The sequence below is a fragment of the Ollibium composti genome (assembly GCF_004801285.1).
Taxonomy (GTDB): domain Bacteria; phylum Pseudomonadota; class Alphaproteobacteria; order Rhizobiales; family Rhizobiaceae; genus Mesorhizobium; species Mesorhizobium composti.
Genome location: NZ_SSNY01000004.1, coordinates 1 through 57212 on the forward strand (window position 1 = coordinate 1; position 57212 = coordinate 57212).

The 57212-nt window shown below is 64.8% G+C and carries 51 protein-coding genes (1 of these 51 running past the window's edge); 18 read left to right on the plus strand and 33 right to left on the minus strand.

The window, feature by feature from the left end; genetic code table 11:
- Positions 1-228 precede the first annotated feature (228 nt).
- The gene (locus E6C48_RS08200; protein WP_136355973.1) at positions 229-1275 is read right to left on the minus strand and encodes a YaaC family protein; all 1047 of its coding nucleotides are present in this window, start codon (positions 1273-1275) and stop codon (positions 229-231) included.
- Positions 1276-1979: 704 nt separating this feature from the next.
- A complete protein-coding gene (locus E6C48_RS08205) occupies positions 1980-2861 on the minus strand; it encodes a LysR family transcriptional regulator (protein WP_136355975.1) in 882 nt (293 codons plus the stop codon).
- 116 nt (positions 2862-2977) lie between these two features.
- On the opposite strand from E6C48_RS08205, the gene E6C48_RS08210 reads away from it, so the two are divergent.
- Entirely contained in the window at positions 2978-4192 is a 1215-nt protein-coding gene (locus tag E6C48_RS08210; protein WP_136355977.1) for a pyridoxal phosphate-dependent aminotransferase, read from the plus strand.
- Positions 4193-4238: 46 nt separating this feature from the next.
- Here E6C48_RS08210 and E6C48_RS08215 read toward each other — a convergent pair whose 3' ends face one another.
- Both E6C48_RS08215 and E6C48_RS08220 read right to left on the minus strand, forming a co-directional pair.
- A complete protein-coding gene (locus tag E6C48_RS08215) occupies positions 4239-4802 on the minus strand; it encodes a hypothetical protein (RefSeq protein WP_136355979.1) in 564 nt (187 codons plus the stop codon).
- A 239-nt stretch (positions 4803-5041) separates the two neighbouring features.
- Positions 5042-5977 carry a hypothetical protein gene (locus E6C48_RS08220; RefSeq protein WP_136355981.1) on the minus strand — a complete coding sequence of 312 codons (936 nt, stop codon included), beginning with the start codon at positions 5975-5977 and terminating at the stop codon, positions 5042-5044.
- Between the two features lie 201 nt (positions 5978-6178).
- Here E6C48_RS08220 and E6C48_RS08225 point away from each other — a divergent pair, with 201 nt between their 5' ends.
- The 3 genes from E6C48_RS08225 (at position 6179) to E6C48_RS08235 (ending at position 10212) form a co-directional block, all read left to right on the plus strand.
- Complete coding sequence (locus E6C48_RS08225) at positions 6179-6736, plus strand: hypothetical protein (RefSeq protein ID WP_206086452.1); 558 nt, start codon at positions 6179-6181, stop codon at positions 6734-6736.
- Positions 6737-6982: 246 nt separating this feature from the next.
- Positions 6983-7735: a hypothetical protein gene (locus E6C48_RS08230; RefSeq protein WP_136355982.1), complete on the plus strand. Its 753-nt coding sequence runs from the start codon at positions 6983-6985 to the stop codon at positions 7733-7735.
- A gap of 110 nt (positions 7736-7845) precedes the next feature.
- Positions 7846-10212 (plus strand): autotransporter outer membrane beta-barrel domain-containing protein, encoded by a 2367-nt coding sequence (locus E6C48_RS08235; protein ID WP_168734483.1) that lies wholly within the window; start codon positions 7846-7848, stop codon positions 10210-10212.
- Positions 10213-10215: 3 nt separating this feature from the next.
- On the opposite strand, the gene E6C48_RS08240 is transcribed toward E6C48_RS08235, so the two are convergent.
- The 8 genes from E6C48_RS08240 to speB form a co-directional block, all read right to left on the minus strand.
- Positions 10216-10461: a hypothetical protein gene (locus E6C48_RS08240; RefSeq protein ID WP_136355987.1), complete on the minus strand. Its 246-nt coding sequence runs from the start codon at positions 10459-10461 to the stop codon at positions 10216-10218.
- A gap of 285 nt (positions 10462-10746) precedes the next feature.
- Positions 10747-11001, minus strand: a complete 255-nt coding sequence (locus tag E6C48_RS08245) for a DUF982 domain-containing protein (protein WP_136355989.1) — start codon at positions 10999-11001, stop codon at positions 10747-10749.
- Positions 11002-11071: 70 nt separating this feature from the next.
- A complete protein-coding gene (locus tag E6C48_RS08250) occupies positions 11072-11344 on the minus strand; it encodes a hypothetical protein (RefSeq protein ID WP_230978699.1) in 273 nt (90 codons plus the stop codon).
- Between the two features lie 221 nt (positions 11345-11565).
- Entirely contained in the window at positions 11566-12363 is a 798-nt protein-coding gene (locus tag E6C48_RS08255) for an ABC transporter permease (protein ID WP_136355991.1), read from the minus strand.
- Positions 12360-13214, minus strand: a complete 855-nt coding sequence (locus E6C48_RS08260) for an ABC transporter permease (RefSeq protein WP_136355993.1) — start codon at positions 13212-13214, stop codon at positions 12360-12362. Before E6C48_RS08260 ends, E6C48_RS08255 begins: the two co-directional genes overlap by 4 nt.
- Positions 13211-14248, minus strand: a complete 1038-nt coding sequence (locus tag E6C48_RS08265; RefSeq protein ID WP_136355995.1) for an ABC transporter ATP-binding protein — start codon at positions 14246-14248, stop codon at positions 13211-13213. The genes E6C48_RS08260 and E6C48_RS08265 overlap by 4 nt, the downstream gene beginning before the upstream one ends.
- A gap of 184 nt (positions 14249-14432) precedes the next feature.
- On the minus strand, positions 14433-15521 hold the full coding sequence (locus tag E6C48_RS08270) for an ABC transporter substrate-binding protein (protein ID WP_168734484.1): 1089 nt from the start codon (positions 15519-15521) through the stop codon (positions 14433-14435).
- Positions 15522-15583: 62 nt separating this feature from the next.
- Positions 15584-16645, minus strand: coding sequence for an agmatinase (gene speB / locus E6C48_RS08275; RefSeq protein WP_136355997.1), 1062 nt, complete (start codon positions 16643-16645; stop codon positions 15584-15586).
- A 180-nt stretch (positions 16646-16825) separates the two neighbouring features.
- On the opposite strand from speB, the gene gcvA reads away from it, so the two are divergent.
- Positions 16826-17794, plus strand: coding sequence for a transcriptional regulator GcvA (gene gcvA / locus E6C48_RS08280; RefSeq protein WP_136355999.1), 969 nt, complete (start codon positions 16826-16828; stop codon positions 17792-17794).
- Between the two features lie 3 nt (positions 17795-17797).
- Here gcvA and ligD read toward each other — a convergent pair whose 3' ends face one another.
- From ligD to E6C48_RS08305, 5 genes are all read right to left on the minus strand, one after another.
- Positions 17798-20335 (minus strand): DNA ligase D, encoded by a 2538-nt coding sequence (ligD, locus tag E6C48_RS08285; RefSeq protein ID WP_136356002.1) that lies wholly within the window; start codon positions 20333-20335, stop codon positions 17798-17800.
- Between the two features lie 9 nt (positions 20336-20344).
- Complete coding sequence (gene ku, locus E6C48_RS08290) at positions 20345-21214, minus strand: non-homologous end joining protein Ku (RefSeq protein ID WP_136356004.1); 870 nt, start codon at positions 21212-21214, stop codon at positions 20345-20347.
- A gap of 142 nt (positions 21215-21356) precedes the next feature.
- Positions 21357-22730 (minus strand): aspartate aminotransferase family protein, encoded by a 1374-nt coding sequence (locus E6C48_RS08295; RefSeq protein WP_136356006.1) that lies wholly within the window; start codon positions 22728-22730, stop codon positions 21357-21359.
- A gap of 27 nt (positions 22731-22757) precedes the next feature.
- The gene (locus E6C48_RS08300) at positions 22758-24257 is read right to left on the minus strand and encodes an NAD-dependent succinate-semialdehyde dehydrogenase (protein ID WP_136356008.1); all 1500 of its coding nucleotides are present in this window, start codon (positions 24255-24257) and stop codon (positions 22758-22760) included.
- A 124-nt stretch (positions 24258-24381) separates the two neighbouring features.
- A complete protein-coding gene (locus E6C48_RS08305; RefSeq protein WP_136356010.1) occupies positions 24382-24873 on the minus strand; it encodes an Lrp/AsnC family transcriptional regulator in 492 nt (163 codons plus the stop codon).
- 83 nt (positions 24874-24956) lie between these two features.
- Here E6C48_RS08305 and ehuR point away from each other — a divergent pair, with 83 nt between their 5' ends.
- The 10 genes from ehuR to doeB all read left to right on the plus strand — a co-directional run bounded on the left by ehuR (position 24957) and on the right by doeB (position 34638).
- Positions 24957-26342 (plus strand): MocR-like ectoine utilization transcription factor EhuR, encoded by a 1386-nt coding sequence (gene ehuR / locus E6C48_RS08310; protein WP_136356012.1) that lies wholly within the window; start codon positions 24957-24959, stop codon positions 26340-26342.
- A gap of 123 nt (positions 26343-26465) precedes the next feature.
- The gene (ehuA, locus tag E6C48_RS08315) at positions 26466-27251 is read left to right on the plus strand and encodes an ectoine/hydroxyectoine ABC transporter ATP-binding protein EhuA (RefSeq protein WP_136356014.1); all 786 of its coding nucleotides are present in this window, start codon (positions 26466-26468) and stop codon (positions 27249-27251) included.
- A gap of 62 nt (positions 27252-27313) precedes the next feature.
- A complete protein-coding gene (ehuB, locus tag E6C48_RS08320) occupies positions 27314-28165 on the plus strand; it encodes an ectoine/hydroxyectoine ABC transporter substrate-binding protein EhuB (RefSeq protein ID WP_136356016.1) in 852 nt (283 codons plus the stop codon).
- Positions 28166-28325: 160 nt separating this feature from the next.
- Positions 28326-28985: an ectoine/hydroxyectoine ABC transporter permease subunit EhuC gene (gene ehuC, locus E6C48_RS08325; RefSeq protein ID WP_136356018.1), complete on the plus strand. Its 660-nt coding sequence runs from the start codon at positions 28326-28328 to the stop codon at positions 28983-28985.
- Positions 28986-28995: 10 nt separating this feature from the next.
- A complete protein-coding gene (gene ehuD / locus E6C48_RS08330; RefSeq protein WP_136356021.1) occupies positions 28996-29655 on the plus strand; it encodes an ectoine/hydroxyectoine ABC transporter permease subunit EhuD in 660 nt (219 codons plus the stop codon).
- A gap of 4 nt (positions 29656-29659) precedes the next feature.
- Complete coding sequence (gene eutA / locus E6C48_RS08335) at positions 29660-30430, plus strand: ectoine utilization protein EutA (RefSeq protein WP_136356023.1); 771 nt, start codon at positions 29660-29662, stop codon at positions 30428-30430.
- A 4-nt stretch (positions 30431-30434) separates the two neighbouring features.
- Positions 30435-31427 (plus strand): hydroxyectoine utilization dehydratase EutB, encoded by a 993-nt coding sequence (gene eutB / locus E6C48_RS08340; RefSeq protein WP_136356025.1) that lies wholly within the window; start codon positions 30435-30437, stop codon positions 31425-31427.
- Entirely contained in the window at positions 31424-32416 is a 993-nt protein-coding gene (eutC, locus tag E6C48_RS08345; protein WP_136356027.1) for an ectoine utilization protein EutC, read from the plus strand. Before eutB ends, eutC begins: the two co-directional genes overlap by 4 nt.
- Before the next feature lie 41 nt (positions 32417-32457).
- Positions 32458-33636 carry an ectoine hydrolase DoeA gene (doeA, locus tag E6C48_RS08350; protein ID WP_136356029.1) on the plus strand — a complete coding sequence of 393 codons (1179 nt, stop codon included), beginning with the start codon at positions 32458-32460 and terminating at the stop codon, positions 33634-33636.
- Between the two features lie 6 nt (positions 33637-33642).
- A complete protein-coding gene (gene doeB, locus E6C48_RS08355) occupies positions 33643-34638 on the plus strand; it encodes a N(2)-acetyl-L-2,4-diaminobutanoate deacetylase DoeB (protein ID WP_136356031.1) in 996 nt (331 codons plus the stop codon).
- A gap of 50 nt (positions 34639-34688) precedes the next feature.
- Here doeB and E6C48_RS08360 read toward each other — a convergent pair whose 3' ends face one another.
- The 9 genes from E6C48_RS08360 to E6C48_RS08400 all read right to left on the minus strand — a co-directional run bounded on the left by E6C48_RS08360 (position 34689) and on the right by E6C48_RS08400 (position 45440).
- The gene (locus E6C48_RS08360) at positions 34689-35486 is read right to left on the minus strand and encodes an ABC transporter permease subunit (RefSeq protein ID WP_136356033.1); all 798 of its coding nucleotides are present in this window, start codon (positions 35484-35486) and stop codon (positions 34689-34691) included.
- A complete protein-coding gene (locus E6C48_RS08365; RefSeq protein ID WP_136356035.1) occupies positions 35470-36339 on the minus strand; it encodes a 2-aminoethylphosphonate ABC transporter permease subunit in 870 nt (289 codons plus the stop codon). The genes E6C48_RS08360 and E6C48_RS08365 overlap by 17 nt, the downstream gene beginning before the upstream one ends.
- On the minus strand, positions 36332-37489 hold the full coding sequence (locus tag E6C48_RS08370; RefSeq protein WP_168734485.1) for an ABC transporter ATP-binding protein: 1158 nt from the start codon (positions 37487-37489) through the stop codon (positions 36332-36334). The genes E6C48_RS08365 and E6C48_RS08370 overlap by 8 nt, the downstream gene beginning before the upstream one ends.
- Positions 37489-38517: a 2-aminoethylphosphonate ABC transporter substrate-binding protein gene (locus E6C48_RS08375; protein ID WP_136356037.1), complete on the minus strand. Its 1029-nt coding sequence runs from the start codon at positions 38515-38517 to the stop codon at positions 37489-37491. Before E6C48_RS08375 ends, E6C48_RS08370 begins: the two co-directional genes overlap by 1 nt.
- Before the next feature lie 314 nt (positions 38518-38831).
- Complete coding sequence (locus E6C48_RS08380) at positions 38832-39842, minus strand: 2-hydroxyacid dehydrogenase (protein ID WP_136356039.1); 1011 nt, start codon at positions 39840-39842, stop codon at positions 38832-38834.
- Between the two features lie 170 nt (positions 39843-40012).
- Complete coding sequence (gene pbfA, locus E6C48_RS08385; RefSeq protein WP_136356041.1) at positions 40013-41374, minus strand: (R)-1-hydroxy-2-aminoethylphosphonate ammonia-lyase; 1362 nt, start codon at positions 41372-41374, stop codon at positions 40013-40015.
- An 82-nt stretch (positions 41375-41456) separates the two neighbouring features.
- On the minus strand, positions 41457-42917 hold the full coding sequence (phnY, locus tag E6C48_RS08390; RefSeq protein ID WP_136356043.1) for a phosphonoacetaldehyde dehydrogenase: 1461 nt from the start codon (positions 42915-42917) through the stop codon (positions 41457-41459).
- Between the two features lie 11 nt (positions 42918-42928).
- Positions 42929-44188 carry a phosphonoacetate hydrolase gene (gene phnA / locus E6C48_RS08395; protein ID WP_136356045.1) on the minus strand — a complete coding sequence of 420 codons (1260 nt, stop codon included), beginning with the start codon at positions 44186-44188 and terminating at the stop codon, positions 42929-42931.
- Between the two features lie 58 nt (positions 44189-44246).
- A complete protein-coding gene (locus tag E6C48_RS08400; protein WP_136356047.1) occupies positions 44247-45440 on the minus strand; it encodes a 2-aminoethylphosphonate--pyruvate transaminase in 1194 nt (397 codons plus the stop codon).
- A gap of 120 nt (positions 45441-45560) precedes the next feature.
- On the opposite strand from E6C48_RS08400, the gene E6C48_RS08405 reads away from it, so the two are divergent.
- Complete coding sequence (locus tag E6C48_RS08405) at positions 45561-46436, plus strand: LysR substrate-binding domain-containing protein (RefSeq protein ID WP_136356049.1); 876 nt, start codon at positions 45561-45563, stop codon at positions 46434-46436.
- A gap of 21 nt (positions 46437-46457) precedes the next feature.
- Here E6C48_RS08405 and E6C48_RS08410 read toward each other — a convergent pair whose 3' ends face one another.
- From E6C48_RS08410 to E6C48_RS08440, 7 genes are all read right to left on the minus strand, one after another.
- Positions 46458-47489: a trans-3-hydroxy-L-proline dehydratase gene (locus E6C48_RS08410; RefSeq protein ID WP_136356051.1), complete on the minus strand. Its 1032-nt coding sequence runs from the start codon at positions 47487-47489 to the stop codon at positions 46458-46460.
- 40 nt (positions 47490-47529) lie between these two features.
- On the minus strand, positions 47530-48627 hold the full coding sequence (locus tag E6C48_RS08415; RefSeq protein WP_136356053.1) for an aminotransferase class I/II-fold pyridoxal phosphate-dependent enzyme: 1098 nt from the start codon (positions 48625-48627) through the stop codon (positions 47530-47532).
- 31 nt (positions 48628-48658) lie between these two features.
- Positions 48659-50683: a dipeptide ABC transporter ATP-binding protein gene (locus tag E6C48_RS08420; protein WP_136356055.1), complete on the minus strand. Its 2025-nt coding sequence runs from the start codon at positions 50681-50683 to the stop codon at positions 48659-48661.
- Entirely contained in the window at positions 50683-51573 is an 891-nt protein-coding gene (gene ddpC, locus E6C48_RS08425; protein WP_136356057.1) for a D,D-dipeptide ABC transporter permease, read from the minus strand. Before ddpC ends, E6C48_RS08420 begins: the two co-directional genes overlap by 1 nt.
- Positions 51573-52589 carry an ABC transporter permease gene (locus E6C48_RS08430; protein WP_136356059.1) on the minus strand — a complete coding sequence of 339 codons (1017 nt, stop codon included), beginning with the start codon at positions 52587-52589 and terminating at the stop codon, positions 51573-51575. Before E6C48_RS08430 ends, ddpC begins: the two co-directional genes overlap by 1 nt.
- 90 nt (positions 52590-52679) lie before the next feature.
- Complete coding sequence (locus E6C48_RS08435; protein ID WP_206086453.1) at positions 52680-54239, minus strand: ABC transporter substrate-binding protein; 1560 nt, start codon at positions 54237-54239, stop codon at positions 52680-52682.
- A 148-nt stretch (positions 54240-54387) separates the two neighbouring features.
- Complete coding sequence (locus tag E6C48_RS08440; RefSeq protein WP_136356061.1) at positions 54388-55302, minus strand: LysR family transcriptional regulator; 915 nt, start codon at positions 55300-55302, stop codon at positions 54388-54390.
- Between the two features lie 273 nt (positions 55303-55575).
- Here E6C48_RS08440 and E6C48_RS08445 point away from each other — a divergent pair, with 273 nt between their 5' ends.
- Entirely contained in the window at positions 55576-56784 is a 1209-nt protein-coding gene (locus tag E6C48_RS08445; RefSeq protein WP_136356063.1) for an ABC transporter substrate-binding protein, read from the plus strand.
- Between the two features lie 14 nt (positions 56785-56798).
- Positions 56799-57212 carry the 5' portion of an ABC transporter ATP-binding protein gene (locus tag E6C48_RS08450; protein WP_136356065.1) on the plus strand. It continues 369 nt past the right edge of the window, so only the first 414 of its 783 coding nucleotides appear in the window; it begins with the start codon at positions 56799-56801; the stop codon falls past the right edge of the window.

The window sequence follows — 57212 nt, forward strand, 5'->3', positions numbered from 1 at the left end:
AGCACAGGCCGCAACGAGCAAGAAGGAGAAAGCCGCCCCTTGACCAAAACCTAAGACCCAAACCATACATGAAGGCGGGTCACTTCTCGGCGAAAATCCCGGGTCAGCTCTCAGCGGAAATCAACAGTCGTTCAGTACATCCTCAACCAAGTACCACAAACCAAGCCGTCTTTCTTGACGAATTAGCAGTGCCCCATCCACCATCAACGAAAGATGGATGTCGTAGACTTAGTTGGGCCTCACGCCCGGCATGCGCATTTCTAGGCCTGTGAGTTCACATGCTATCTCATCAACAAATTGATATGGAGATAGTCTAATAAATTCTGAAATTAGCCAATTGACTTTTCCATCGAGGTATTGAGACAGACCTGCCGGATCATAGCGTGATAATTCACTTAGACGATGCATAACAGCCAAAGTGAGAACGAGATTGGATCGAGGAATAATTGTTGCGCCGGCAACAGGTCTCTTTAGGTACCAGAGATCCATTGGTGCGGAGATGAATGAAATTTCTCTTCTCATGCGTCGATGCAACGCGGCGAGGTTTCTTATCGCCTTGTCTTTCTGCTGCTGATTGTCACCGTGCCTGAACCATTTGTACCGCTTCTTCGATCTAACTACGCAACGGTCTTCGTAGCCGTTGTCGACTTCAAAGGAGGACGGGAGAGTTCGGAGCGATCTCGGGTCCGAAAACCGCCCCCTAATCTCTGCCGAGAACCAAATATAAGCGTCAGTCGGATGCTTGCGATAGACCAAATTGTTGAGCGGAATGAATACCTCAGGCTTGGAACGAAACGTGTGGCGGAAAGCTCGATGGATGTACGGGATATTGCCCAACGCATCGAGCAAGCTGAATTCCTTGGGAAGATTTGTCTCGCCTAGGTAGTCGCTCAGGCTGGAGAGTATGCCAGCACCCTGGATGGTGATTATCTCGTTTGAGAGCGTTCTTTTGGATGCTGGGTCCCACTCGCCCGCAACACCGTGTCGATCCGTGAAAGTTTTCTTTTTTACAATGAGCAGGGATTTTACGCAGTTTAAGAAACAGTAGTATGATGTAAGAGGCGCGGACACAGGAGGAAGATCACGCGAGGCCTTATGATAGGCTTCGGCTTGCCTCCAAAAAGGAAGGGCCTCCTTACAATTCCGTGCGAGCCATAAATCCACAAACTCAAAGGTGTCGCGTGTCAGGACACTTTCACTTGAGAACAGAGGGCTCGTGACGCTTTTCCTGAAATATACAGACCTATTCTTATATCTGAGTTCGGGTGCAGGCATGTTCCCCCCAAATCATATCGCAAGCGCGATGTCCGCCGCGGATCAGAAACTACGGAATGCGCGGCAGGAATTCTAGCTGGGTTGCAGAGGGGAATCCGATACCTGCTTGGTCGAATGACCAAGGCCGAATTGGGCCTGAACGGATCGGAAAGGCTTTCCTGATCGATACCAATCACTTGGTGAATGGCCTGTGGCAAAGAGCGATGGTGCGCATCCTCTCCCGAGCCAAATCATAATCCTTGTGTCGGGGGTTCAAATCCCTCCTCCGCTACCATCAAGTCCCACACCCGATGATGTGGTTCTTGGCCAAGACGCCCCTCCGCTACCATCGCCAGCACCCCATTGTATTTCAGGGGTTGGCCGCCTTTTTGCTGTGGCGCGGCGTCAGCCTCGGACAGATCGGCGTTGGTTTCTGGACGGCAAAACTGACTCACTAGCGGGAGAGGCCGGCGCCCAGCCGTTCCAGTCCTATGACTAGGCTGGCTTACGAGCCAAAATGATCTCGCTCGCAAATCGATGACCGAGATTGATTGCATGCCTGCGCTCGACATGCTCCGCTTCCAAGCGGCGACATGATGAAAATCGTTTCTTCCAGAGCCGACACAGCACGCCCCCAACCGGCGTCGAGCCCCGGTGTTCCTGTCACGATCGAATGCGAAGCCGGCAGCGCCGGGGATTTACGCCCAGCGGCAGAACATATCCGCTTATGGATTTCCAGAGGCGGGGGCAATCCCGGCGCACGCGGCGACAAAAGCACGGATTGCCGCAATGCGCGAACTCGACCGGTTCGACAACATGCCGATCGTGCGCCTTGCGGCGCCCGCCAACGGGATTTTGCGCAACCGTAGCCCTTCGGGCCACGGCGGCAGCCAGTCAGGCACGACGGCCACGCCGAGACCGCGGTCGACCAGCGCCGCGATGGAATCGAGCGCGTCCAGTTCCAGCCATTCACGCACCTTCAGCCTGTTCTGGCGCAAGTAGCGATCCACGACCTGCCCACCCCATTGGTTGCGGTCGTAACGGATGAACGGCGTGGCGGTGATCACGGCTTCGGCGCTGGCGACCTCCATCGCCTCCGGGACGATCAGCACCAAGGGTTCCTCGTATAGCGTCAGCCAGTCGACCTCCTTCGATATCGGGAACGGCGGCTTGACGATGACGGCCGCATCGATCCCGCCTGACGACACCTCCTGATGCAGGTCCGCGGATGACCCCGGCCGCACGAAGAGCTCAATGCGCGGATAGTCTCGCCGAAGGGACGTCAGCACGCCAGGCAGAAAGCCCGTCAGGCCCGACGCGGTCGAACCGAGGCGCAATTCGCCCGCAGGCTGGTCGTTGGCGGCGATGACCCGTAAGGCGCGCGCATCGTCGACCAGTTGTCGCGCCTTTTCCAGGACGGCAAGACCAGAAGCCGTCGGCCGCACGGTCCGCCCGGCTCTGGCGACAAGGGAATGCCCCAGTTCACGCTCGATTGTCCTCAGTTGCTGCGCCACCGCGGCGGGTGTCAAATTGAGCCGCCGAGCGGCCTCGGCCATCGAGCCGCACGCGGCCACCTCGATGAAACTTTCAAGGAAACGAACGTCCATAAATCAATTTTTCTATCTTCTAACGCTACAAGAACCGAGATTTTATATCCCCTTTTTGCGCTCTACAACGGCCAGACAATGGGACCGCGGCGCCGGCGTTCCGACAGAGACTTTCAATGAGCGTAGATGACAAGTTCTCCCGGCTGGGCACCGACAACGCGCCCGGCCAGGAGGTCCGCCAGAAGACGGGCGATCTGCACAACCTGATGCGCGGCGCCGCGCTCGCCGGCACGCCGGTCGACTTCTCGCATGGCGACGTCGATGCCTTCACCCCCACGCCCGGTTCCTTCGAGGTCTTTGCCGATGGCGTGCGCGCAGGTGGGCGGCAGGCCTACACCGAATATCGCGGTGCCGCCGCGATCCGTGAGGACCTTGCCGGCAAGCTGGCGGCCTTCACCGGCGCGCCGGTCGACGCGGCTGACGGGATGATCCTGACGCCGGGCACGCAAGGGGCGCTGTTTCTCGCCATCGCCAGTACGGTGGGGCGCGGCGACAAGGTGGCGGTCGTCCAGCCCGACTATTTCGCCAATCGCAAGCTCGTCGAGTTCTTCGAGGGCGAGATGATGCCGGTACGTCTCGACTACATGAAGGACGGTGCCGACGCCGGGCTTGACCTCGGCCAACTGGAGGATGCGTTCCGGCGGGGCGCCAAGGTGTTCGTCTTCTCCAATCCCAACAATCCGGTTGGCGTGGTCTACTCCGAGGCCGAAATCCGCCAGATCGCCGAGCTGGCGGGAAGGTACGGCGTCACCGTCATCGCCGACCAGCTCTATTCGCGCCTGCGTTATTCCGACGCCTCCTACACGCACCTGCGCGCCAGCGGCATCGACCCCGACAAGATCGTCACCATCATGGGGCCTTCCAAGACGGAATCGCTGAGCGGCTATCGCCTCGGCGTCGCCTTCGGCGCACCGAAGCTGGTCGGGCGCATGGAGAAGTTACAGGCCATCGTCTCGCTGCGTGCCGGCGGCTACAGCCAGACCGTCCTGCAAACCTGGTTCTCCGAGCCCGAGGGCTGGATTGACGAGCGCACCCGTCTGCACAAGGCCATCCGCGACGACCTGCTCGAGGCGCTGCGGGCGGTGGAAGGCGTCGCGGCCCGCACGCCGCAGGCCGGCAGCTACCTGTTTCCGCGCCTGCCAGATATGGCCGTCACGCCTTCGGATTTTGTCCGCATCCTGCGTCTGCAGGCCGGGGTCGTAGTCACGCCGGGGACCGAATTCAGCCCGCATTCCGCCACCAGCGTGCGCCTGAACTTCTCGCAGGATCATGCGGCCGCGGTGGGCGCCGTAGAGCGGATGGTCGAGCTTGTTGCGCGCTACCGCGCATGAGCGGGACGCAGGCGTCCACGCCGTCCCGACCTTCCCAGGATCGGCCTCAGACCGTCCTGCTCGCGACGGCATGCGCCGCAAGGCCGCGGCCGGCCTCGGCGTCGTGATCGATCGAACTGCGCATCAGCATGATGTTGCCCATGAATTCGACGCCGCTGGCCATCGAATCCATGATGACGCGGGCGGTTTCGTTGACGCCCACCGTGTTGCCCACTAGGGACAGTTCCGACGGCAGTTCGATGACGCCGAGCGTCGTCATGGTCTTGTAGATCTGGCTCAGATGCAGGCAGGACCACTTCATCGACATTGTGAGCGGGCACTTCATGTAGAGCGTCGGCTGCGTATGCCAGATTTTCAGGCCGTTCCGGTTCTCCAGCGTGAAGTGAAGGTCGACCTGGTCGTTGAGCCGGAACTCCCGGTGGAAGATCGCCTGCGCGACGGCTTCGCACCCGGCCAGCAGACCGTCGAGGTCGAGCGAGGCAAGCGGCTGGCTGATCTCGTCGAGCGCGCGGCGCCCCTGGTAGCCGACGACGAGCCGCGGCTCGCCCGGTCCGGCCACAACCTCGGTGCCGAGCACTTTCAAGCTGTACGAGACGTCGCTCGCGGGCATTGATCTCTCCGGAATCGCCTGGACGAAATCGCCATCCGATCTTTCCGGATCATACAACATCCTGTCTTGGCGGCAATGCGGCAGCGACGCACGCCGGACTTCGAAGCGCGCGGGAGCCAAGCTGACGCCGATGTTTCGGGCGGCATCAAGACGATGGCCGACCGGGTACGGGATCGGGCGCTGAGCGAGATCGGAGCGGCAGGCCCGGACGGGTACAGGATGCGATCATCGCACGTGCTTCATGCCTGATGCCGTAGCCAATGACGGTCGAACACGCCGACAATCGAGCGAAAACTGGCTTCCGAAACCTGGCACGGCCCGGCGCTTCCGTCCTCGTCGAGGAACTGCCACAGTTCGCGATCGAGCGACCGGCCGTCGCCATCCAGCCCGATGCCCAGCGCTCTCAGGTCTTCGACGAGCGATTCCGAGGGTTGGAGATAACCTCCCCATCCGTCCGGCGGCGTTGCCGAACTGGGCAACCGGATCAAAATGATGCGCGCGGCCGAGGGAAGCGGCTCCGGGCCGATGATCGTCGTGCCGCACATATAGCCGGCAAGCACGCTGCCCGGCGGCGATGGCAGGAAAAGGCTGAGGAAGAATTGCGCGTCGCCGCCGGCTTCCCGCAGGTGTATGTAGAGCCCGCGTTTCGCGAGCGTGACGGCTCCCGTCATGACGAAGGAGCCGGTCGGCAGGGCTTCGGTATAGGTGGCGCTCATGCCGTGCGTCCGCGTGTCCATTTTGATGGATACCGTGCTGCGGATGAGCTGGCCGCGATAGTACGGGGACAGCGCCTTGGAGTAGCAGGCGTAGGACCCGGACAGCGTCGCATCCGTGCCCTGGTCGACAAGATGGGGCGACGAAATCTGCGCGCCCATCCGACGCTCCAGCTCCGACCGGTCGATGCCGTGGCGCTCGCAGATTGCCTCGACGAACGCTTCCAGGGCGCTTTGCGCGACCCACGCGCCGGGACGGTCCAGGTCGAGGACCCTCGCCCAGTCTTCGTAGACGCTGAGCTGGCGCGGCTGCGAACGGCCTTGCAGCCATTTGTCGGCACGCCCGAGATCGAACGAGGTTTCCGGATTGGCCCGGCGAAATGCGGCAGCCAGATCCTTGCGCGAAACTGCGCCAAGCAGCGCTGCGGTTATCCGCAACTTCTCGGCAATATGCTGCGCCATTCATCCCCCGAAGCCAGGCCCACACCAGGATATTTCCGCCAAAAATCCAAAGATTTCCAGGAAATTTCCGCCCGGAAAACCTGTCGGTGACGACCCTCTGATATTACGCTTCCCGACGAGGGGTAACAGCGGATTCGACCTCCGGCAAGTGCCTTGGAACTCATTCCCGAACGCCAGACATCGGCTTCGGAGACGCGAGGCATGTGCGAAATCGAGAATCCGAGCCGTGCGGAGGAAGTCGAAAAGCGCGACGCGCAGCAGGCCGCACGATGGAAGGAAAAGAAGATGTTGCGTACCGGACTTGTGCTCGCAATCCTCGTATCCGCCTCGGCCGCGACCGCAGCGGAGAGCGTCTCGGTCAAGGAAGGACTGCGCATCGCCACGATCGGCGGCTGCCACGATTGCCACACCGAAGGTTTTGCCGAGAGCGGCGGCCAGGTCGACCCGGCAAAGGCGCTGATGGGCAGCCATGTCGGCTTCCAGGGGCCGTGGGGCACGACCTATCCCGCCAACATCCGCCTTGTCCTGTCCAGGATGAGTGAGGACGAATTCGTCAGCTACGGCCACGAGGTCAAGACGCGGCCGCCGATGCCGTGGTTCGGCCTGCATGCGATGACCGACGGCGAGTTGCGGTCGATCTATCAATACGTCAAGTCGCTCGGGGCACCGGGCGAGCCTGCGCCGGACTATGTGAAACCCGGCGAAGCGCCCAAGACCCCCTTCATCGTCTTCGCTCCGCCGCAGATGCCGGCGAACTAGGCGGCGGCCGCCTGTGTCAGCCGCAGCCATGCCATCGCCTGCCCTCCCGCCCCGAGCGGGAGGCAGGGGAAATCGGCGCCTTCGAGCGAAGCCAAGGGGCACGCGCAGCGTCTTCTGGCGTCTTCGGCCCGGCCGGGCTCTGTTCGCGGACAATGCCCCAGGCGTCGGCTTGACGATCGCGATCGACAGGTATTCAACCGCAATTCATCTCCCGCGGCGGCGGCGGGAATCAGGGGCAGTGGGGTAATGCAGCAGTTTAACCAGTTTTGGGTAGCGCGCAGGCGCGCCCTTCTCTCCGGCGCGGCTTTCGCCGGCGTGTTGCTAGCCGGCGTCGCGGGCCAGCCGGCGCTAGCGGCCTGCACCTTTTCGGACGCCAATACGTTTTCCTGCGGCTCGATGGTGACAGGGCCAGCGGACGTCATGATCAATGCCACCAGCGAGGCGACCACGGGCACGATCGAAGCCGGCGCGACAATCAGCGGATTGGGGTTGGGTATCGTGGCAGGCCCGGGTGGTTCCCTCAATATTATCAATAACGGCGCAGTGACCGGATCCATCATAGGCCTGACTATTGGGTCTGTTGCAGGCAACATCACCTATTCGGGCAATGGTAGCGCCAGCGGTGGCCTTGCGGCCGCAGGCCTCAGCATTTTCGCCGGGCCCGGCACCATCGCGGTCGGCACGGCCGACACGCCCGTCATACCGAACTTTTCCGGATTTGCCGGTCTTGCGACCGTTTCGTCCACAGCGACGTCGATCTTCCTGAATGGCGGCAGCCTCTCCAGCCTTGGCGCCTATGGCTTGCAGATGCAGGGTGGAGACGTGTCGGCCAAGCTGACGGGGGTACGACCATCGCGAATGCCGGCACGGCAGGGACCGGCTATGGCATTTTTTCGTCGTCCGTCGCCGGTCCGACGAGCATCGCATCGGACGCGAATATCGGTGGTGCCGGAAGCTCTTTCGCTTACGGCATCATGTCTGAGGGAGACGACAGTATAGCTCTGTCGCAAACCGGCGGGACGATCCATGCGGCTACGGCAGGATTGGCTGCGATCAGCACAGGGGACGACGCTGTTTCGGTTGATACCGCAGCGGGCAGTTCGATTTCCATGGACGATTGGCACGTCGGCGCGGGTATCCGGGTCAGCACCCAGGCGGCCGCGGTCAATGTCAGGGCGGCCGGTACGATCAGCAACACGCAGGCCGGGATCATGGTCGACAGCGTTACCGGGGCGGTCAACGTCACGGCCGCCGGCACGATCAGCGGAACGCAGTTCGGGATTGGAGCTCAAAGCGCTGGCTTGGTTAACGTCGCGGTTCCCGGCGCAATCAGTGCATTGGGAGCAGGCGTCCTGGCGGTGGGCGATAATGTCACAGTTGCGGTGGACGGGGAAATCACTGCCGGTGCTGTTGGTATCTTGGCCGGCGGCGGAGGTACCCACGATGCGCAGATCTCGGTGGGCAGCGGCGCGACGGTACAAGGCACGAGTTTGGCCGGCGTATGGGTTAGTGCTAACAACAGTCGCATCGACAACAGCGGCACGATCGTCGGTGGGATCATGTCCGGCGGCGGCAGCACAACGGTCAACAATGCCGGCAGCATCACTGGTACGAGCGGCATTGCGGTGTATCTTGTCGGCGGCGCCAACAACACCTTCGTCATGAGCGGGCCGAACGCGACGTTGACCGGCCAGGCCATAGGCAGCGGCACGGACACTTTCCGCTTCGCCGGCACTGGCAGCAACACCTTCGATGTCGGCCAGATCGATGCGGGCTGGACGCTTCTCGACAAGGTCAGCTCGTCCAACTGGTCGCTTACCGGCACGTCGACCTACGCGGGACCGGTTACCGTCAACGGCGGCACGCTGTCGGTGAACGGCGATCTCACCTCGGCCTCAGGCATCTCGGTCAATACGGGCGGCGCGCTCGGCGGCAACGGCACGGTCGGCAACACCACGATCAGCGGCGGCACGCTGGCACCAGGCAACTCGGTCGGCACGCTGACGGTCAACGGAAACCTGACATTCAACGGCAGCTCGAATTACCTGACCGAAGTGACGCGCGCCGGTGCAGACAAGACCATCGTCACCGGCACCGCCAATCTCGACGGGAAGGTCGTAGTGAAGCCGCTGGCGCATATCGGAAAGACGACGACCTATACGATCATGACAGCGGGTACCGAAAACGGCGCCTTCTCCGGCGTGGATTTCCTTACCGTGAACAATTTTGCAAGGAACCCACAACTGACCTATGCCGGCAACGATGTGCTGCTGACGCTCGACCCCGGCCTGTTGTCGCCGGCGCTGGTGGGCAACGTCACGCCCAACCAGAAGGGCGTCGCGGCAGGGATCGACAGCGCGATCGTTGGCGGCGTTGTCTTGCCGGACAGCTTCGACGCGCTGTTCGCGCTATCGGGTGGTCCTCTGCGCGCTGCGCTGTCGCAGCTCTCGGGCGAGATCCACGCCTCGGCCAGGACGGCGCTGATGGAGGACAGCCGCTTCCTGCGCGATGCCGTCAACGAGCGCATCCGCGCCGCCTTCGCCGGCGTCGGCGCGGCGGCTTCGCCGGTGCTGGCCTATGGCGAGACGGATACGGATGGTGCCGCGACAGCGGCCATCAACCACGCGCTGGCGCCGGCCGATACGGCAAGCGTGGCGGCATGGGGCTCGGTCTTCGGCTCCTGGGGCTCGACCGCCGGCGACGGCAATGCCGCCGGGCTCGACCGCTCCGCCGGTGGCTTCTTCACCGGCATCGACGGGCTGGTGGCGGACAATGTCCGCCTCGGCATCATGACCGGCTACAGCCATGCGAGCTTCGCCATCGACGGCCGCGCCTCTTCCGGCTCCAGCGACAGCTATCATCTGGGCCTCTATGGCGGCACTGAGATGGGCGCGCTCGGCCTGCGCTCGGGCCTCGCCTACAGCTGGCACGACATTTCGACGGCCCGCTCGGTCGCTTTCCCCGGCTTTGCCGACAGTCTGAGCTCCGACTACGACGCCGGCACCTTCCAGGCCTTCGGCGAGGCGGGCTACCGCATCGACACGGCGAGCGCCTCGTTCGAGCCGTTCGCCAACCTTGCCTATGTCAGCCTGCACACCGACGGCTTCACCGAGAAAGGCGGTGCGGCGGCCCTCACCAGCGCCGGCCAGACCACGGACACCACCTTCACCACGCTGGGCGTGCGCGCCTCGACCGGCTTCCACCTCGGCGGCATGACGGCGACGGCACGCGGCATGGTCGGCTGGCGTCATGCCTTCGGCGACACCACGCCGCTGGCCACACCAGCCTTCGCCTTTGCCGCTGCAAACAGCTTCGCCATCGCCGGCACCCCGATCGCGAAGGATGCCGCCGTGCTCGAAGCCGGGCTCGACTTCGCCATCTCCGACAACGCCACGCTCGGCCTCTCCTACACCGGACAGTTCGGCGCACACGCCACCGACAATGGCGCGAAAGCCAATCTCAGCGTCAGGTTCTGAGGACTACACGGCCGGCTGGTGCGAGGCCGGCCGGCTGCTTAAACCCGGCCCCCTCTCCAGCAACGCTATCATCTGGCTTCGGGAGAACCGCATCCTGTAGCGGTACTGCGAGTTATCGTAGATACCGCTGGCGCAGAAGATCAGTTCGACATCGTCGCCGTCGCCACGAACCTCCAGTTCATGCAGCGACTGTTCCAGGATCGTCTTTTCGCTGCCCTGCCGCTTCGCCGGGCCCACTTTCAGATACATCGCACCCTCCGTCGATACTTTTGCGATCGAGCGAAAGCGATGGTTGAAGTGGCTGAGATATGGTCGCCCAAAGCCGTCATCCAAACGCAGTCGCATTGGATTCAGGCCCAGGCCGGATGAACTGCCTCGCCCCCACAGCGAGGCCCACGTACATCTGGGCAGCGAAAATTCTAGCATTGCGCGCCGAAGCGCGTCAACGCTACCCGCCCCGCCGAAAGCTTCCGTGCCGTGGGCCGGCACGCCCGGCACCGTTGCGGATACGGCAGGCCCGTCCCGCGTTGGCCCTCACCTGCCCGGCGCGATTAGCCTGGCGCTGCGGGCTGCCTTGACGAAGGCGCGGCGGCAGCTGCTGCCCGATTGCCAGCCATCGAGCGCATCCCGGCATGTGCGAAGCGCCCTGCGATAGGCGCGGCTATGGGTCGAACGGTCGGGCCAGCCGTCATGCATCGCTTCGATGGCTTCATAGGCACTGTCGACCTTGCGTTGCCCTGTGGGTCTCAGGTTGAGAACGACAGGGTGAGAGAACAAGACGTCTTCCAACACGCCCTCCTCATCAAGAACCGGCGAGATGAAGGCGACGGACTCGCGCCCGTCGCCTTCGCGCCGATCTCTACAATTTCGCCTCTTGAAGCCGGGCCGAGAGCTTTTGCCGGTCCTCGGCCGATTTCAACCGGATCGTCATCGCCTCGCTCTTGACCGGGACTTGCGGAGGCAGGCTGATCGGAACCTCCGGGGCGTGCTGCTCGGCCCACTGCTTGAAACGAGGCAACTTGTTCGGGCCGTTGATCGGGAAGGTGAAGCTGTATCTGAAGGTCATGGTGACAGTCCAAAGGCTTGGCGCGCGGAAACAGGCGCACGCGAACGGCGCCACGATCCTGGACACGCAGGGATTTCGAGTTGGGGGTATCGCTCCTGATCCTGGCGCCGCTCTTGCTCTCGCAGGTAGTGACGCCAGGCTATCAGCCTATCAGAAGGCAGCCTTTGAAGAATATGGAGCGCTGTTGCATGCCGTCTGTGTCGGCCAAAGCGCCCGAAAAGTCAAACCGGGGACGGCAGGCATCACCCTCGGCGGAATCGGCCGAGTCCGACCGATCGCTGAGCGCATCAGCTGTCCTCGGAACTCAGGGCGCCGAGCAGGCGCCGGATATCACCGAAGCGGGCGATGCTGCCGAAAACCAGCGCTGCCACCGCGACGAAAAAGACGGAAACCGAAGCCATGGTCGGCGTGTACCCGTAGCGCAGCGCATTGAAGATCTTGATCGGCAGCGTCTCGGTGGTGAAGCCGATGGTCATGTAGGCGATGATGTATTCATTCAGCGACAGCACGAAGGCGAAGGCGTAGCCGGAGATCAGATAAGGCAGGATCAGCGGCAGGACGACGGTACGCGCGACCGTGCGATCGTCGGCGCCCATGGTGGCGGCAGCCTCGACCAGCGATCGGTCGATGGAAGCAAAGCCCAGCGACAGCGTCACCAGCGGCAGCGTGACGAAAAAGATCGCGTGGCTGACGATGGCCGTGAAGAACTGGCCGAACAGGCCGAGCGTCGCCCAGAAGGACAGGAAGCCGAGCGCGGTGATGACCGGCGGCAGGATGAAGGGCGCCAGCCCCAGCACCTGGAAGACGTTTGCCCAGGGCGCGATGCGCCGCCACAGGAACCAGGCGAGCGGCAGCGCGATGAGCACGGCGAGCGCCGCCGAGCAGACGGCCAACGTCAGCGAATGGAAAAGTGCCGCCCGCCATTCCGGGTCGGTGAAGATCTGCGCGTACCAGGCGAGAGAAAAGCCGCGCGGCGGGAAAGTCAGGTCCTGCTTCTCGTTGACCGAGACGCCCGCGACGACGAGCAGCGGCGCCGCAAGGAACAGCGCGACGGCGAGGAAATAGAGACGGCGCAGCGCATTCATGCGGCGTTCTCCCGACGGCCGACGAGCAGGGTCAGGCCGACAAGCGACAGCGAGATCAGCACGAGGAACACCGCCATCGCCGCGGCGAAAGGCATGTTCGACTGGTAGATCGCCTGGTCGGTTATCAGCACCGACAGCGTCCAGTGCCGCGGCCGGCCCAGGATCTGCGGCAAAAGGTAGGAGCCGAGCGCGAAGACGAACACCATGATCAGCGTCGCCACGATGGTGTTGCGCAAGGCCGGCACCACCACATTGAAGAAGGCGCGCATCGGCGAGGCGCCGAGCGTCCGCGCGGCCTCGGTCATCGTCGGGTCGAGCCGCACCAGCGCGGGATAGAGCACCAGGATCGTGTAGGGCAGCGCCTGGTAGACCATGCCGGTCAGCACAGCGCCGAAGGTCGGCAGCAGCGCCACGGGCTCGCTCATCAGGCCGACGGCGACGAAGAGGTTGGTGATGCCGGCGGTGCGCGAGAACAGCGTCGACCAGGCAAAACCGATGATGACTTCCGACAGCGACAGCACCGAAAGCAGGCCGACCAGCCAGACGGTCTGGACGCGGCGCGGCCGTTTGGTCAGCAGGTAGGTGAACGGAAAGGCGACGACGATGCAGCACGCCGCCACCGTCACCGCCAGCATCAGCGAGAAGCCGAGCACCTCGCCGAAGAACGCGGAGAGGAAGCGGGCATAGTTGTCGAACACGAAATCCGGCTTGTAGAAGCCGGCCGGGTCGCGCTTGAAGAACGACACCGCGATCATGATCGAGAACGGCACGACGAAGAAGACGATCAGCATCAGTGCCGGGAAAGCCAGCGGCGCGTAGTCGGCCGGGCTTCTGGGCGGCTCGCGTCTCACGACTTCACCACCACGCAGCTTTCGGCGGGCAGGAGAACGCCGACCTTTTGCCCGACCTGCACGTCCGGCCGCTCGCGTGGCGTGGCCACCGCCGTGATGGTCGTGCCAGCGGCCTCGACGAAGGTTTCGATCGTGCCGCCGAGGTCGCGCACGAACGTCACCGTGCCGTCGAGCATGCCCTTGCCGGGCGCCGTCAGCCGCACGTCTTCCGGCCGGATCGAGATCGTCGCCTTCGTCATACCCGAGGGACAGGCCAGTTCGGGGACGGCCGCCCCCAGCACGGTCGAGCGGCCGGCGCCGTCCTTCTCGACCGGAAGCAGATTGGTGATGCCGATGAAGTCGGCGACGAAGGCGTCGGCCGGCTTGCGGTAGATCTCGATCGGCGCCGCCGCCTGCAGGATTTTTCCTTTGCCCATAACGACGACGAGGTCGGCCATGGTCATGGCCTCACGCTGGTCGTGGGTGACGACGATGGTCGTGATGCCGAGCCTCTGCTGCAGTTGTCGAAGCTCCACCTGCATAGCCTCGCGCAGCTTGGCGTCGAGTGCCGACAGCGGTTCGTCCAGCAGGAAAAGCTTCGGCGACAGCGCCAGCGCCCGGGCGATCGCCACGCGCTGCCGCTGGCCGCCGGAAAGCTTCGTCACCGGCCGGTCGGCGAAACCGGACAGGTGGATCATGGAAAGCAGTTCCTCGACGCGCTTGCGCTGGTCCTGCTTCGAGGCACCGCGGATGCGCAGCGCATAGGCGATGTTGTCGCCGACGGTCAGATGCGGGAACAGCGCCAGCGACTGGAACACCATGCCGAGGTTGCGCTTGTGCGTCGGCAGCGTCGTGATGTCGTCGCCATCGAGCACGATGGCGCCGGCGCTCGGTTCTTCCAGTCCAGCGATCATGCGAAGCAGCGTGGTCTTGCCGCAGCCGGATGGCCCGAGCAGGCACACGAACGAGCCGTGCGGGACGGCGAGCGTAACGTCGTCGACGGCCGCGAAGTCGCCGAAGCGTTTCGTTATCGCATTGATGGACAGGCCGGACATGAAGGATTTTTCTCCGTATGCCGGTTCGTTGAGCGGGTGAAGCTGCTTGCCCTCTCCTCGCGAACGGGAGAGATGCCCGGCAGGACAGTGAGGGGCGGCGCTTAGCTGTGAAAGTTTAGCTCTGCCCCTCATCCGGCCCTGCGGGCCACCTTCTCCCCGTGAACGGGGAGAAGGAAAAAGGGGCTCACCCGACGATCAGTTCGGTCCACTTCTGGTTAATCTCGTCGGCTTTCGAGGTATAGAGGTCGTAGCGCGGGATGATCGGCTCGATATCCGACGAGACCGCCGCGAACTCCTTCTCGTTGAGGTCGAGCACCTCCTTTTTCAGCGTCGGCTGCGTGCCGACCTTGCGCGACATCAGGCCCTGGATCGACGGCTGACTCATATAGTCGATGAAGGCATGCGCCTCGTCGACTTTCTTCGAGGCGCGCGACAGGCACCAGTTGCCGGAATCCTGGATGCCGCCTTCCTTCGGAAAGGTCGAGCGGACATGGAAGCCATCGGCGATCGCGAGACCCGTCACGTCGTGATAATACTGGCCCATCGGGATTTCGCCCGACTTCAGCGCCTGTTCGAACTGCGCCTCGTCGCGATACCAGAGCCGGACGTTCGGCTTCACCTCGGCGAGCTTGGCGAAAGCCTTGTCCAGTCCGTCGGCGGTGCTGAGAGCATCGGTGCCGCCAAAGAAGGTCTTGGCCGTCACTTCCAAAAGGAAGGAGTTGGAGGCGAGCGCCAGCAGGCCGAGCTTGTCCTTCTTGTCGTCTTCCCACAACGCCGCCCAGGACGTCGGCGCTTCCTTGAAGACATCGGTGTTGGAAACCAGTGTGATCCACCACGCCACCGCCCCGATGCCGGCGACGCGACCGTCCGGATACTTGTTGATGAAACGCGGCAGCAGGTCGCCGTAGTGCTTGAATTTCGAAGTATCGAGCGGCGTCCACAATTCCGTCGCCTGGCCCTTCAGCGTCGTCGTCTGCGACATCATGGAGAGGTCGGCGGGCGCCTGCCCGGCCTTGGCGGCCTGCTCGAGCTGCACCAGCCAGGCTTCGCCGGTCGGCTCGGCCACAGATTCCACGGCGATGCCGGTCGCCTTTGTGAAGTCGGGGAAGATGTGGCTGTCGAACGATTTCTTGAAATAACCGCCGTAGACGCCGACCTTGAGCGACTTGTCCTGCGCACGCAGAACCGCCGGCATGGCGAGCGTGCCAGCCGCGGCGATGCCGGCGCCGAGCACGGTGCGCCGGCTGAGCGACGTTTCCATCAGTTTCTTCATCGGCGTTCTCCTTCCCTCTCCGGGCTCGGCCCGGGTTCCCGTTTGATCTTATGCTTTTTCGTTCACGCAGTCTTGCCCTTCAAGGCCGGGCTGAACACCATCAGGCTGAGAATCTCGAACAGCATCTGGGCGCCGGCATGGGCCGTGTTGGTCGTCGCATCGTATTGCGGCGCCACCTCCACCACGTCGCCGCCGACGAAGTTCAGCCCCTTGAGTCCGCGCAGGATTTCCAGCGCCTCGCGCGTCGTCAACCCGCCGATCTCCGGCGTGCCGGTGCCGGGCGCGAAGGCCGGGTCCAGGCTGTCGATGTCGAAGGACAGGTAGGTCGGTCCGTCGCCGACGATCTTTTTCGCCTTCTCGATGACGGCCGGAATGCCGAGGCCAGAAATCTCCTCGGCATGGATGACCGTCATGCCGGACTCGTAGGAGAACTCCCACAGATATTCCGAGGAACCGCGAATGCCGATCTGGATGGTGCGGGTCGGGTCGAGCACGCCGTCGAGCACCGCGTTGCGGAACGGCCCGCCGTGGTGGAACTTGGTGAGGTCGTAGGCGCCACCGGTGTCGCAATGCGCGTCGATGTGGATCATGCCCACGGCGCGCTTCTTGCCGACGGCCTTGAGGATCGGATGGGTGATCGAATGGTCGCCGCCGACTGACAAGGGTACCACGCCGGCGTCGACCACCTGGTTCAGCCGCTTCTCGATATCCTCATGGCTGAGTTCCAGCCGGTAGCGGCTGCGGAACGGCACGTCGCCGATATCCGCGACCTTCAGTTCGTAGGTCGGCGCGCAGTCGAGCACATGGTTGTAGGGGCCGATGCGTTCGATGGCGCGGACGGCACGCGGCCCGAAGCGGGAGCCGGTGCGGTTGGTGACGCCGAGGTCCATCGGCACCCCGATCATCGCCACCTGCAGATCGCCGAAATCCGGGTTCTCGGCAGCGATCTCACGATAGGGCGCGGCAAGGAACGTCGGGATGCCGGAATAGGGCGCGACGCGCGTGCCGCTCTTGGTGAAGATCTTGTCGGCAACGCGGCGGAACTTCGGATCGAACAACTCGCCACCGTGGCTTTCGCCATACTTGGCGCGCAAGGCATCCAGCTTCGACTGATTGAAACCCATCTCTGTTCCTCCGTGCAGGACTGCCGCCGCCGGATGCCGGCGCGCGCAAGGCTTCTGATGCCTGTAGTCCCGTCTTTATGCTTGTTGGCAGGGATTTTCGGCGCGGAGGAATAGAAAAGCAATTGATATTGTTATAGCTTCCCATGTGAGAAAACCTCACATATTGGCCAGGAACCGCCGATGACCAAGCGCCTGCCGCCGCTCAATCCGCTGCGTGCGTTCGAGGCGACCGCCCGGCATGGCTCGCTGAGCAAGGCGGCGGCTGAACTGAACGTCACGCACGGCGCCGTCAGCCACCAGATCAAGGCGCTCGAACAGTCGCTCGGGATCAAGCTGTTCGAGCGCGCCGGCCTGCGGCTGAAGACGACGCCGCATGGCGCCGAACTGCTGCCCGCCGTTTCGTCGGCCTTCGACGGCATCGCCGCCGCCACGCAGCGGCTGACTCGCCCGGCATCGAGCGGCGCGCTGTCGCTGTCCTGCGTGCCCGCGCTGCTGTCGCTGTGGCTGATCCCGCGGCTCGGCGACTTCATGGCGCAATATCCCGACATCCGCCTGCGGCTGACCGCGTCGAACGATCCGGCCAACATCCGCTCGCCGGAACTCTACCTGTGTCTGCTCTACGGCGACGGCAGCTGGAGCGACTGCTGGATGCGAAAGTGGTCCGGGCTGGAACTGTTCCCAGTCGTCAGCCCGACACTGGTCAACAACCGGCCGCTGCGCACCATCCGCGACCTTGCCGACCATGTACTTCTGCATGGCGACGACGGCCGCGAATGGCACACATGGCTGACCGCCGCCGACGCGCTCGACCTGGAACGGGGCCGGCGGCACCGCTTCGACGACGCGCATCTGTCGATCGGCGCGGCGCTCCACGGCCACGGCGTGGCGCTGGGCGACTCGGTGACGGCAAGCGACCTGCTGGCGCGCGGGCAACTGGTGGCGCCGTTCGGATTGTCGGTCCCGGCGGTCTACGATTTCTACATCGCCTGTCGCAACGAGATGCGGGCGGCCCCGATCGTGCAGGTCTTTACCGAATGGCTTTTCGCCGAAAAGGCCAAATCCTCAGGACGCCTGGCAAACCCCGTGACCTCGCGCATCGGCACGCGGCGCAGGCGCCAACCGGAAAAGGATGGCGCGACTGGGGGCTGATGCTCACCCCAGCTTCAACGGTTTGCCGGCCGCAAAGAAACCTTTCCACGGATCGTCGCCCGCCAGGCGCTTCAGCGTCGTCTTGTCGCCGATCGGAAAGGCGTTGGGCGGCAGGCCGTCCTCGATTTCCGTCCACGTCACCGGCATGGAAACGGTCGCGCCCTTCTTGGCGCGCGAGGAATAGGGCGCGACCGTGGTCGAGCCGCGGCCGTTGCGCAGGTAGTCGATGAAGATACGCCCCGTGCGCGCCTTCTTCGACAGCGTCGCCGTATAGCGGTCCGGCTCGGCCTGCTCCATGGCGCGGGCGAAATCATGGGCGAAACCCTTCACCGCATCCCATTTGGCCTTCGGCTTCAGCGGCACCATCAAGTGATAGCCCTTGCCGCCCGATGTCTTGACGAAGACCGGCAGCGACAGTTCCTCCAGCTTGTCCCGGATGTCGAGCGCCGCCTGCCGCACCCTATCGACCGCAACGCCCTCGTCGGGATCGAGGTCGAAGACGATCTGGTCGGGCGTGTCGATCTTGTCCACGGTGCAGCCCCAGACATGGATTTCCACCACGCCCATCTGCACCAGCGCCGCGATGCCGTCGAAATCCTTCACATAGAGGATTTCCTCATTGTCTTCGGGGTCCTTCGACTTGAAGATTTTTTCGCTCATGCCGGCCGAGGCGTGCTTCTGGAAGAAGCGCGGGCCGCCGACGCCGTCCGGCGCGCGCACCAGCGCCAGCGGCCGGTTGACGACGAACGGCTTCATGCGCGGCCAGACCAGGTCGTAGTGTTCAAGCAGGGCCTGCTTCGACACCTTCTCTTCGGGCCACAGGAGTTTGTCGGGGTGGGTAAGCTTTATCCCTGTCTTCACGACGGTTTTCCCCTTCCCTCTCGGAGCCGCGTCCCTGGTGGTTGAAGCGCCCTGCCCGGCCTTATCCTTGCCGGAGACCGCCTTCGGCTCTTCCTGCACGACCTCTTCGGCCGGCTTGTCCTCGCGCAGTCCCTGGAACGAGGCGTGGCGGATGATACGATCGGCCGTCCAGGAACGGAACTCCACTTCCGCGACCAGATCGGGTTCGACCCAGACCAGCCCCTTGCCGCCCGGCACCTTGGCGTCGAAGGGTGATTTTTTCGCCTTCAGCGCGTCGAGCTTCTTCTTGAGATCGTCGCCGGCCTTGGCCGAAAACCCGGTGCCGACGCGGCCGGCATAGCGCAGCCGGTCGCCCTCGTGATAGCCGACGAGCAGCGAGCGCAGGCCGCGCCCGGTCTTTTCGGAAGGCAGATAGCCGCCGATGACGAATTCCTGGCGTTGGGTGCATTTCGACTTGATCCAGACGCCGGTGCGGCCGGAGCGGTACGGCGCGTCGGCGCGCTTGGAAACGACGCCTTCCAGCCCCATGCGGCAGGCATGCTTCAGCATGACCTTGCCCGGCTCGACGAAATGGTCGGAAAAACGCACCGGGCCGTCGTCGCCCAGCGGCTCCAGCAATTCGGAGAGCCGCTCCTTGCGCTCGACCAGCGCCTCGTCGCGCAGGTCCTCGCCGTCCAGCCGCAAGAGGTCGAAGACGTAGTAGATCATGCGGTCCGTCCGGTCGGCCGACAGGTCGGCCTGCAACAGGGAAAACGACGACACGCCGTCGCCGCCGAGAACGACGATCTCGCCGTCGATTATGGCGTCGGCGCATTTGAGACGGGCAAGAGCCGCCGGGATTTCGCCGCCGAAGCGTTCGGTCCAGTCCAGTCCTTTGCGGGTGAGCAGGCGGATTTCGGTGCCGGCGATTGCAGCCTGCATCCGATAGCCGTCGAACTTCACCTCATGCAGCCATTCCTTGCCCGACGGGGCGTCGCGCTCCAGCGTCGCCAGCGCAGGCTCGACAAACTGCAGCCTCGATGCCGATTTGCGCGCTGCTTTGCCCGTCGCCGGCTTGTTGGAATGCCAGACCTGCGGCTTCTTTCCCTTGGCCGCCCTGCCCTCGCCCACCTCCTCGACGGTAAGGCCGGACTTCACCGATTCCGGCCGCTCCTTCAGGATGTCCTCGCCGGGCCGTGCCGCCGCGTCGTCGGACTTGATCAGCAGCCAGTTGTCCTTCTTTTCGCCCGCACGCGGCTTCAGGCGCACCAGATGCCACTTGCCGGAAAGCTTCTCGCCGTACAGCTCGAAGTCGATATGGCCTTTCTTCATGCCGGCGGCCGGATCGTGCTCGGGCACCCAGGTGCCCTCGTCCCAGACGATCACCGAGCCGCCGCCATATTCGCCTTTCGGGATCGTGCCCTCGAAGGGCGCATAGTCGATCGGATGATCCTCGACATGGACCGCCAGCCGCTTCTCGTGCGGGTCGAGACTGGGGCCGCGCGTGACCGCCCAGCTCCACAGCACGCCGCCGTGCTCGAGGCGCAGGTCGTAATGCAGGCGCGTCGCGGCATGCTTGTGGATGACGAAGATGCCGCCCTCGCCAGCCTTTGCCTGGCGGCGCTGCACCTTGCCGGCCGGTTCGGCGGTCTTCGAGAAGTCGCGCTTGGCGCGATATTTTTCCAGGGCTTGCTCGGCCATGGCCCGCCCTTAAGCCGATTTCCGCTTCGGTTTCGCCTTCGGCTCCGGCGCCTTCTTGCTTGATGCCTTGGTCGCCTTGACCGAACCCGCTTCGGCGTCGTTGTCGGCGGCGAGGCTCTTCTTCAGGGCATCGAACAGGTTGACCACGTTGGACGGTTTGCTCACCGCCTTGGCCTTGGGCGCCTTGCGGCCGGCCTTCTTGGCGCGGATCAGTTCGATCAGCGCTTCCTCGTATTTGTCGTCGAACCCGGACGGATCGAATTTCGTCGCCTTCTTGTCGATGATATGCTGGGCGAGCTCGATCATCTCCTTGTCGAGCTTGACCGCCTTGATCTCGTCGAACACCGTATCGGGCTGGCGCACCGTGCTGTCGTAGCGCAGCGTGGTCAGCACCATACCCTTGCCGAGCGGCTCGATGACCACGGGCCGTTCACGGCGGTAGAGCACGATGCGGGCAAGCCCCGCCTTCTTTTTCGCCGCCATCGCCTCGCGGATGACGGCGAAGGCATCCTCGGACACCTTGTCGGCCGGCGACAGATAATAGGGTGTGTCGAGATAGATCTGCTGGATCGAAGCCTTGTCGACGAAGCCGTCGAGGGCGAGCATGTTGGAGGACTCGACTTGCACCGCCTCGATCTCGTCGTCCTCGATGTGGACGTAGTCGCCGTTCTCGACCTCGTAGCCTTTGATCTCGTCCTCGTCCTCCACCGGCTTGCCGGTTTCGGCATCGACATAGATGCGCTTCACACGGTTCCCGGTTCTGCGGTTGATGACGTGGAAGGAAACCTTTTCGGCATGGGTGACCACATTGGTGAGTTCCACCGCGCAGGTAACCAGCGACAGTTTGAGATAACCCTTCCAGGCCGGACGCGGGGCCATATCCGTCTCCTTGCAGCGGAATGGAGCGGAACGGACAAACGCCATTCCAGTTCCATCGCCCCTCGAAGAGCGAACATCCGTCCGCCGCCACAAGGCGGCGGAAATTGCCCGGTCCCGTTTCGGAAGGCGCCTGAGCCTTGGCTCAGCCGAGCACGGCCTTCACCGCCTCGACGGTCTTGGCAACGACCGTATCCGCCTCCTCGCGGGTCAGGCAGAGCGGCGGGGCGAAGCCGAGGATGTCGCCCTGCGGCATGGCGCGGCCGATGACGCCGCTTGTCGCGAGGGCGGCCGCCACCTGCGGGCCGATCTTCTTTGCGGCATCGAAGAACTTGCGGTCGTCCTTGTCCTCGACGAACTCCACCGCGGCCAACATGCCCTCGCCGCGTACGTCGCCGACATTTTTATGCCCTGCGACCGCGTCAGTCAGCCCTTTGCGGAAATAGGCGCCGGTCTCGCCGGCGTTCTTCACCAGATCCAGCTCATCGATCAGTTCGAGATTGGCGACACCGGCCGCCGCACAGATCGGATGCGCCGAATAGGTCCAGCCATGGCCGATGGGACCGAGCTTGTCGGAACCCTCGACCAGCACCTTCCACACCTTGTCGCCGACGATGACGCCCGACAGCGGCGCATAGGCCGAGGTCAGTCCCTTGGCGATGGTGATGAGGTCCGGCTGGATGCCGTAGTGGTCGGAGCCGAACATGGAGCTCAGCCGACCGAAACCGGTCACCACCTCGTCGGCCACGAGCAGGATATCGTATTTCTTCAGCACCGCCTGGATCTTGCCCCAATAGCCCTTCGGTGGCGGCACGATGCCGCCGGTGCCCAGCACCGGCTCGCCGATGAAGGCGGCGATGGTTTCCGGCCCCTGCGCAACGATCAGCTTTTCGAGCTGGTCGGCGCAGTATTGGGCAAACTGCTCCTCCGACAGCGAGCGGTCCTCGCGGCGGTAGTAGTAGGGTGCTTCCGTGTGCAGGATCGGCGCGCGCGGCAGGTCGAAGGCGTTGTGGAAGCCGGCAAGCCCGGTCAGCGAGCCGGTCATGACGCCGGAGCCGTGATAGCCGCGCCAGCGCGAGATGATCTTCTTCTTCTCAGGCCGGCCGAGCACGTTGTTGTAGTACCAGATCAGCTTGATGTTGGTCTCGTTGGCATCGGAGCCGGAGAGGCCGTAATAGACCCTGGACATGCCCTTCGGTGCCCGGTCGATGATCATCTTGGAGAGCCGGATCGAGGCTTCCGTGCCGTGGCCGACATAGGCGTGATAGTAGGCGAGGTTCCTGGCCTGCTCGGCAATGGCGTCGGCGATCTTCTGGCGGCCATAGCCGACATTGACGCAATAGAGGCCGGCGAAGGCGTCGAGGCTCTTCTTGCCGTTCGTGTCCCAGATGGTCGCGCCCTCGCCGCCGGCCATGACGCGGTTCGGCATCTCGCCGCGCGCATGCATGCCCATGTGGGTCGAGGGGTGGAAGAAGTGGTCGCGATCCCAGGCGGCGAGTTCGTTGGATTGTTCGAGCATCGTTTTCTCCTTTTTTCGCCGCCCGGCTCACGCCAGGTCGAGGCACACATATTTGAGGTCGGTGAAGGCCTCCAAGCCGTGGCGCGAGCCCTCGCGGCCGAGACCCGACTGCTTGACGCCACCGAAGGGGATCGGCGCGCCGGTGATCTTCACCCGGTTGACGGCCACCATGCCGTATTCCAGCGCATTCGCCAAACGCCGCTGGCGCGCGCCGTTCTCGGTGACGACATAGGCGACGAGCCCGTATTCGGTATCGTTGGCGCGGGCAATGACCTCGTCCTCACTGTCGAAAGGCGCGACCGCGGCGACCGGCCCGAAGGTTTCCTCATGCATGATGAGCGCATCGTCCGGCACATCGGCAAGCAGCGTGGGCAGGTAGAACAGCGAGCCGGGCGCCTGCCGCTTGCCGCCGGCGAGAAGCCGCGCACCGCGCGCCTGCGCATCGGCGACCTGCTCCTCGACTTTTTTCACGGCGCGCTCGTGCATCAGCGGGCCGATCTCCGTGCCTTCCGCCAGACCGTTGCCGACCTTCAGCGCCTCGATGCGGGCGGCATAGGCGGCACAGAAAGCGTCGTAGAGCCCACACTGGACATAGATGCGGTTGGCGGCAAGGCAATCCTGCCCTGAGGTCGCGAACTTGGCGTCGACGGCGATCCTGACCGCCCTGTCGAGATCGGCGTCGTCGAAAACGATCAACGGCGCATGGCCACCCAGTTCCATGACGAGCCGTTTCATCGTCGGCGCGCATTGAGCGGCGATCAACCGGCCGATTTCGGTCGACCCGGTAAAGCTCATGGCGCGCACGCGGGCATCCTCGCACAGGCGCCCGACGATGGTCGCGGCATCGCCGGTGACGACGTTGAAGACGCCCGCCGGCAAGCCGGCGCGCTCGCCAAGCTCGGCCAGCGCCAGCGCCGACAGCGGCGTCTCGGAGGAAGGATGCGCGACGATCGTGCAGCCAGCGGCGAGCGCGGCGGCCGCCTTGCGCGTCAGCATCGCGGAGGGAAAATTCCACGGCGTAACGACGCCGACGACACCGAGCGGCTCCCGTCGCACGATCATTTCCGCGCCTGGCAGATGGCTGGTGACACTCTCTGCGTTCACCCGCTTCGCCTCCTCGGCATACCACTCGACGAACGAAGCCGCGTAGTCGATCTCGCCGCGCGATTCGGCGAGCGGTTTTCCCTGCTCCAGCGTCATCAGCAACGCGAGGTCTTCCTTCGCCGCGACGATGAGGTCGAACCAGTTCCGCAGGATTTTCGAGCGCTCCCGCGGCAGCAGCGCCTTCCAGGCCGGAAAGGCTCGTGACGCCGCGTCGATCGCCTTGCCGGTCTGGCCGGCATCGAGCGAAGCGACAAAGGCGACCGTCGCGCCGGAGGCCGGATCGGTGACTTCGAAAGAGCCGGCGGAAGCACCTGTGGTCCAGTGCCCGTCGACATAGGCGAGTTCGCGATAAAGCCGGCGGTCGGTCAGGCGGTCGAGCGCGTCGTGGCGCAACGAGCGGGCGAAATGGGCATGGGCGGACATGGCGAGACTCCTGATCCGCCACGATCCTAGTCGCCATGGGCCGAGAAAGAGCCTATTCGAACCTCCACCAATAGAGAGATTCTCTAAAGGTGGGCCCAAGCCGGAACGATTTCTCCGTCGCGCCTCAAGGCCGGTCGCCGACCAGTTCCGCCACCGGCAGCACCGCCTCCTCCTTCACCGTCTTGGTGACGATGTAGGTGAAGTAGCGGTCGATGCCGATCTCGCGCTCCAGCAGCGCGTCGACCAGCCGCTGGTAAGCGTCGATGTCGCGCGCCATCACCTTGAGCAGATAGTCGACGCCGCCGCCGACCGACCAGCAGGCGACGATTTCGGGCGTGTCGCGCACCACGCGCTCGAAACGGTCGAAATCCGCCTGCCGGTGGTTGGCCAGCGTCACTTCCATCAACACGGTAGTGACCGGCGCCAGCAGGCGCACAGCCACCTTGCCGTGATAGCCCGAGATGATGCCCGCCTTTTCCAGCCGGGCGAGCCGCATCCAGCACGGCGTCGGCGACAGCCCGACCATCTCGGCAAGCTTCAGCTTGGTGATGCGGCCGTCGCGCTGGATGGCGTCGAGGATTTTCAGGTCGATGGCGTCGAGTTTCGGTGCGGTCATGGGCGTCGCTTTTCGGTGCGCCCGCACCATGGGGGTGCATGATTTCGATTGTCAATTGCACTGATTTCGATCTCTAATAAGTCATGACATTGTGGCAGCCAGATCCGGCGCTTATCCGCCGTCCCGCCTACCTCTCGCTGGCCGACCAGTTCGCCCGCGCCATCCACGACGGCAGGCTGGCGAACGGCGCCCGGTTGCCGACGCACCGGGCGCTGGCGGATGCGCTGAAACTGTCGGTGCAGACGGTGTCGCGCGCCTACGAGGAACTGATCCGGCGAGGCCTGGTGTCGGGCGAGATCGGCCGCGGTTCCTTCGTGCAGACGCAGCGCCGCGAGCCCGAGCCGCCCTATCTGCCCGAACGACCGGGCGAGGTGATCGACCTGTCGATCCTGAAGCCGGCCTGCGAGACGATGCACCAAGGGCGGCTGAAACAGGCGCTGGCCTGGCTGGCGGAGGCGCTGCCGGCAAGCTCGGCGCTGTCCTTCCGGCCGAACATGGTGTTCCCGCGCCACCGCGCGGTGGCGGCGGAATGGCTGGCGACCTGCGGGCTTGAGGCCTCGCCGCAGAACGTCACGCTGACCAACGGCGCCACCGCCGGCATGACGGTGGCGCTGATGAGCGTAGCCCCTCCCGGCTCCACCGTCGCCACCGAGGCCATCGGCCACCACACGCTGGTGCCGCTGGCGCGCTATCTCGGCTTCCATCTCGAAGGCCTGCCGATCGACGACGACGGGCTGATCCCGGAAGCGTTGGACGAAGCCTGCCGGCTGGCCGACATCCGCGCGGTCTTCGTGCAACCCTCGGTCATCAACCCGACGGCGACGCTGATGGGCTCGGTGCGGCGCGCGCAGCTGGCGGAAGTGGCGCGGCGGCACGACATCGCCATCATCGAGAACGACGTGCTCGGCCCGCTGGTTGAGGATCGCGCGCCGCCGCTCGCCTATTTCGCGCCAGAACGCACGCTCTACGTCACCTCCTTTTCCAAGATCACCGTGCCCGGCCTGCGCGTCGGCTATCTCGTCGCGCCCGACCGCTACGCCGCCGCCGTCGCCAACCGGCACCTCGTGTCGAACTGGATGGCAACGCCCATGGTGGCCGAGATCGCCACCAAATGGGTGACCGACGGCACGGCGATGGATCTGGTGCGCTGGCAGCGCGACGCCTTGCGCCGCAGGCATGAGATCGCCAGCGAGGCTCTGCAGGGCGTCGCCTATCGCACATGCCGGGACGCCCTGCATATCTGGCTGCAACTGCCGGACGACCGCTCCGAGGAAGCCTTCGTCGCCCAGGCTCGGCTGCGCGGCGTGGCGATCGCCCCCGGCGCCTCGTTCCGCATCGCCGAGACGCCCTGGAAGCCCGCAGTGCGCATCTCGCTCGGCTCGACGACGGAGGGCGAATTGCAGGCAGGTCTCGGCGTGGTGACGAAGCTCCTGCTCGGCGATCCGGAGCATCTTCTGCTCGCGATCTAGGCGCTTGCAGCCGCAAAATTGTGCGGAATCAGAAAAATTGTCATGATTTTATTTTCTCAATTGACATGATTTCTGACCTTCCCCATCGTTAGGGACAAAGCTTCTCCAGGACGGGGGAACGCATTGTCCGCGCCCATCATCAAGATCGACTCCATCGCCAAGAGTTTCGGCGCCTTCAAGGTGCTGGACGGCCTGTCGATGCAGGTCATGCCCGGCGAGAAGCTGGCGCTCATCGGCCCCTCCGGCTCGGGCAAGACGACGATCCTGCGCATCCTGATGACGCTGGAGCGCATCGACGGCGGCCACATCCAGATCGACGGCGAGCACCTCTACCATATGGAGCGCAACGGCCAGCTCCTGCCGGCGGACGAGCGGCACCTGACGCGGATGCGGCAGAAGATCGGCATGGTCTTCCAGCTGTTCAACCTATTCCCGCACAAATGCGTGCTCGACAACGTCACGCTGGCGCCGATGCTGACCAAGGGAACGCCGCGCGCCGCCGCCGAGAAGCGGGCGATGGAACTGCTCGACATGGTGGGCATGGCGGACAAGGCGAAGAACATGCCGGCGCAGCTTTCCGGCGGGCAGAAGCAGCGCGTGGCGATCGCACGCGCGCTGGCGCTGTCGCCCAAGATCATGCTGTTCGACGAGGTCACTTCCGCGCTCGACCCCGAGCTTGTCGAGGAAGTGCTGAACGTCATGCGCAAGCTCGCCGCCGAGACGGACATGACGATGCTGCTGGTGACGCATGAGATGGGTTTCGCGCACGATTTCGCCGACCGGGTGCTGTTCTTCGATCGAGGCCGGATCGTCGAGGAAGGCAAGCCCGACGAGATTTTCCGTCATCCCAAGCAGGAACGCACGCAGGCCTTCCTGAAGAAGATCATCGCGGCCGGACACCGGGTCTGACCGCTTTGCCGGGCGCATATGCCGCCCAAACAAACCAAGAAGAACCAATGGAGCTGGGAACGATGAAAAGATTTGCAACATGGGCCGGCGTCGCCGGCCTCGCCGTGGCAGCGACGCTCGCCGCCACCACGCCGGGATCGGCAGACGACAGCAAGCTGGAACAACTGAAGGAACAGGGTTTCGCGCGGCTCGCCATCGCCAACGAGCCGCCCTATACGGCCGTCGCCGCCGACGGCAAGGTGTCGGGCGCCGCGCCCGACGTCGCCCGTGAGGTTTTCAAGCGGCTCGGCGTCGCCGACGTCGTGGCGTCGATCTCCGAATACGGCGCGATGATCCCCGGCCTGCAGGCGGGCCGCTTCGACGTCGTCACCGCCGGCCTGTTCATGAAGCCGGAACGCTGCGCTGCGGTCGCCTATTCGGAACCGGTGCTGTGCGATGCCGAGGCCATGCTGGTCAAGAAGGGCAATCCGAAGGGCTTCAAGAGCTACGAGGACGTCGCCAAGGATACGTCGGCGACCATCGGCGCGCCCGGCGGCGGCACCGAGGAGAAGCTGGCGCTCAACGCCGGCGTGCCCCGGGACCGCGTCATCGTCGTGCCCGACGGCCAGAGCGGCCTGAAGATGGTGCAGGACGGGCGCATCGACGCCTACTCGCTGCCGGTGCTATCAATCAACGACCTGATGAAGAAGGCCAACGACCCGAACCTCGAGGTCATCGCGCCGGTTCAGGGCGCGCCGGTCTATTGCGACGGCGCCGCCTTCAACAAGAAGGACACGGCACTGCGCGACGCCTTCAACGTCGAACTGGCGAAGATGAAGAAGTCCGGCGAATTCGCCAAGATCATCGAGCCCTATGGCTTCTCGGCGGCGGCGGCGATGTCGACGACCACCGAAAAGCTCTGCTCGGCGAAGTGAAGGCCTTCTTCTCCCCGTTCACGGGGAGAAGATGTCGGCAGGCAGATGAGGGGCGGCGCAAATTTTTCAAAGCTGGCGCTGCCCCTCATCCGTCACTTCGTGACACCTTCTCCCCGTGAACGGGGAGAAGGAAGAATCCTCCACCGCAACCGGAAATCCCATGACCGACTGGTCCGGCTATCTCTACCTGATCCTGCAAGGCGCGCTCGTCACCGTGGAACTCACGCTGATGGGCTCGGTGCTGGCGCTGATCATGGCCTTCGTCGCCGGGCTGGGACGCCTGTCGCGTTTCTTCGCCGTGCGCGCGCTGGCAACGGCCTATATCGAATTCTTCCGCGGCACCTCGATCTTCGTCCAGCTTTTCTGGGTCTATTTCGTGCTGCCGCTGGCCGGCTTCGAGCTGACGCCGCTGCAGGCCGGCGTGCTCGGGCTGGGCCTGAACGTCGGCGCCTACGGAGCCGAGGTGGTGCGCGGCGCCGTGCAGTCGATCGGTAAGGAGCAATACGAAGCCTGCGTGGCGCTCAATCTCGGCCGCTGGCAGGGCATGCGCCACGTCATCCTGCCGCAGGCGCTGCTGTTGATGCTGCCGACCTTCGGCAACAACGCCATCGAACTGCTCAAGGCGACGTCGGTCGTCTCGCTGATCTCGCTCGCCGACATGACCTTCCAGGCCAACATCGTGCGCTCGCAGACCGGCAACACCATGCTTCCCTTCGCCACCATCCTCATCCTCTACTTCGCGATGGCGTCGGCAATCTCGTGGGGCGTGCGCACGCTGGAGCGGCGCATGGCGCGCGGCCTCGACGGCGTCAGGACCTGAGGGGGCGGCGATGGAATGGGATTGGGACTTCGTCTGGCAGATCCTCCCGACCCTGATCCAGGGCGTCAAGATCACCATCCTCGCCACCTTGCTCGGCTCGGTGCTAGCCGCCGTCGTCGGTCTCGCGATCGCGCTGTTGCGCCGCTCGCCCAACCGGCTGATTTCCCGACCGGTAGGCTTCTTCGCCGAATTCATCCGCGGCACGCCGCTGCTCGTGCAACTCTACTTCATCTTCTACGTCCTGCCCGACATCGGCATCCTTCTGCCGCCGCTGGTGGCCGGCGTCATCGGGCTTGGCCTGCACTACGGCACCTACGCGGCAGAGGTCTATCGCGCCGGCATCGACAACGTGCCGCGCGGTCAGTGGGAGGCGGCCAAGGCCTGCAACCTCAGCGCCCGGCAGACCTGGACGCACATCATCCTGCCGCAGGCCATCCCGCCGATGATACCGGCGCTCGCCAACTATTTCGTCGCCATGTTCAAGGAAACGCCGCTGCTTTCGGCCATCACCGTACTGGAGCTGATGAACCAGGCGAAACTGGTCGCCAACTCTTACTACCGGTATGTCGAGCCGATGACGCTGGTCGGCGTCTTCTTCCTCATCATCAGCCTGTTCTCGGTCATCCTGCTGCGTTGGCTGGAACGCCGTTACGGAAGGATCGAGCGGTAAAGCAATGTCCGACATCCGTCTCCACGCCGAGCGTCCGCCGCTCGATCCGAGTCCGCTGAAAAAACGCGTCGGTCTCGTCATCCTGGCCACCGACCACACCAGCGAGGTGGACTTCCGCCGCATGGTCGCGAGCGAAACCATCGGGGTCTATGGCGCCCGCATCCCCTACGCCAATCCGACCACGCCGGAAAACCTGAGAAAAATGCAGCCGGCTCTGACGGCTGGCGCCGCGCTGATCCTGCCCGACGAGCCGCTCGACGCGATCTGCTATTCCTGCACCTCGGCCTCGGTGGTGATCGGCGACGCCGAGATCGAAGCCGCGATCCAGGCGGCCAAGCCGGGCGTCCCTGTGGTGACGCCGCCGATGGCCGCGATACGCGGCCTGCGCGCCTTGGGGGCAAAGCGTATTTCCATCCTGACGCCCTACACGGTGGAAACCAGCCGGCCGATGGCAGCCTATTTCGCCGGCCACGGCTTCGACATCGCCTCCTTCACCTGCCTCGGCTTCGAGGATGACCGCGAGATGGCCCGCATCCGGCCGGCAGCACTTGTCGATCTCGCCCGCGAGGCGACCCATCCGGAGGCGGAAGCGCTGTTCATCTCCTGCACCGCGCTGCGTTCCACGCTTGTGGCAGCCGACATCGAACGCGTCATCGGCCGGCCGGTCGTCACCTCCAACCAGGCGAGCGCCTGGAATTGCCTCAGGCTGTGCGGCGACGACACCGCCCATCCCGAATGGGGCCGGCTGATGACGCTGCCGCTTGGGCTCGCGTGATCCCATGGGCACGGCATTCGTCACCCTTGCCGACATCGAGGCCGCGCGGGCGCGCATCGCCGCCGACATCGTCGTGACCCCGACGGTCGACTCGCCTTCGCTCAGCGAAAAATTCAGCGTGCCGGTCCGGCTCAAGCTGGAGCATCGGCAAACGACCGGCTCCTTCAAGCTGCGCGGCGCCTCGAACGCGGTCGCGCTGCTGTCGACCGGCACGCGCGGCGTCACCGCCGCCTCCACCGGCAATCACGGCAGGGCGCTGTCGCTGGCGGCCAAGCGGCGCGGCATTCCCGCCGTCATCTGCATGTCGAAACTAGTACCGGAAAACAAGCTGGCGGAAATCCGCCGGCTGGGCGCCGAAGCGCGCATTGTGGGGGCGAGCCAGGACGAAGCACAGGTCGAAGCCGAGCGGCTTGTCGCAGAAGACGGGTTTTCGATGATCCCGCCCTTCGACCATCCCGCGGTCGTCGCCGGCCAGGGAACGCTGGGCGCCGAGATCGTCGAACAGACGCCGGACGTTGAAACCCTGCTGATCCAGGTTTCCGGCGGCGGGCTTGCTGCTGGCGTCGCCATGGCGGTGAAGACGCTGCGCCCGAATGTCCGCGTCATCGGTGTCTCGATGGCGCGGGGGGCTGCCATGAAGGCCAGTCTCGACGCCGGCCGACCGATCGAAGTCGAGGAAAAGGAAACGCTGGCGGATTCGCTCGGCGGCGGCATCGGCCTCGACAATCGCCTGACCTTCGCCATGTGCCGCGACCTGCTGGATGACCTCGTGCTTCTCAGCGAAGACGAGATCGCTGCCGGCGTCCGCCACGCTTACGAACAGGAGCGAGAAATCGTCGAGGGCGCCGGCGCGGTCGGGATCGCCGCGCTGCTGGCCGGCAAGGTCAGGCCGAAAGGCCCGACGGTGGCGGTGCTGTCGGGCCGCAACATCGCCATGGACCTGCATCGCGCCATCGTCTGCGGCACGTGGCGCGACGCACGGGAGCGCGCGGCATGACGCGCATGACCATCCTCACGGAAGCGGACCTGCGCAAGATCGTCAGGCTCGACCTCGACGCCGTCGCCTGCGTCGAAAACGCCTTCCGGGCGCTGGCGACCCTGCCGGTCGCCATGCCGCCGATCCTCAGGCTCGACATTCCCGAGCACAATGGCGAAGTGGATGTGAAGACGGCCTATGTGCCCGGCATCGACGGCTTCGCCATCAAGATCAGCCCCGGCTTCTTCGACAATCCCAAGATCGGCCTGCCCTCGACCAACGGCATGATGGTGCTGCTTTCGGCGAAAACCGGGCTGGTCGAGGCGCTACTGCTCGACAACGGCTACCTGACGGACGTGCGCACAGCAGCCGCCGGCGCGGTCGCCGCGAAACATCTAGCGCGGCCGGACGCGACAGTCGCGACGATCTTCGGCGCCGGCATGCAGGCGCGTCTTCAACTGGAGGCCCTGAAGCTGGTGCGGCCGATAGAAGGCGCGTGCATCTGGGCGCGCGATCGGCTCAAGGCCGAGCGGACGGCGGCGGAGCTGCGCGAAAAGCTGGGCATCGCGGTGCGCGCCGAGACCGACGCCGCCAGGGCCGTCACGGGCGCGGACATCATCGTGACGACCACGCCCTCGACCGAGCCGCTGATCCATGCCGGCTTCGTCACCGCCGGCCAGCACATCACCGCCATGGGCTCCGACGCCGAGCACAAGAACGAGATCGCGCCGGCGATCCTCAAGCTGGCCGACCTCTATGTCGCCGACAGCGCAAAACAGACACGGCGGCTCGGCGAACTGCACCACGCCATCGATGCAGGCCTGATCTCCGCCGATGCAGACGTCGCCGAACTCGGCGCCGTCATTGCCGGCAAGCGACACGGCCGGCGCGACGCCTCCGACATCACCGTCGCCGATCTCACCGGCACCGGCGTGCAGGACACCGCCATCGCCGCACTGGCGCGCGACCGCGCGAAGGCGGCAGGGATCGGGACCGTTTTCGAAAGCTGACAACGGGCGGGGAGCCCGGACAACGAGGAAAAGACTGCGACATGCAACCCAACCTGAAATTCACGCGCGAGGAATATGCGGAACGCCTCGCCAAGACCCGGCGGGCCATGGAGGCCAAGGGCGTCGACGTGCTGATCTGTTCCGACCCGTCGAACATGGCCTGGCTGACCGGCTATGACGGCTGGTCGTTCTACGTGCACCAGGCCGTCATCGTGCCGCCGGACGGCGAACCGATCTGGTACGGGCGCGGGCAGGACGCCAACGGCGCCAAGCGCACCGCCTATCTCGCCCACGACAACATCGTCGGTTATGCCGACCACTATGTGCAGTCGACCGAGCGCCACCCGATGGATTTTCTGTCCACCGTGCTGACGGAGCGTGGCCTCGGCAACAAGCGCATCGGCGTCGAGATGGACAATTACTGGTTCTCGGCCAAGGCGTTTGCGTCGCTGCAGCAGCACCTGCCCAACGCGCGCTTCGTCGACGCCACCGCGCTGGTCAACTGGCAGCGCGCGGTGAAGAGCCCGACCGAGATCGACTACATGCGCAAGGCCGCGCGCATCGTCGAGGCCATGCACGCCCGCATCGTCGACAAGATGGAGATCGGCATGAGGAAGTGCGACCTCGTCGCCGAGATCTACGATGCCGGCACGCGCGGCGTCGACGGGATAGGCGGCGACTATCCGGCCATCGTGCCGCTTTTGCCGTCCGGAGTGGATGCCTCGGCGCCGCACCTGACCTGGGACGACAGGCCGATGAAGGCCGGCGAAGGCACCTTCTTCGAGATCGCCGGCTGTTATAATCGCTATCACTGCCCGCTGTCGCGCACCGTATTCCTCGGCAATCCGACGCAGGCGTTCCTCGATGCCGAGAAGGCGACGCTGGAGGGCATGGAGGCCGGGCTGGCGGCGGCAAAGCCCGGCAACACCTGCGAGGACATCGCCAACGCCTTCTTCGCGGTGCTGAAGAAGTACGGCATCGTCAAGGACAACCGCACCGGCTACCCGATCGGCATTTCCTATCCGCCGGACTGGGGCGAGCGCACCATGAGCCTGCGCCCCGGCGACCGCACCGAGCTGAAGCCCGGCATGACCTTCCATTTCATGACCGGCTTGTGGCTGGAGACGATGGGGCTGGAGATCACCGAGTCCATCCTCATCACGGAGACCGGCGTGGAATGCCTGGCCAACGTGCCGCGCAAGCTGGTGGTGAAGGACTAGCCTGCCATGCCGAGACCCTCTCCCATCTCCCCCACCGTCGATTTCGACCGCGACGGCGTCCAGCACGGCTTCCTGCGCCTGCCCTACAGCCGCGACGATTCCGCCTGGGGTTCGGTGATGATCCCTATCTGCGTGATCAAAAACGGCAGCGGCCCCACCGCACTGCTGACCGGTGCCAATCACGGCGACGAGTACGAGGGACCCCTGGCGCTCTATGAGCTTGCCCGCACGCTGGAGCCGAAGGATGTTTCCGGCACGGTCATCGTCGTGCCGGCGATGAACTATCCGGCCTTCCGCGCCGGCACGCGCACTTCGCCGATCGACAAGGGCAACATGAACCGGGCCTTTCCCGGCCGGCCGGACGGGACCGTGACGGAGAAGATCGCCGACTATTTCCAGCGACAGCTGCTGCCGCGCGCCGATATCGTTTTCGACTTCCACTCCGGCGGCCGCACGCTCGATTTCGTGCCGTTCTGCGCGGCGCACATTCTCCCCGACAAGGACCAGGAGGCGAAAGCGTTCGCAGCGGTGGAAGCCTTCTCCGCGCCTTATTCCGTGAAGATGCTGGAGATCGACGCGGTCGGCATGTACGACACCGCCGCCGAGGAGATGGGCAAGGTTTTCGTCACCACCGAACTCGGCGGCGGCGGCACGTCTCGCGCCGAGACCGTGCGCATCGCCCGGCACGGCATCCTGAATGTGCTGCGCCACGCCGGCATCGTAAATGGTGCGGATGAGAGGACTCGAACCCGCTGGCTCGACATGCCTTCGGGCGACTGCTTCTCCTTCGCCGAGGACGACGGCATGATCGAGACCATGGTCGATCTCGGCGAGCCGGTGAAGAAGGGCACCGTCGTCGCCCGCATCCACGGCACCGGCCGCACCGGTCTCGCGCCGCAGGACATCCGCTCGCGCATGGACGGGTTGCTGGCGGCGCGGCATTTTCCGGGCCTGGTCAAGGCCGGCGACTGCGTGGCTGTCGTCGCCGTCGAGGTCGGCTGAGAATCCCTACAAGCGGCCGATCATGACACGCGGCACGGCGGCTCGCTTCGTCAGCGCACCGCCGCCCTGTTGGAAACTTTCGACAGAATGGCCAGCACGATCAGCGTTCCGACGCCGAGGATGGTGGCCATCGTCGCCGCGTCGAAGATCGCACCGCGGTCGGAGAGCGCGAAGATGCGCACGGGCAGCGTCACCCAGCCCGGCGGATAGATCATCACGGTGGCGCCCAGTTCGCCCATCGAGAGCGCGAAGGACAGGCTGAAGGCAGCGACCAGATAGGGCAGGAGCAGCGGCAGCGTCACCCGGCGCAGCCGGTAGAAGGGCCGTGCGCCGAGGCTCTCGGCCACCTGTTCGCAGTCGACCGGGATCCGCGCCAGCCCGGCCGTGACGTTGCCGTAGGTGAAGGCCGAAATCAGCACGAAATGCGCGATCAGCACGATCCAGGTGGTGCCGTTGAGCAGGAAAGGCGGCTGGCTGAAAGCGACCAGCAGGGCAAGCCCGACCGAGACCGACGGCACGGCGCTGGGGATGAAGAACAAGAGGTCGAGCACCCTCTTCGGCATGGTCTTGAAGTTGCGCAGCGCAAGTGCTGCCCAGGTGCCGCACACCAGCGCCGCGCCGCTGGCGATCACGCCGGTCAGGAGGCTCGCCTTCAGCGCATCGAAGGAATCGCTGCGGAAGGCCTTGGAATAATGGACCAGCGTCATGTTGGACGGCAGGATGTCGTTCCACTGGCCGCTGAAGGAGGCGAGCACGATGACGCCGATCGGCAACCCGTAGATAATCAGGAACAGCGGCACCGCGACCGCCCAGGTGGCGATGCGCCAGGGTTTAGACCAGACCAGCACGACGGCCTCCGAAATGTGCGATCGCCAGCCGGTAGAGCGAGTAGAGGCCGAGCGAGAGGACGACGTTGACTACGGCGATGACGCAGGCGGTCGTGTAATCGAATTCCTGGATCGCCTTGGAATAGATCAACAGCGGCAAGGTGATGACATCCTTGGCGCCGATGAACAGCACGATACCGAATTCGTTGACGGTAAGCAGCAGGCAGAGGCTCCCGCCCGCCACCAGCGCCGGCAGCGATGCCGGCAGGATGATCTGCCGCACGATGCGCAGCGGCCTGGCCCCCAGGCTCGACGCCACCTCGATCTGCGCCTGGTCGATGGTCGAGAAGGTCGCCAGCAGCGGGCGCATGATGAAGGGTGTGTAGACGGTCATTTCCGCCAGGATCACGCCCCATTGCGAATAGAGGAAGTCGATCGGCGGCAGGTCGAGGCTGAAGACGTGCATCAGTGTTTCGTTGAGCAGGCCGGCCGAGCCGTAGATGAAGGTGAAGGCGAGCGTGACGAGGAATGTCGGCAGCGCGATCACCGTATCGATCAGCCGGCCAGCCATCTTGGCGCCGGGAAACGGCACGAAGGCGATGATCAGCGAAAGAATAAAACCCAGTACGAGGCAGCCCGCCGTCGCGCTGACGGCAATGACGATGGTGTGGTAGAGGCCGTCGAGGAACCGGCTCGACATCAGAACCTGCTCGAAGGTCGCGAGCGACGGCGCATCCTCGCCGAACGAGGCCCGCACGATCAGGCCGAGCGGGTAGAAGAACAGCACCGCCAGGATTAGCAGCGGCGGCGCGATCCAAAGGCTGTCCACTCTGAGCCGCGGCGCGGGAGCGGCGGCGATCGCCGCCTCAGCCATGGCTCGCGTCCTCCGGCACCAGCGTCACTTCGGCGGCATCGAAATGCACCGCGATGATCTCGCCGATGCGCGGCGGATTGGCCATCGGCGCCGAGGTCATGCGCACCGTCTCGCCGCCGGCATCGAAAGTGATGTTGTGCACGTCGCCCTGCCACTGCACGCTGAGCACGGTTCCCGAAATCGAATTCGGCTCCGATGCGCGCGAGAACCGGAAATCGTGCGGCCTGACGCAGACCAGGCAATCGCTTCCCCGGGCCAGCCCATGGTGGTTGCGCGCCGACAGCGTCACGTCGCCGAAGCGGACCTTCGCCATCTGCTCGTCGAGCGGCTGCACGTCGGTCACCGGAAGCAGGTTGGCCCGGCCGAGGAATTCCGCGGCGAAGCGGTTCGGCGGATGACGGAACAGCGATTGCGATCCGCCGAAGGCCTTGAGCTTGCCGTCGCGCATGATGCCGATGTGGTTGGCCAGCGTCAGCGCCTCGCTCTGGTCATGGGTGACGTAAAGCACGGTCAGGTTCGGCAGGTCGCGATGCAGCTTGGCCAGTTCGTCCAGCATCGAACGACGGATCTGTGCGTCGAGCGCCGACAGCGGCTCGTCGAGAAGCAGCACCTGCGGCTTCGGCGCCAGCGCCCTGGCGATCGCCACGCGCTGCTGCTGGCCGCCGGACAGTTCGCGCGGATAGCGCTTGGCATAGGTCGACATGCCGACCATGGCGAGGCACTCGGGCACGCGCTTCTTGATGACGTCTTCGGCCGCACCATGGGCGCGCAGGCCGAAGGCGACGTTTTCCTCGACCCGCATGTGCGGGAACAGCGCGTAGTTCTGCACCACCATGCCGATCTTGCGGTCGTAGGGCGCCAGATGGGTGACGTCGCGGTCGCCGATCAGGATGCGCCCGCCCGAGGGACGCACGAACCCTGCGACAGCGCGCAGGGCCGTGGTCTTGCCCGACCCGGAAGGGCCGATCAGGGCGACGATCTCGCCCGGATTGACGGTCAGGGTGAACGAATGAAGCACGGTCAGTGCGCCATAGGTGACCGAGACGTTCTCGAAGCCGATCCTGCTGCCGTCCGATGCAGCGGGAGCGGCGGACGCCACGAAAGGCTTCGCGATGTGCGGCGTCCGTTCCATGACCGTCACCTGGGACATCAGTTGCCCGAGATCGCCTGATTGTAGGCTGCCACGTCGTCCTTGAGGCTGTCCAGCACCTTGGCCCAGTCCGGCGACCATATTTCTACTCCCTCCAGCATGGCGTTCAGGTTCTTGAAATTGTCGTCGTCCGGCTTGACGTCGGTGCGGACGGGAAAGCCCTTGGCGACGGAGCTGATGTCCTTCTGCGCGTCGGCGGACAGCAGGAAATCGACCAGCTTCTTGCCGTTCTCGGTGTTCGGCCCGCCATTGACCAGGGCGATGTAGTAAGGCAGCGCGAACGCCGTCTTCTTGCCGTCAGGCCCGGCGGGGAAGAAAATCTTGATGTTCGGGTTGTCGGTCGACTGCGCCGTGTTCATCTGCATGTCGCCGTTGGCGACGTAGAGTTCGCCCTTGTTGACCAGCGCCGTCAGCTTGCCGGTCGAGGCCGACGGGCCGAGATTGTTGGCCTGTAACTTCTTCAGGAAGTCGAGACCCTTTTCCTTCGAACCGAAGGCATGGAAGGCCTGCAGCATCATCGCAGTGCCGTCGCCGGCCTGGCCGGGCGTCGAATATTGCAGCTTCTGCTTGAACTTCGGGTCGAGAAGATCCTCGTAGGTGGCCGGAGCCTCCTTCAGCACCTCGGTGTTGTAGATGAAGTTCGGATAGTTGTTGACCATCGCATAGTAGCGGCCGTCGGCATCCTTGTCGCGCGCGTCGATCTTGTCGGCGCCGTCGGGCGTATAGGCGGCCAAAAGACCGTCGGCGGCGGCCTTCTGCATGAAGGGCGGCAGCGTCACCAGCACGTCGGCCTGGGTGTTGGACTTTTCCTTCGCCAGCCGGTCGACGACGCCGCTGGAGCCGGCCTCTACGAACTGGATCTTGATGCCGGTTTTCTCGGTGAAGGCCGCGAACTGGTCCCCGTACCAGCTCGGATCGCCGTCATGCAGGCCGTCGGCGCTGTAGAGGGTGACGACCCCCTCGTCGGCAAGTGCCGGAAGGGCTGTAGCCGCCAGCAGGATTGCGGCCAAGGCGAATTTCGTTTTCATGATCTCTCCTTTGCTTGACGCTTTAAAGTGTTCCGAAGGCGGTTCTTATTGTTGTCAGCCGCACTGTCCGCGCGGCCGGTGGCCATCCTCGGCGGTTAATGTGTTGGGGTGGCATCGATAAGTAAAATCTATTTATTTTATGAAGGAGAAAGTTTCGCTTATGAAGCCGCTCTTCAACGGATGACCGTATCCTCCGGCCGGCCAAAGGCCGCCCGCCTATCGATTTGTGCAAGCACGATGGCACCGGTCCATGGCACGCGCATGACAGATGATGATGGCGGATCGCTCCAGGGCGGCGCTGTGAAAACGTCGGCTCAGCCGAAAACGACGCCTGCAGTCTGCGCCGTAAGGCGCGGGTCGCGCGAGCGCACCGTCACCGGGCGGCCGTCGAGGATTTCGAAGCAGCGGGCCAGCGTGTCGTCTTCGAGCCGCCGCATCGCCTCGCGCGTGAAGAAGGTGAGGTGTGGAAACAGGATGACGTTGTCGCGGCCGAACAGTGCGCTCATCGGATGGCCAGATTTCTTCAGCGGCTCCACCGAATAGACATCGAGGCCGACGCCGCCGACGCGGCCGGAGACCACTGCCTCGACCAGCGCCGCTTCGTCGACGATGGCGCCGCGCGAGACGTTGATGAGGACGGCCGATGGCTTCAGGCAGGCGAGTTCGGCCTTGCCGATCAGGCCGCGCGTTTCGTCGTTGAGCACGCAGTGGATCGAGACGAAGTCGCTGGCGGCGAGCATCGCCTTGAGGTCGGGCACCGGCTCCACGCCGATCGCCCGCAATTCGTCGGGATCGCTGTGGGGACTGTAGGCCAGCACCTTGGCGCGAAACCCCTGCCCTGCCATGCGCGCCATCGATCGGCCGATCTTGCCGCAGCCGACCAGCCCGACGGTCGAGCCCGAAATGTCGCGCCCCAGCCAGCGCTGTTCCGGCCAGACCCAGCCGTCCCGCTCCATCGCCCGGCCGATTTCCGGCAGGCGTCTGGCAAGCGCGATCATCAGCGCGAAGGCACCCTCCGCCACCGTCTCCTCGGCATATTCGGGCACGTTGACGACCGGAATGCCGCGCCGGATCGCCGCCGGAATGTCGATGGCGTCGATGCCGACGCCGTATTTGACGATCCCTTTCAGTTTCGGCGCCGCCGCGATCACCCTTTCGCTGATCGGCGTGTAGCACATGAGCAGAAGATCGGCGTCGGCGACCGCCCGGCAGAGCTCGGCTTCCGGAATGCCGTCTGGCACGGTCACCAGTTCGACGCCTCGCGCACGCAGGCCCGCATCGATGCCCGGACATTCCAGTTCTGCGTCGGTGCGGACGGCTTTCATGAAAGGCAACCACAGGCTGGCGTATCGGCGAAGTTCGGCGCGTTTGAACCCCCACCCTTAACCCCTCCCCTCAAGGGGGAGAGAGACTTGGCACGCGGCAGTTCCCCCTCCCCCTTGAGGGGAGGGGTTAGGGGTGGGGGTAAACTCATCAAAGCCATTGCAAGCTCAATTCACCCCGCCAGCACCGCGTCCTCGACAATGCTCAGCGCCCGGTCGAGGTCTTCTCGTGCAATCACCAGCGGCGGCGACAGCGTCAACACGCTGCCAGCGCTGATCTTGAAGGAAAGACCCTTTTCCAGACAGCGGTAGTAGATGCGCTCGGCCAGCGTGTGGTTCGGCTTGAAGGTTTCCTCATCCTCGACGATCTCGACGCCGAACATCAGCCCCCTGCCCCGCACATCGCCGACGAAGGGCGAGCGCGCCATCAGGTCCCGCATCCGGTCCATTGCCCAGTTTCCCAACTCGGCGGCGCGCTCGGCCAGTCCCTCCTCGCGCACGATGGCGATGGTGGTCAGCGCCGCGCGCGTCGTCACCGGGTTCTTCTCATGCGTGTAGTGGCCAATGGCGTAGTCGCCGGCAACGTCGAGGTCGCGGCGCGCGATGACGGCGGCGATCGGCAATATGCCGCCGCCAAGCGCCTTGCCCATGACGATGATGTCGGGCGTGACGCCGTCATGCTCGGAGGCGAAGAACTTGCCGGTCTTGCCGAGCCCGGTCGGGATCTCGTCGAAGATCAGGAGCGTGCCGTGGCGGTCGCAGGCCTCGCGCACCGCTTTCCAGAAGCCCGGCGCCGGCACCAGCGGCGTCGCCCGCATCGGCTCGGCGACGACGGCGGCGAAATCCCCTTCGCGGCCGAGAACATAGGAGATCATGTTGGCGCAGGCCCGCGCCGACTCTTCCAGCGAGTTGGTACCATACGGACAGTTATGCGACGCCCAGGGTGCGACATGCTCGGTGCCAGGCAGAAGCGGTCCGGCGATGCCCGAACGGAACGTCGCCTCACCGCCGACGCTCGACGCGCCGAAACCGGCGCCGTGGAAAGCGTCCCAGAAGGACAGCGTCTTGAAGCGGCCGGTGGCGGCGCGCGCCACCTTCAGCGCCACCTCGATGGCGTCGGAGCCGCCGGTGGTGAACAACACTTTGCCGAGGTCGCCGGGCGCCAATTTTCCGAGCGTCTCGGCCAGTTCCACCGCCGGCTCGCAGGTGAAGCGGCGCGGTGAAAACGGCAGCTCGTCCATCTGCCGGCGGATCGCCTCCTTCAGCCTCGGATGGCCATAGCCGATGTGATGCACGCTGTTGCCGTGGAAATCCATGTAGCGGCGGCCGGCCGTGTCCTCGATCCAGATCCCTTCGGCCTTGGCGATGGCCGTCACGCAGGGGCTGGAGAGGCTCTGGTGCAGGAAGGCGGCGGCATCGCGGTCGAGCAGCGCCCTTGTCGCCGCATCTGCCTGCTTCGTGTTCCAGACGCCGCGCGCGGCGGAACTGTTGGACTCGCCTTCGGTGTGGACGATGACCGGCTGCGGACGCGCCATGAAAACCTCCCGGAACCTCAAGTGAAAACGCAAACGAGGGAGCCGTGGCGGCTCCCTCGGGACATCGCGATGCGTATGGCTTTCAACTGACCCATGGCAGCGAGAAGGTCTTGACGTTGGTGTAGGATTTCATCGCCTCGATGACGCCTTCCTTGTAGCCGTTGCCACTGTCCTTGATGCCGCCGAAAGGGCTCATCTCGATGCGGTAGCCGGGCACTTCCCAGATGTTGACGGTGCCGACCTTCAGCCCGGCGATGTATTTCTGCATGCGGCGGAAGTCGTTGGTGCACACGCCCGACGACAGGCCGAAGGCGGTGGAGTTTGAAAGCGCGATCAGCGCGTCGTCGTCGTCGGGCGCGCGCACGATCGGCACGATCGGGCCGAAGGTCTCTTCCATGACGAGTTCGGACTGATGCGGCACGCGGTCGATGACGATGGGGGGCAGCAGCGCGCCCTGCCGGCCGGGATTGTAGAGGATGTCGGCGCCCTGCTCGGCCGCCATCAGGACGCGCTTCTCGAACAGTGCGGCCGCCTTCTCGTGCACGACCGTGCCGAGCTGGGTGGCCGGATCGCGCGGGTCGCCGAACTTGATCGCTTTCGCCCGCTCCAGCACCATGGGGACGAACCGGTCGGCGACCTTCTCCTGCACCAGGATGCGCTTGACCGCCGTGCAGCGCTGGCCGGAGTTCTTGGTGGCGCCGGCAACCGCAAGGTCGGCCGCCTTGGCAAGGTCGTCGTCGGACAGGTCGTTGAGGATGATCAGCGGATCGTTGCCGCCGAGTTCCAGCACCTGGCGCCTGTAGCCGGCCTTCTGCGCGATCATCTTGCCGACCGGCACGCCGCCGGTGAAGGTGATGAGGTCGATGTTCTCGTTGGTGATCATCTCGTCGCCGATATCGCCCGGCCAGCCTGTCACGACCGACAGCATTTCCGGCGGCAGGCCGGCCTCATAGAGCACGTCGGCCAGCATCAGCGCCGTCATCGGCGTCAGTTCCGTCGGCTTCACCACCACGCAATTGTTGGTGGCGATGGCCGGCGCCACCTTGTGCGAGACCATGTTGAGCGGATGGTTGAACGGCGTGATCGCCGAGATCGCCTTGAGCGGCTCGCGGATGGTGAAGATTTTCCGCTGCTTGCCGTGCGGGGTGAGGTCGCAGGAAAAGATCTCGCCATCGTCATGGATGACCATCTGGCCGGCAAGGGTAAAGACGTCGAAGGCGCGCCCCACCTCATAGAGCGAATCCTGCTTGGAGATGCCGAGCTCCAGCGTGATCAGGTCCGACAGCTCGTCCTTGCGGCCGTTCAGCAGCTCGGCGGTCTTGAGCAGGATGCGCTGGCGCTCGTAGCGGGTCAGCTTCGGCTGATAGTTCGCCGCGATCTCGAATGCCTTGCGGGCATGTTCGGCATTGCCCGCCGGCACGGTGCCGATCACCGTGTCGTTCCACGGATAACGCACTTCCAACACCGTGTCGGCATCCACCTTCTTGCCGGCGATGCGCATCGGCTCGTGGCGGACCTTGATAGAAGGGTCGAGTTTGGTCATGGCCCCAGTCCTCAGCCCACCTGCGCGGCGGCCATCACCGCGTAGTGGAAGGCGTCGAAGTTCCTCAAGGCCGGCTCGTTCGGCAGGTCCTTCATCAGCCGGTTGACGATGAACGGCACGGTCTGCTCGGTCAGCCCGCCATGCGAGCGCAGCGGCTCGTTGAGTGCGGCCAGGTTGTGCCGGTGCTCGGAAGTGCCGATGGTCTTGTTCTCGCCCGAGATCAGGATGATGTCGCCCATGCGGTCTTCCGGCAGTTCGAAACGGGCGCAGCCTTCCTCGCGGCCGAGCACCAGCGTGATGCCCTCGACCTTGCGCAATTTCTCCATCACCGCCTCGCGGTCGGCGCCTTTCGGCAGGTAGGCGGTGGCGAACGAGCCCAGCGCGCCGTGATGGACGACATAGGGATCGGTGATCGGCAGGATGACGCGCGCGGCCTCCTTGCCCAGCCACTCGTCAAGCAGGTCCTGCACGTAGACGACATTGGGGGAACCGTCGGCATGGTGCTTCGGCTTCATGCCGTGATCGGCCGTCACCACGATCGCCGCGCCCAGTTCATCCAGTTGCGCGAGGTACTTGTCGAACATCTCGTAGAAGGCATTCGCTTGGCTTACGCCCGGCGCGTATTTGTGCTGCACGTAGTCGGTCGTGGTGAGGTACATCACGTCGGGCCGGAACTCCTTGAGCAACTGCACGCCTGCGGCGAAGACGAATTCCGAAAGCTCGGCCGAATAGACCTCCGGTACGGCCAGGCCAAAATGCTTGGACGCATTGTCGATGCCGTGCTCCTTCTTCGTCGTGGTGTCCGACTTCTCGGCCGAGAAGCACAGCGCCCGCCCGTCGTCGAACTTCAGCCCCTTGCCGAGCAGGGCGCGCAGCTTATCCTTGGCCGTCACCACCGCGACCCTGGCGCCGGCATCGTAAAAACCCTGGAAGACGGTCGGTGCGCGCAAAAACTTCGGATCGTTCATCATCACCTCCTCGCCCGTCGCCGGGTCGTAGAGGTAGTTGCCGCAGATGCCGTGCACTGCCGGCGGACGCCCCGTCGCGATCGACAGGTTGTTCGGGTTGGTGAAGGACGGGATCACCGAATGGGCGAACCGCACCGTGCCCTTTTCCTTGATCTTCACCAAAGCCGGCATCAGCCCGGCCTTGATCGCCTCGTCCAGATAGGCCGGCTCGCAACCGTCAAGGCAGATCGCGATCGCCGGCACGCGCGGCCACGCATAGCTGCGGCCGTTCACCGACACGGATACGGGAGACATCTGGTTCATGGGCGTCGGTCCTCGGATTGAAAAAGCCGCGTCAAGCGGCGAAGTCTGGCGGTGGAACTCAGGCGGCAAGCTTTGCGCGTTCGGCGATTGCCGTGGCGGGCGGGGCGGCGGTGTCGACGCCCATCTCGTCGAGCGACTGTTTCGCCGCCTCGACGACGCGGCGCATGACATGCTCGTCCATGCGGCCGATGCAGCCGACGCGGAAGGAATCCACCACCGTGAGCTTGCCCGGATAGATGATGAAACCCTTGTCCTTCATGAGTTCGTAGAAACGGTTAAAGACAAACTTCTCATGCGCGGGGCAAAAGAATGTGACGATGATCGGCGACAGCCAGCGGTCGGACAACAGCGTCTCGAAGCCGAGTTCGCGCATGCCCGCCACCATCACGTCGCGGTTCCTGGTATAGCGCGCGCCGCGACCGGCGACGCCGCCTTCCGCCTCGTGCATCTTCAGCGCCTCGAGGAAAGCGGCGACGACATGCGTCGGCGGCGTGAAACGCCACTGGCCGGTCTTTTCCATCGCCGCCCACTGGGCATGCACGTCGAGCGACAGCGAATGACTGTTGCCCTTGGCGGCTTCCAGCGCGCTCTTTTTCGCGATGACGAAGCCGAAGCCCGGAACGCCCTCGATGCACTTGTTGGCCGACGACACCATCGCCTCGTAGCCGATGTCGTTGACGTCGAGCGGCACGGCGCCGAAGGCGCTCATGGAATCGACCAGCAGCTTGCGGCCTTTGGCCTTCACGACCTCGGCGATCTCCGGAACGGGGTTGAGGATGCCGGAGCTCGTCTCGCAATGGATGGCGAGAACATGGGTAATCGCCGGATCGGCGTCGAGCGCCGCTCCAACCTCGTCGCCACGCGGCGGCAGGTAATCGCCCTTGTCGATCAGCGTGTGCGCCCGGCCGAGATACTTCATCGTCTGCGCGGCGCGCAGGCCGTAGGCGCCGTTGGCCAGCACCAGCACCTTGCCGTCCTTCGGTACGAAGGAACCGAGCATGGCTTCGACGCAATAGGAGCCGGATCCTTGCAGCGGCACGCAGTCGTATTCGCTTTTCCTGTCGCCGGTCAGCGCCAGCAGGCGGCGGCGCATGTCGGCGGTCATGGCGCGGAAATCGCCGTCCCACGAACCCCAGTCCTTCAGCATCGCCTGCTTGACCGAATAGGCGGTCGTCAACGGGCCGGGAGTGAGCAGATAAGGCTCGCCGAGTGCCGGAGGCTCGAAACCTTGTGCTGTTGCCGTGTCGGCCATGGCCGGAACGCCTCCCGTCGCTGCTTGTTGTTCGCAGCCTTATAGGCGCCGGACAATGTATTTGAAAAATCGTTATTTTGTATCTATCAATAAGCTGTATCTATTCAAGAGGATGCCGCGATGCGCTATGTCCAACTGCGCGCCTTTCACTACGTCGCCATTTCCGGCGGCTTCTCCCGCGCCGCCGAGGAGCTCTTCCTGACCCAGCCGGCCATCTCCGACCAGGTGCGCAAGCTGGAAGAGGAATACGACATCCTGCTTTTCAACCGGCAGCGCAAGCAGGTGACGCTGACGCCGGCCGGCGAGAAGCTGCTGGCGATCACCCGCCGCATGTTCGACACCGAGAGCCAGGCGCTGGAACTGCTTTCCGAATCACGGGCGCTGCGCGCCGGCACGCTGCGCATCGTCGCCGACGCGGCGCATCACCTGCTGCACATCCTCGGCGAATTCCGCAAGAAATATCCCGGCGTCAAGGTGACCATGCGGGCCGGCAACACCGAGACGGTCATCACCAGCCTGTTCAGCTACGACGCCGACATCGGCGTGCTCGGCGAAATCCCCACCGGCCGCGAATTCGAGATCGTCCGGCTGAACTCCACGCCGATCGTCGCCTTCGCAGCGGCCGGGCATCCGGCGACGAAGCGCGACAGCCTGTCCTTCGCCGAACTCGCTGCCCTGCCGCTGGTCATGCGCGAGCGCGGCTCGCGCACCCGCAAGAAACTGGAGCAAGGGGCGGCGGCGGCCGGCGTCGAGCTGAAATTCGCCATCGAGGCGGAAGGCCGCGAGGCGGTGCGCGAGATCGTCGCCGCGGGCGCGGGCATCGGCTTCGTATCGGAGGCGGAATTCGGCAACGACACGCGGCTCGCCAAGATCCCTATCGACGGCCCGCCGATGCTGATGGACGAGGCGCTGGTGTGCCTGACCGAGCGCAGCCAGGCCAAGACCATGCGCGCTTTCTTAGACATCGCGCGCGCGATGTCGGCGCAGCCTGCGTAGGACGCCGGCAGTTCCTTCGGCTTACAGCTTTTTCGGCCAGGTATCGGCGAGCCGATAGCCGGCAGGCCACGGGTCGCCGGGGTCGAGCATCACCTGATGCGTGCCGGTGATCCAGGCGCGGCCGGAAATCTCCGGCACGATGGCGGGCTTTCCGGCCACGGTCGTTTCGCGCGCGATGCGGCATTCGAAGGTGGAGCCGATGATCGAATGGCCGGTGAAGCGCTGGCCGGCCTTCATCAGCCCGCGCGCGTGCAGCACCGCCATGCGCGCCGAGCAGCCGGTTCCCGTCGGCGAACGGTCCAGCTTGGCCGGCTGGATGACGACAGTGTTGCGGCCGTGCAGGACGCCGTCGCGTTCCTCCACCGGCAGCGTCAGCTGGCAGAACGAGATGTGATCCCATTCGGGGTTGTCGGGATGCGAGAAGCCGAGCTGTTCGTTGGCGGCGCGAGTGATCCTGATGCCGGTCTCGGCCAGTTCGCGCGCCTCGTCCGGCACCACCGCAAAGCCGAGCGACCGGGCGTCGGCGATAACGAAGCTGTCGCCGCCATAGGCGGTGTCGACGGTCAGCGTGCCGAGCCCCTCGACCTCCAGTTTCGCGTCCAGCCTGTCGGCAAAGGACGGCACGTTGGTGACTGTGATGCGCTCTGCCTTGCCATTGCGGCATGAAGCGACGACCTCGACCAGCCCGCCCGGCGCTTCCAGCACCATACGGGTTTCGGGTTCCTGCATCGGCACGATGCCGCTGTCGAGCAGCACGGTGGACACGCAGATGGAGTTGGAGCCGGACATCGGCGGCGTGTCTTCCGGCTCCATGATGATGAAGCCCATGGCGGCGCGCGGGTCCTTCGGCGGAACAAGCAGGTTGATGTGGCGAAAGACGCCGCCGCGCGGCTCGTTCAGCACGAAGTCGCGCAGCGCCTTGTCCCTGGCGATGAAATTGCGCTGCTCCCACAGCGTTTCGCCCGGCGGCGGCGCGACGCCGCCGACGATGACGTCGCCGACTTCACCCTCGGCATGGCAGGATACGATGTGGACGACCTTGCTCGTACGCATGGGCTTTCCTCACGCCTTCCGGCAACTCGCGCCTTTCATTTCAAAGCAGTTCGCGGATCGACGACAGCAGCCTGTCGATCTGCTCGGGCGTATGTTCGGAGAACACCGCCAGCCGCATCGCCGGCACGTCGGGCGCGTCCGAATAGCTGGACGCGCCGGCAACCCTGACCACGATGTCACGCTCGTTCAGCCCGGCGCGGATGCGCTCGAGATCGACGTCGCCCTGCACCGAGACGATGGGCACCGGCGTCTCCGGAATGGCGAAGCCCAGATCGCGCAGGCCGGCGCGCATATGCTTGACGTTGCGCTTGAGGTTGGCGCGCATCGCCGGCGTCGTTTCCAGCAACCGCAGCGAGGCGACCGCGGCTCCGGCGGCGGCAGGCGGCGGCGGCGAGGCGCCGCGCATGATCATGGCCTTGTCCTCGATCTTCGCCGCCAGCGCCGCGCTTGCCGGCACGATACCGCCCAGCGCGCCGAACGCCTTGCTCAGCGTGCCGGCGAAATGGTTGCCGTCGGTGCCGTCCAGTCCGGCCTCCTGTATCGAGCCGCGTCCGCTCGCACCCAGCACGCCGACGCCGTGCGAATCGTCGACGGCAAGCAGCGCGCCCTCGTAAGGGGCCATGGCCTTGCGGTATTCGGCAAGCGGCGCCAGCGCGCCGGTCGACGGAAAGACGCCGTCGCTCACCACCACCGGGCGCTGTCCGGCCTTGACGTGGCGGGCCAACTCGTCGGCTAGACTATTCGCATCGAGATGGCGGAAGGGATGCACCGGCTTGCCGAGCGTCGGGATCGCGTCGCGCGAGCTGTAATGCGTGGCGGCATCGATGAAGATCAGGTCAAAATCGTCCTGCATGCCCTGCAAGAGCACCATCGGCCCGGTATAGCCGGAGATCGTCAGCACCACGTCCTCGGTGCCGAACCAGCGACGGAGGCTGTCCTGCAAGTCGTCATAGACCTGCATGAAAGCGAGCGTGCCCGGCCCGAGCCCGAAAGCCTTCGTTGCCGCGCACGCCGCCTCGATCACCGCCGGATGGCCGTGCAGGCAGAAGTAGCTGGTGCCGCAGAAGTAATCGACCTCGCGGCCGTCGATCCGCATGCGCGCGCCGAGCGGCGCTTCCATCGTGACCGGTGTGGCCATTCTCAAAATCCTCCGATGGTCCGGGCAGGACCTACGCTTGTGCCCAGCCCGGCAGCTCCGCCGCGCGATGACAACGCACCTGATGGCCGCTCTCCTGCCACGGCGCCAGCGCCTGCGGCTTCTCGCAACCGGCCGCCTTGAAGGCGCAACGCTCACGGAAGAAGCAGCCCTCGGGCAAATTGACGTTGCTCGGCAGATCGACCGCCGCAGGCGCCGCGATCTCAGTGTCCGCGCTCAATTTCGGCACGGCGCCGATCAGCGTGCGGGTGTAGGGATGGCGCGGATTGTCGAGCACTTCGGCTGCCGTTCCAAGCTCCACCACCTGGCCGAGATACATCACCGCCACGCGGTCGGCGATATGGCGCACCACGGCGACGTTGTGCGAGATGAACAGGTAGGTGAGGCCGAGGCTTGCCTGCAGCTCCATCAGGATGTTGAGCACCTGCGCCTGCACGGAGACATCGAGCGCCGAGGTCGGCTCGTCCAGCACCACCAGCTTCGGATGCAGCGCAAGCGCCCGGGCGATGGCGATGCGCTGGCGCTGGCCGCCGGAAAACTCGTGCGGATAGCGGCCGATCTGGTCGGCCCGCAATCCCACCTGCCGCATCAGTTCCTCCGCGCGCGCCTTGAGCTTGCGCGACGACCGCTCGCCGGCGACATAGAGCGGCTCGGTGATCAGCCGCCACACCGGCATGCGCGGATCGAGCGAGGATTGCGGGTCCTGGAAGACGACCTGGAAATTGCGCCGCACCGTACGCAGTGCGGCCGTGTCGAGGGAAGCCAGATCGACGCCGTCGAAGGTGATGCGCCCGGCGCTCGGCTTTTGCAGCGCCATCACCACCTCGGCCAGCGTCGATTTCCCGCAGCCGGACTCGCCGACGATGCCGAGCGTCTCGCCGGCGCGGATTTCCAGATCGACGCCGTTGAGGGCATGCACCATCGCCTTGGGACGGCCGAGCCAGGAGCGGCCGAGCGGAAACCCGACCTCGACGCCCTCCAGCCGGACCAGCGCCTCGCTCGTTGCCTCGCCTGCCGCCACGGAAGCCGGCATCGAACGCGCCGGTGTCGGCGGCGCGATCTCTCCGGCGAACCAGCAGGCGGCGCGGTGCCCGGCCTCGCCCGGCGAAACGAAAGGCGGCGTCTCGGTGCAGCGCGCCACGGCATGGGCGCAGCGCCAGCGGAAGGCGCAGCCCTTGATCTCGGTGAGCAGCGCCGGCACCGTACCGGGAATCGCGGCCAGCGGCTGCTTGGGTTCGGCCAGTTCCGGCAGTGAGCGCAGCAGCGCCTGCGTGTAGGGATGCAGCGGATGCGCCAGCAAGTCGGCTGTTCGCCCCTCCTCCACCATGCGCCCCGCATACATGACATAGACGCGGTCGCAGAGCTGGCGCACCACGGCGAGGTCGTGGGTGATGAACAGCACGGCCGTGCCGCGCGCCCGCGCCCGCTCGCGGATCAGCGCCAGCACCTGCGCCTGCACGGTGACGTCGAGCGCCGTCGTCGGCTCGTCGCAGATCAGCACCGAGGGGTTGCAGGAAAACGCCATGGCGATCAGCACCCGCTGGCGCATGCCGCCCGACAGTTCGAACGGGTAGTTGCGCATCACGCGCGCCGCGTCCGGAACCTGCATCTCGCCGAGCAGGGCTGCGGCGCGCTTCTTCGCCTCCGCTTCGCTGATAGCCTCGTGCTGGCGGATGACTTGCACGATCTGCTTGCCGATGCGGATGGTCGGGTTGAGCGCCGACATCGGCTCCTGGAAGATCATCGAGGCGTCCTTGCCGCGTATGTCCTCCAGCGCGCGCTCGCCGATGGCCAGCATGTCGTGGCCGAGCAGCGAGAGGCTGCCGCCGGTGAAGCGCGCCATGCCGGGCGGCAGAAGCCGGATGACGGACATCGCCGTCACCGACTTGCCCGATCCGGATTCGCCCACCAGCCCGACGATCTCGCCGGGGCGCACGTCGAGCGTGACGCCCGACAGCGCCCGCACGTCGCCGTGATAGGTCGGGAAGACGAGGCTCAGATCGTCGACCGAAACGATGCTGTCGGTGCCGGCCTGCATCAGCGTCCCCTCATCCGCGGATCGAACATATCGCGCAAACCGTCGCCGAGCAGGTTGAAGCCGACGGCGGTGATCAGGATCGCCAGGCCGGGGAACGTCGGATACCACCACTGGTCGAGCAGATAATCGCGCCCGGTAGCGACCATCGCGCCCCATTCGGCGGTCGGCTGCTGGGCGCCCAGCCCGATGAAGCTCAACGCCGATGCCGTCAGGATCGCTAGGCCGATGTCCAGCGTCGCCTGCACGATGATTGGCGCCATGGCGTTCGGCATGATGTGGCGGCGCATGATCTGCACGCGCGGCGCGCCGAAGCTCATCGCCGCCTTGACATAGGGTTTCGAGCGCAGGCTGAGCGCCTGCCCGCGCGCCAGCCGCACATAGAAGGGAATGCGCACCACCGCGATCGCCAGCATGGCGTTGATGAGGTTCGGGCCGAGCGCCGCCGCCAGCGCCATCGCCATGACGAAGGACGGGAAGGATAGCACCACGTCCATGAAGCGCATGATGAGCGTGTCGACGCGCCCGCCGACCAGGCCCGAAAAAGCGCCGATCACGGTGCCGAATCCCATCGATATGGCGACGATCGCCAGGCCGACCGTGACGGAGGTGCGTGCGCCCCACAGCACGCGCGAGAAGATGTCGCGCCCGACTTCGTCGGTACCGAAGAAATGCGCCAGGCTGGGCGCCGCCAGCCGGTGCAGGAGGTCGAGCTTGTCGGGATTGTAGGGCGCGATCCACGGCGCCGCGACCATGATGAACAGCACGACCACGATGATGCCCAGCCCAACCATCGTCAGCGGGCTGCGGCGCAGCTGGTACCAGAGATAGCCGACGCCGGAACTTGACCTCGCCGGCGTCGTGCCCTCGGCCTCCGCGCTTTCGAGACTCATCAGCTCACCTCCCGGATCTGCGGGTCGAGCCACATATAGACGAGGTCCACCGACAGGTTGAGCAGCACGTAGGCGGTCGAGGCGACCACGGTGAAGCCCATGATGGCGGGGAAATCGAGCGCGGTGATCGACTGGACGACGTAGTTGCCCATGCCGGGCCAGGCGAACACCGTCTCTGTCAGCACCGCGCCGTAGAGCAGGTCGCCGAAGGCAAGGCCGATCATCGTCACCGACGGGATCAGCGCGTTGCGCAACGCGTGGCCGAACAGCACCGTGCGGCGCGGCAGGCCGCTGGCGCGCGCCGTGCGCACATAATCCTCCTGCAGCACTTCAAGCATGGCCGAGCGAATCTGGCGTGTGACGATGCCGAGATGGACGAAACCCAGCGTCAGCGCCGGCAGGATGAGATGAATCAGCGAACTGCGCAGCGCCGGCCAATTGAATGTCAGCAGGGAATCGACGGTGTAGAAACCGGTGATCGTCGTCGGCGGCGCAATGCCGCTGGCGAGCCGCCCGGAGCCCGGCAGGATTCCCAGCCGGCCGTAGAACAGATAGATCAGGAGAAGCCCCAGCCAGAAGGCCGGCGTGGAGATGCCGGTGACCGAGATCGTTCGCGAGATCTGGTCGATCCATCGATCCTTCGCCACCGCCGAAAGCACGCCGAGCGGAATGCCCACCGCGACCGCGAAGATGAGGGCTGCCAGCGCCAGCTCGATGGTCGCCGGGAAGAAGCGCTTGATGTCGTCGATCACCGGGCGCTGGGTACGGATGGAAATGCCGAAATCGCCCTGCGCCACCTGGCCGATATAGGTGACGTATTGCCGCCACAGCGGCTGGTCGAGGCCGAGCTGGCGGCGCATGTTCTCGACGATCTCGTTCGTCGCCCTGTCCCCCGCCATCATCCGCGCCGGATCGCCGGGGATCATGTGCGAGATGACGAAGGTGACGACCGTCACCCCGAACACGACGAAAACGAGAAAGATCAGGCGACGCCTGATGATGCTGAGGAAGGACACCGGTTACTCACCCTGAACGATCGCTCTCCGCCGCTGCACGGCAGCGGCGGAGCGTGGCTGGTGGCCGAGGCGTAAGCGCCTCTGCGTCCTTCACTGCCCCTTCGACATCGAATCGAAGTTGAAGATCTGCACCAGCATGGGGTTGTAGACGTAGCCCTTGACGTTGTCGCGCATGGCGAACTGGTAGTTGCGCTGGAACAGGAGGATGTAGGGCGCCTCCTCCACGGTGATCTTCTGCGCCTCCTGGTAAAGCGCCTCGCGCTCCTTCTGGTCGGTGCCGGCCGCGGCCTTGCGGATCAGCTCGTCGACCTTGGGATTGGAGTAGAAGGCGCGGTCGCCCGGCAGGCCCTTCAGTTTCGAATCGAACCAGAAGTTCATGAACATCGACGGATCGCCGTAGTCCGGCGACCAGTTGCCGGCGGCGATGTCGAAATCGCCGGTGTTCAGCTTGTCGCGCATGGTCGGATAGGCGAAATCCTGCAGCTTCACCTTGACGCCGATATCGGCGAGGTTCTGCTGCAGCACGAGGCCGATCTGCTCCCAGGCCGGGTCGGTCTTGGCGTAGAGGTAGTTGAACGACAGGTCGGAGACGCCGGCTTCCTTCAGCAGATCCTTGGCCTTCTGCGGGTCGTAGGAATACTGCATGACCGTATCGTCATGCCCCCACAGGCCCTTCGGGATCGGCCCGCGCATCTGCTCGGCCTGGCCCAGCATGATGCCGTCGATGATGCCCTTGTAGTCGATGGCGTAGGACAGCGCCTGGCGCACCTTGACGTTGTCGAGCGGCGGCTTCTCGTTGTTCAGGTAGAGATAGGTGACGTAGAGGCTGGGCTCGTCGACGACCTTGATCCCCTCCTTGCCCTTCAGCGCCTGGAGCTGGTCGATCGGAATGTCCTCGGCGATGTCGAGATCGCCGTTCTCAAGCTGCAGCCGGCGCGCCGACGCTTCCTTGATGATCTTGATGTCGATTTCCTTGAACTTCAGCTCGCTGCCGCTCCACTTGGGATTGGGCTCCATGACGATGCGCTGGCCCTTTTCCCAGCTCTTCACCTGATAGGGACCGGAGCCCATCGTGTGGTCGGCGAGATAGCCCTGGCCGAGATCGTCGCCGGTCGCCTTGTCCATCACCGCCGGATTGACGATGGAGCCGCCGCTGGTCGCCAGCGTCGACAGGAACGGCGCGAACGGCTCCTTCAGGGTGAACTTCACCGTGTGCGGATCGACGGCTTCCACCGACTTGATCGCCTCGAACGAGCCCATCGGCCCCTTGCCGATCTTGATCACGCGGTCGAAGCTGAACTTCACCGCCTCGGCGTCCACCGGCTTGCCGTCGGCGAAGGTGTGGCCGTCGCCGAGCGTGAAGGTCCAGGTCAGCATGTCGGCGCTGGTCGTCCACGACTTGGCGACTTCCGGCGCGATGTCGGTCGAGCCGCCGTTGAAACGGACCAGCCGCTCATAGGCCGGATAGCTCGCCGTCCAGGAATTGTTGGTGACGGTGACGGCGGGGTCGATGTTGTCCGGGTCGCCGGACTTGCCGATCGTCAGCACATCGTCGGCGGCCGAGGCCGGCATGGCAACCGCGAAGGCGGCAATCGCCGACAGAAGCAGGCCACTGCCCAGCGATGTCGCCCAGTTTCGATGTTTTTTCATTATGTTACCCCTGTTCCCTGATTCTCTTGTCAAGCGGCCCATGCCAAGGCTGCGCTATCCTTTCCGTCAACGGAATGGCTGTCAATGCAGCACTTGTCCCTCGCTCGGCAATTTCTTGCGCCAAGGCGACGGCGACGGACCGCAGCGTTCAGGCGCCGACGAGGTGGTCGCCCAGGAAGAGCTGCGCGGCACTTCGCGCCTCGGCCTGGACGAATTCGGCTAGGGCGCGGATGCGCGGCGCCGCCGACAGGTCGCGGTGGCTGACACACCAGTAGTCGCGTTCCAGAAGGATGTCGCGCGTCAGCACCGGCACCAGTTCGTCGAACCCCGCCGCCATGAAGTGCGGCAGCACGCACAGGCCGACGCCCTTCAGCGTGGCGCGAAGCTGCGCATGGATGGAGGAACTCTGGTAGCTGGCGCGCAGGCCCGGCAAAATCTCCCGGTGATAGTCGAGGCCGGGCGTGAAGATCATGTCCTCGATGTAGCCGATCATGCGATGCGCCAGCAGGTCCTCGCGCTTCTCGATCGGCGGATGGCTGTCCAGATAGCTGCGCGTTCCATAAACGAACAGGCGATACGTCGTGATCTTCTCGTAGTGGTAGAAGTCGGTGCGCGGCGAAGTCAGCGTGATCGACATGTCCGCCTCGCGCCGCGACAGCGACACGATCTGCTGGATGGTGACGAGTTCGATCGACAGGTTGGCATGTGCCTCGGCGAAGCGCGGCAGCCGGTCGGCGAGGAAATAGGAGCCGAACCCTTCCAGCGTCGACAACCGCAGCACGCCCGTCACCTGCGAGGCGCCGCTGGCCGCCTCGTTGCGGAAGTTGGCGGCTTCGCGCTCGATCTGCTCGGCCGACTGCACCAGCCGCTCGCCGACGGCGGTAAGCATGTAGCCGCGCGGATTGCGTTCGAACAGTTTTGCAGACAGCGCCTGCTCCAGCCGGTCGATGCGGCGCGACACGGTGGCATGGTTGGTGCGCAGCTGGCGCGCGGCGCTCGCCAGTTGGCCGTTGCGCGCCACGGCCAGGAAGAATTGCAGGTCGTCCCAGGTGAAGCGGCGCATCAGGCGGCGCTCCCGGCATTGATGGACATGGCGTTTCCCTCCAAAGCCATCCGTGCATTTTTGTACGGAAGTTGTACAAAAATAACTGTTCTCGTGTCGGCGGGTCAATGTTACGCTTCGCCCGCGTGCACATTTCGGCGCGATCTTGATCGTGTGAATTTGCACCGGGGCCGCGGAGGAGCGGTCGGCAATGAAGAAAACGCGGACGGCTGCATGAGGCCGCCACAGTCGGCCTCCGGTTCGGGAAGGTCGACCACCAGGGAGGAATCGACAGTGAAGTTGTTGCATCTTGTTTCGGCGGCCCTTCTGGCCGCCACCGTGATCCCCGCAGCCGCCGCCGAAATCTCGGACGGCAAGGTCAAGATCGGCATCCTGAACGACCAGTCGGGCGTCTATGCCGACTTCGGCGGCAAGTGGTCGGTCGAGGCCGCCAAGATGGCGGTCGAGGATTTCGGCGGCAAGGTCCAGGGCGCTCCGATCGAGGTCATCGACGCCGACCATCAGAACAAGCCCGACATCGCCTCCAACATCGCCCGCCAGTGGTACGACACCGAACAGGTGGACGCCATCATGGAACTGACCACCTCGTCGGTGGCGCTGGCCGTGCAGGGCATCTCGAAGGAAAAGAAGAAGATCGACATCGTCACCGGCGCGGCGACCACCGACCTCACCGGCAAGTCCTGCTCGCCCTATGGCTTCCACTGGGCTTACGACACCCATTCTCAGGCCGTCGGCACCGGCGGCGCGCTGGTCGCCCAGGGCGGCGACAGCTGGTACTTCATCACCGTCGACTATGCCTTCGGCCATTCGCTGGAAGAGCAGACCGCCAACTTCGTCAAGGAAAAGGGCGGCAAGGTCCTGGGCTCCGTGCGCTATCCGCTCGGCGCCACCGACTATTCGTCCTTCCTTCTGCAGGCGCAGTCTTCCGGCGCCAAGATCGTCGGCCTCGCCAACGCCGGCCTCGACACGTCCAACTCGATCAAGCAGGCGGCCGATTTCGGCATCGTTTCGGGCGGACAGCGCCTCGCGGCCCTGCTGTTCACGCTGGCGGAAGTGCACGGGCTCGGCCTCCAGGCCGCGCAAGGCGTGGTGCTGACCGAAGGCTGGTACTGGGACCAGAACGACAAGAACCGCGAATTCGCCGAGCGCTTCTTCAAGCGCACCAACCGCATGCCGAACATGATCCAAGTCGGCACCTATTCGGCGGTGCTGCAATACCTCAAGGCGATCGACAAGGCCGGCACCGACGAGACCGAGGCCGTTGCCAAGCAGTTGCATGAGATGCCGGTGAACGACATCTTCACCGAGAACGGCAAGGTGCAAGCGGACGGCAACATGGTGCACGACATGTACCTGTTCCAGGTCAAGAAGCCGGAAGAGAGCAAGAAGGACTGGGATTACTACACCTATCTCGCCACCATTCCCGGCGACGAGGCCTTCCTGCCTGCCGACAAGAGCGGCTGCCCGCTCTCCGCCAAGTGAGTACAGCGGCTGCCGTGACTGCGGCGCCTGAAAAGACCGATGCCGAGCCGCGAGTGGTGCTGTCCGCCCGCGGCCTGCGCAAGGAGTTCGCCGGCTTCGTCGCCGTCGGCGGCGTCGATCTGGACGTGCATCACGGCAAGATCCACGCCCTGATCGGCCCCAACGGGGCTGGCAAGACCACGGTCTTCAACCTTCTGACGAAGTTCCTGCCGCCCACAGGCGGCAGGATCGAACTGCTCGGCCAGGACATCACCCGCACGCCGCCTGCCAAGGTGGCGCGCATGGGGCTGGTGCGATCGTTCCAGATTTCGGCGATCTTCCCGCACCTGTCGGTGCTCGACAATGTGCGCGTCGCCCTGCAGCGGCCAAACGGGCTCGCCACCCAGTTCTGGCGGCCGGCCGGCGCGCTCGACGTGCTGACGCCCCGC

What these genes read in the sequence shown, in the direction of transcription:
- E6C48_RS08200 (WP_136355973.1), bottom strand. Translation starts at nt 1,275, where the DNA reads ATGCCTGCACCCGAACTCAGATATAAGAATAGGTCTGTATATTTCAGG.
- E6C48_RS08205 (WP_136355975.1), bottom strand. Translation starts at nt 2,861, where the DNA reads ATGGACGTTCGTTTCCTTGAAAGTTTCATCGAGGTGGCCGCGTGCGGC.
- E6C48_RS08210 (WP_136355977.1), top strand. Translation starts at nt 2,978, where the DNA reads ATGAGCGTAGATGACAAGTTCTCCCGGCTGGGCACCGACAACGCGCCC.
- E6C48_RS08215 (WP_136355979.1), bottom strand. Translation starts at nt 4,802, where the DNA reads ATGCCCGCGAGCGACGTCTCGTACAGCTTGAAAGTGCTCGGCACCGAG.
- E6C48_RS08220 (WP_136355981.1), bottom strand. Translation starts at nt 5,977, where the DNA reads ATGGCGCAGCATATTGCCGAGAAGTTGCGGATAACCGCAGCGCTGCTT.
- E6C48_RS08225 (WP_206086452.1), top strand. Translation starts at nt 6,179, where the DNA reads ATGTGCGAAATCGAGAATCCGAGCCGTGCGGAGGAAGTCGAAAAGCGC.
- E6C48_RS08230 (WP_136355982.1), top strand. Translation starts at nt 6,983, where the DNA reads ATGCAGCAGTTTAACCAGTTTTGGGTAGCGCGCAGGCGCGCCCTTCTC.
- E6C48_RS08235 (WP_168734483.1), top strand. Translation starts at nt 7,846, where the DNA reads ATGGACGATTGGCACGTCGGCGCGGGTATCCGGGTCAGCACCCAGGCG.
- E6C48_RS08240 (WP_136355987.1), bottom strand. Translation starts at nt 10,461, where the DNA reads ATGTATCTGAAAGTGGGCCCGGCGAAGCGGCAGGGCAGCGAAAAGACG.
- E6C48_RS08255 (WP_136355991.1), bottom strand. Translation starts at nt 12,363, where the DNA reads ATGAATGCGCTGCGCCGTCTCTATTTCCTCGCCGTCGCGCTGTTCCTT.
- E6C48_RS08265 (WP_136355995.1), bottom strand. Translation starts at nt 14,248, where the DNA reads ATGTCCGGCCTGTCCATCAATGCGATAACGAAACGCTTCGGCGACTTC.
- E6C48_RS08270 (WP_168734484.1), bottom strand. Translation starts at nt 15,521, where the DNA reads ATGAAGAAACTGATGGAAACGTCGCTCAGCCGGCGCACCGTGCTCGGC.
- speB (WP_136355997.1), bottom strand. Translation starts at nt 16,645, where the DNA reads ATGGGTTTCAATCAGTCGAAGCTGGATGCCTTGCGCGCCAAGTATGGC.
- gcvA (WP_136355999.1), top strand. Translation starts at nt 16,826, where the DNA reads ATGACCAAGCGCCTGCCGCCGCTCAATCCGCTGCGTGCGTTCGAGGCG.
- ligD (WP_136356002.1), bottom strand. Translation starts at nt 20,335, where the DNA reads ATGGCCGAGCAAGCCCTGGAAAAATATCGCGCCAAGCGCGACTTCTCG.
- ku (WP_136356004.1), bottom strand. Translation starts at nt 21,214, where the DNA reads ATGGCCCCGCGTCCGGCCTGGAAGGGTTATCTCAAACTGTCGCTGGTT.
- E6C48_RS08295 (WP_136356006.1), bottom strand. Translation starts at nt 22,730, where the DNA reads ATGCTCGAACAATCCAACGAACTCGCCGCCTGGGATCGCGACCACTTC.
- E6C48_RS08300 (WP_136356008.1), bottom strand. Translation starts at nt 24,257, where the DNA reads ATGTCCGCCCATGCCCATTTCGCCCGCTCGTTGCGCCACGACGCGCTC.
- E6C48_RS08305 (WP_136356010.1), bottom strand. Translation starts at nt 24,873, where the DNA reads ATGACCGCACCGAAACTCGACGCCATCGACCTGAAAATCCTCGACGCC.
- ehuR (WP_136356012.1), top strand. Translation starts at nt 24,957, where the DNA reads ATGACATTGTGGCAGCCAGATCCGGCGCTTATCCGCCGTCCCGCCTAC.
- ehuB (WP_136356016.1), top strand. Translation starts at nt 27,314, where the DNA reads ATGAAAAGATTTGCAACATGGGCCGGCGTCGCCGGCCTCGCCGTGGCA.
- ehuC (WP_136356018.1), top strand. Translation starts at nt 28,326, where the DNA reads ATGACCGACTGGTCCGGCTATCTCTACCTGATCCTGCAAGGCGCGCTC.
- ehuD (WP_136356021.1), top strand. Translation starts at nt 28,996, where the DNA reads ATGGAATGGGATTGGGACTTCGTCTGGCAGATCCTCCCGACCCTGATC.
- eutA (WP_136356023.1), top strand. Translation starts at nt 29,660, where the DNA reads ATGTCCGACATCCGTCTCCACGCCGAGCGTCCGCCGCTCGATCCGAGT.
- eutB (WP_136356025.1), top strand. Translation starts at nt 30,435, where the DNA reads ATGGGCACGGCATTCGTCACCCTTGCCGACATCGAGGCCGCGCGGGCG.
- eutC (WP_136356027.1), top strand. Translation starts at nt 31,424, where the DNA reads ATGACGCGCATGACCATCCTCACGGAAGCGGACCTGCGCAAGATCGTC.
- doeA (WP_136356029.1), top strand. Translation starts at nt 32,458, where the DNA reads ATGCAACCCAACCTGAAATTCACGCGCGAGGAATATGCGGAACGCCTC.
- doeB (WP_136356031.1), top strand. Translation starts at nt 33,643, where the DNA reads ATGCCGAGACCCTCTCCCATCTCCCCCACCGTCGATTTCGACCGCGAC.
- E6C48_RS08365 (WP_136356035.1), bottom strand. Translation starts at nt 36,339, where the DNA reads ATGGCTGAGGCGGCGATCGCCGCCGCTCCCGCGCCGCGGCTCAGAGTG.
- E6C48_RS08370 (WP_168734485.1), bottom strand. Translation starts at nt 37,489, where the DNA reads ATGTCCCAGGTGACGGTCATGGAACGGACGCCGCACATCGCGAAGCCT.
- E6C48_RS08375 (WP_136356037.1), bottom strand. Translation starts at nt 38,517, where the DNA reads ATGAAAACGAAATTCGCCTTGGCCGCAATCCTGCTGGCGGCTACAGCC.
- E6C48_RS08380 (WP_136356039.1), bottom strand. Translation starts at nt 39,842, where the DNA reads ATGAAAGCCGTCCGCACCGACGCAGAACTGGAATGTCCGGGCATCGAT.
- pbfA (WP_136356041.1), bottom strand. Translation starts at nt 41,374, where the DNA reads ATGGCGCGTCCGCAGCCGGTCATCGTCCACACCGAAGGCGAGTCCAAC.
- phnY (WP_136356043.1), bottom strand. Translation starts at nt 42,917, where the DNA reads ATGACCAAACTCGACCCTTCTATCAAGGTCCGCCACGAGCCGATGCGC.
- phnA (WP_136356045.1), bottom strand. Translation starts at nt 44,188, where the DNA reads ATGAACCAGATGTCTCCCGTATCCGTGTCGGTGAACGGCCGCAGCTAT.
- E6C48_RS08400 (WP_136356047.1), bottom strand. Translation starts at nt 45,440, where the DNA reads ATGGCCGACACGGCAACAGCACAAGGTTTCGAGCCTCCGGCACTCGGC.
- E6C48_RS08405 (WP_136356049.1), top strand. Translation starts at nt 45,561, where the DNA reads ATGCGCTATGTCCAACTGCGCGCCTTTCACTACGTCGCCATTTCCGGC.
- E6C48_RS08410 (WP_136356051.1), bottom strand. Translation starts at nt 47,489, where the DNA reads ATGCGTACGAGCAAGGTCGTCCACATCGTATCCTGCCATGCCGAGGGT.
- E6C48_RS08415 (WP_136356053.1), bottom strand. Translation starts at nt 48,627, where the DNA reads ATGGCCACACCGGTCACGATGGAAGCGCCGCTCGGCGCGCGCATGCGG.
- E6C48_RS08420 (WP_136356055.1), bottom strand. Translation starts at nt 50,683, where the DNA reads ATGCAGGCCGGCACCGACAGCATCGTTTCGGTCGACGATCTGAGCCTC.
- ddpC (WP_136356057.1), bottom strand. Translation starts at nt 51,573, where the DNA reads ATGAGTCTCGAAAGCGCGGAGGCCGAGGGCACGACGCCGGCGAGGTCA.
- E6C48_RS08435 (WP_206086453.1), bottom strand. Translation starts at nt 54,239, where the DNA reads ATGAAAAAACATCGAAACTGGGCGACATCGCTGGGCAGTGGCCTGCTT.
- E6C48_RS08440 (WP_136356061.1), bottom strand. Translation starts at nt 55,302, where the DNA reads ATGCGCCGCTTCACCTGGGACGACCTGCAATTCTTCCTGGCCGTGGCG.